This window comes from Micromonospora chalcea (assembly GCF_028768405.1).
In the GTDB taxonomy this organism is placed as follows: domain Bacteria; phylum Actinomycetota; class Actinomycetes; order Mycobacteriales; family Micromonosporaceae; genus Micromonospora; species Micromonospora chalcea.
The window spans coordinates 4112838-4169986 of the sequence record NZ_CP118233.1 but is presented as its reverse complement, the minus strand read 5'-3'; the positions used below and the strand labels follow the sequence as shown (position 1 = coordinate 4169986).

General features: G+C 73.2%; 50 protein-coding genes (2 of these 50 cut by a window edge). 32 read left to right on the top strand and 18 right to left on the bottom strand.

Annotation, left to right across the window (positions count from 1 at the left end):
• The 3 genes from PVK74_RS18325 to PVK74_RS18315 all read right to left on the bottom strand — a co-directional run.
• Positions 1-3107, bottom strand: partial view of a lamin tail domain-containing protein gene (locus PVK74_RS18325; RefSeq protein WP_274476871.1) — the 5' portion only. The gene continues 166 nt to the left of window position 1, outside the view; the window shows 3107 of its 3273 coding nt (coding positions 1-3107); the start codon lies at positions 3105-3107; its stop codon lies off the left edge, out of view.
• Between the two features lie 91 nt (positions 3108-3198).
• Positions 3199-4215: a GNAT family N-acetyltransferase gene (locus PVK74_RS18320; RefSeq protein WP_043328100.1), complete on the bottom strand. Its 1017-nt coding sequence runs from the start codon at positions 4213-4215 to the stop codon at positions 3199-3201.
• Between the two features lie 67 nt (positions 4216-4282).
• Positions 4283-5569, bottom strand: a complete 1287-nt coding sequence (locus PVK74_RS18315; RefSeq protein ID WP_233607904.1) for a lytic transglycosylase domain-containing protein — start codon at positions 5567-5569, stop codon at positions 4283-4285.
• Positions 5570-5606: 37 nt separating this feature from the next.
• Here PVK74_RS18315 and PVK74_RS18310 point away from each other — a divergent pair, with 37 nt between their 5' ends.
• A complete protein-coding gene (locus tag PVK74_RS18310; protein ID WP_043328103.1) occupies positions 5607-5822 on the top strand; it encodes an FmdB family zinc ribbon protein in 216 nt (71 codons plus the stop codon).
• 155 nt (positions 5823-5977) lie between these two features.
• The gene (locus tag PVK74_RS18305; RefSeq protein ID WP_069087771.1) at positions 5978-8791 is read left to right on the top strand and encodes an ATP-binding protein; all 2814 of its coding nucleotides are present in this window, start codon (positions 5978-5980) and stop codon (positions 8789-8791) included.
• Positions 8792-8855: 64 nt separating this feature from the next.
• Here the strand turns inward: PVK74_RS18305 and PVK74_RS18300 are convergent, their stop codons facing one another.
• Both PVK74_RS18300 and PVK74_RS18295 read right to left on the bottom strand, forming a co-directional pair.
• The gene (locus tag PVK74_RS18300) at positions 8856-9398 is read right to left on the bottom strand and encodes a phospholipase (RefSeq protein WP_274476868.1); all 543 of its coding nucleotides are present in this window, start codon (positions 9396-9398) and stop codon (positions 8856-8858) included.
• 160 nt (positions 9399-9558) lie between these two features.
• Complete coding sequence (locus PVK74_RS18295; protein WP_043328108.1) at positions 9559-11223, bottom strand: glycoside hydrolase family 10-like protein; 1665 nt, start codon at positions 11221-11223, stop codon at positions 9559-9561.
• Positions 11224-11497: 274 nt separating this feature from the next.
• Here PVK74_RS18295 and PVK74_RS18290 point away from each other — a divergent pair, with 274 nt between their 5' ends.
• Positions 11498-12991 carry an amino acid permease gene (locus tag PVK74_RS18290; RefSeq protein WP_043328110.1) on the top strand — a complete coding sequence of 498 codons (1494 nt, stop codon included), beginning with the start codon at positions 11498-11500 and terminating at the stop codon, positions 12989-12991.
• A 156-nt stretch (positions 12992-13147) separates the two neighbouring features.
• The gene (locus PVK74_RS18285; RefSeq protein WP_113973489.1) at positions 13148-14152 is read left to right on the top strand and encodes a LacI family DNA-binding transcriptional regulator; all 1005 of its coding nucleotides are present in this window, start codon (positions 13148-13150) and stop codon (positions 14150-14152) included.
• Positions 14153-14304: 152 nt separating this feature from the next.
• Here PVK74_RS18285 and PVK74_RS18280 read toward each other — a convergent pair whose 3' ends face one another.
• From PVK74_RS18280 to PVK74_RS18270, 3 genes are all read right to left on the bottom strand, one after another.
• Entirely contained in the window at positions 14305-15030 is a 726-nt protein-coding gene (locus PVK74_RS18280; protein WP_043328114.1) for a methyltransferase domain-containing protein, read from the bottom strand.
• Between the two features lie 554 nt (positions 15031-15584).
• Complete coding sequence (locus tag PVK74_RS18275; RefSeq protein WP_043328117.1) at positions 15585-15902, bottom strand: hypothetical protein; 318 nt, start codon at positions 15900-15902, stop codon at positions 15585-15587.
• A 38-nt stretch (positions 15903-15940) separates the two neighbouring features.
• Positions 15941-17578, bottom strand: a complete 1638-nt coding sequence (locus PVK74_RS18270) for an ABC-F family ATP-binding cassette domain-containing protein (protein WP_274476867.1) — start codon at positions 17576-17578, stop codon at positions 15941-15943.
• Between the two features lie 85 nt (positions 17579-17663).
• Here PVK74_RS18270 and PVK74_RS18265 point away from each other — a divergent pair, with 85 nt between their 5' ends.
• The 3 genes from PVK74_RS18265 to PVK74_RS18255 all read left to right on the top strand — a co-directional run bounded on the left by PVK74_RS18265 (position 17664) and on the right by PVK74_RS18255 (position 19200).
• Positions 17664-18434 (top strand): ROK family protein, encoded by a 771-nt coding sequence (locus PVK74_RS18265; RefSeq protein ID WP_274476866.1) that lies wholly within the window; start codon positions 17664-17666, stop codon positions 18432-18434.
• 89 nt (positions 18435-18523) lie between these two features.
• Positions 18524-18886, top strand: coding sequence for a tetratricopeptide repeat protein (locus PVK74_RS18260; RefSeq protein ID WP_018787684.1), 363 nt, complete (start codon positions 18524-18526; stop codon positions 18884-18886).
• Positions 18887-18945: 59 nt separating this feature from the next.
• Positions 18946-19200 carry a Smr/MutS family protein gene (locus PVK74_RS18255; RefSeq protein WP_064446661.1) on the top strand — a complete coding sequence of 85 codons (255 nt, stop codon included), beginning with the start codon at positions 18946-18948 and terminating at the stop codon, positions 19198-19200.
• Positions 19201-19299: 99 nt separating this feature from the next.
• Here PVK74_RS18255 and PVK74_RS18250 read toward each other — a convergent pair whose 3' ends face one another.
• Together PVK74_RS18250 and PVK74_RS18245 are read right to left on the bottom strand one after the other, a co-directional pair.
• Positions 19300-19770, bottom strand: coding sequence for a hypothetical protein (locus PVK74_RS18250; protein ID WP_274476864.1), 471 nt, complete (start codon positions 19768-19770; stop codon positions 19300-19302).
• A gap of 321 nt (positions 19771-20091) precedes the next feature.
• The gene (locus PVK74_RS18245; protein WP_274476863.1) at positions 20092-22470 is read right to left on the bottom strand and encodes a M28 family peptidase; all 2379 of its coding nucleotides are present in this window, start codon (positions 22468-22470) and stop codon (positions 20092-20094) included.
• A 311-nt stretch (positions 22471-22781) separates the two neighbouring features.
• Between PVK74_RS18245 and PVK74_RS18240 the strand changes: the two genes are divergently transcribed.
• The 7 genes from PVK74_RS18240 to PVK74_RS18210 all read left to right on the top strand — a co-directional run bounded on the left by PVK74_RS18240 (position 22782) and on the right by PVK74_RS18210 (position 31495).
• Complete coding sequence (locus tag PVK74_RS18240) at positions 22782-23975, top strand: PP2C family protein-serine/threonine phosphatase (RefSeq protein ID WP_064446658.1); 1194 nt, start codon at positions 22782-22784, stop codon at positions 23973-23975.
• 32 nt (positions 23976-24007) lie between these two features.
• Entirely contained in the window at positions 24008-25735 is a 1728-nt protein-coding gene (locus PVK74_RS18235; RefSeq protein ID WP_064446848.1) for a sensor histidine kinase, read from the top strand.
• On the top strand, positions 25732-26184 hold the full coding sequence (locus PVK74_RS18230; RefSeq protein ID WP_043328130.1) for a response regulator: 453 nt from the start codon (positions 25732-25734) through the stop codon (positions 26182-26184). The genes PVK74_RS18235 and PVK74_RS18230 overlap by 4 nt, the downstream gene beginning before the upstream one ends.
• Complete coding sequence (locus PVK74_RS18225) at positions 26177-26986, top strand: inositol monophosphatase family protein (RefSeq protein ID WP_274476862.1); 810 nt, start codon at positions 26177-26179, stop codon at positions 26984-26986. The genes PVK74_RS18230 and PVK74_RS18225 overlap by 8 nt, the downstream gene beginning before the upstream one ends.
• A 184-nt stretch (positions 26987-27170) precedes the next feature.
• The gene (locus tag PVK74_RS18220) at positions 27171-28208 is read left to right on the top strand and encodes a VldE C-terminal domain-containing protein (RefSeq protein ID WP_064446656.1); all 1038 of its coding nucleotides are present in this window, start codon (positions 27171-27173) and stop codon (positions 28206-28208) included.
• 60 nt (positions 28209-28268) lie between these two features.
• Positions 28269-29801 (top strand): fused MFS/spermidine synthase, encoded by a 1533-nt coding sequence (locus tag PVK74_RS18215; protein ID WP_274479288.1) that lies wholly within the window; start codon positions 28269-28271, stop codon positions 29799-29801.
• A 71-nt stretch (positions 29802-29872) separates the two neighbouring features.
• A complete protein-coding gene (locus tag PVK74_RS18210; protein ID WP_274476861.1) occupies positions 29873-31495 on the top strand; it encodes a serine/threonine-protein kinase in 1623 nt (540 codons plus the stop codon).
• A gap of 56 nt (positions 31496-31551) precedes the next feature.
• On the opposite strand, the gene PVK74_RS18205 is transcribed toward PVK74_RS18210, so the two are convergent.
• Together PVK74_RS18205 and PVK74_RS18200 are read right to left on the bottom strand one after the other, a co-directional pair.
• A complete protein-coding gene (locus tag PVK74_RS18205) occupies positions 31552-32220 on the bottom strand; it encodes a potassium channel family protein (RefSeq protein ID WP_064446653.1) in 669 nt (222 codons plus the stop codon).
• Entirely contained in the window at positions 32210-33544 is a 1335-nt protein-coding gene (locus PVK74_RS18200) for a TrkH family potassium uptake protein (protein WP_113973481.1), read from the bottom strand. The genes PVK74_RS18205 and PVK74_RS18200 overlap by 11 nt, the downstream gene beginning before the upstream one ends.
• A gap of 106 nt (positions 33545-33650) precedes the next feature.
• Here PVK74_RS18200 and PVK74_RS18195 point away from each other — a divergent pair, with 106 nt between their 5' ends.
• Positions 33651-34769 carry a glycerophosphodiester phosphodiesterase gene (locus PVK74_RS18195; RefSeq protein ID WP_274476858.1) on the top strand — a complete coding sequence of 373 codons (1119 nt, stop codon included), beginning with the start codon at positions 33651-33653 and terminating at the stop codon, positions 34767-34769.
• Between the two features lie 264 nt (positions 34770-35033).
• Here PVK74_RS18195 and PVK74_RS18190 read toward each other — a convergent pair whose 3' ends face one another.
• Positions 35034-35261: a GntR family transcriptional regulator gene (locus tag PVK74_RS18190; protein ID WP_069088015.1), complete on the bottom strand. Its 228-nt coding sequence runs from the start codon at positions 35259-35261 to the stop codon at positions 35034-35036.
• A gap of 283 nt (positions 35262-35544) precedes the next feature.
• On the opposite strand from PVK74_RS18190, the gene PVK74_RS18185 reads away from it, so the two are divergent.
• The 11 genes from PVK74_RS18185 (at position 35545) to PVK74_RS18135 (ending at position 45400) form a co-directional block, all read left to right on the top strand.
• Complete coding sequence (locus PVK74_RS18185) at positions 35545-35847, top strand: DivIVA domain-containing protein (protein ID WP_064446650.1); 303 nt, start codon at positions 35545-35547, stop codon at positions 35845-35847.
• The gene (locus tag PVK74_RS18180; RefSeq protein WP_069088016.1) at positions 35844-36089 is read left to right on the top strand and encodes a hypothetical protein; all 246 of its coding nucleotides are present in this window, start codon (positions 35844-35846) and stop codon (positions 36087-36089) included. The genes PVK74_RS18185 and PVK74_RS18180 overlap by 4 nt, the downstream gene beginning before the upstream one ends.
• A gap of 214 nt (positions 36090-36303) precedes the next feature.
• Positions 36304-37509 (top strand): substrate-binding domain-containing protein, encoded by a 1206-nt coding sequence (locus PVK74_RS18175; RefSeq protein WP_166457657.1) that lies wholly within the window; start codon positions 36304-36306, stop codon positions 37507-37509.
• A gap of 3 nt (positions 37510-37512) precedes the next feature.
• On the top strand, positions 37513-38256 hold the full coding sequence (locus PVK74_RS18170; RefSeq protein WP_043328151.1) for an ABC transporter ATP-binding protein: 744 nt from the start codon (positions 37513-37515) through the stop codon (positions 38254-38256).
• Positions 38256-38990 (top strand): ABC transporter ATP-binding protein, encoded by a 735-nt coding sequence (locus PVK74_RS18165; RefSeq protein WP_274476856.1) that lies wholly within the window; start codon positions 38256-38258, stop codon positions 38988-38990. Before PVK74_RS18170 ends, PVK74_RS18165 begins: the two co-directional genes overlap by 1 nt.
• The gene (locus PVK74_RS18160; protein ID WP_174535301.1) at positions 38987-39877 is read left to right on the top strand and encodes a branched-chain amino acid ABC transporter permease; all 891 of its coding nucleotides are present in this window, start codon (positions 38987-38989) and stop codon (positions 39875-39877) included. Before PVK74_RS18165 ends, PVK74_RS18160 begins: the two co-directional genes overlap by 4 nt.
• Positions 39874-40983, top strand: a complete 1110-nt coding sequence (locus tag PVK74_RS18155; protein ID WP_043328156.1) for a branched-chain amino acid ABC transporter permease — start codon at positions 39874-39876, stop codon at positions 40981-40983. Before PVK74_RS18160 ends, PVK74_RS18155 begins: the two co-directional genes overlap by 4 nt.
• A gap of 118 nt (positions 40984-41101) precedes the next feature.
• The gene (locus PVK74_RS18150) at positions 41102-41851 is read left to right on the top strand and encodes an SDR family NAD(P)-dependent oxidoreductase (protein ID WP_210872121.1); all 750 of its coding nucleotides are present in this window, start codon (positions 41102-41104) and stop codon (positions 41849-41851) included.
• A 47-nt stretch (positions 41852-41898) separates the two neighbouring features.
• A complete protein-coding gene (locus PVK74_RS18145; RefSeq protein WP_274476854.1) occupies positions 41899-44019 on the top strand; it encodes a RecQ family ATP-dependent DNA helicase in 2121 nt (706 codons plus the stop codon).
• Between the two features lie 123 nt (positions 44020-44142).
• A complete protein-coding gene (locus PVK74_RS18140) occupies positions 44143-44373 on the top strand; it encodes a heavy-metal-associated domain-containing protein (RefSeq protein WP_043328162.1) in 231 nt (76 codons plus the stop codon).
• The gene (locus PVK74_RS18135; protein ID WP_069088023.1) at positions 44366-45400 is read left to right on the top strand and encodes a hypothetical protein; all 1035 of its coding nucleotides are present in this window, start codon (positions 44366-44368) and stop codon (positions 45398-45400) included. Before PVK74_RS18140 ends, PVK74_RS18135 begins: the two co-directional genes overlap by 8 nt.
• Before the next feature lie 8 nt (positions 45401-45408).
• Here the strand turns inward: PVK74_RS18135 and PVK74_RS18130 are convergent, their stop codons facing one another.
• Positions 45409-45828, bottom strand: coding sequence for a helix-turn-helix domain-containing protein (locus tag PVK74_RS18130; RefSeq protein WP_043328166.1), 420 nt, complete (start codon positions 45826-45828; stop codon positions 45409-45411).
• Between the two features lie 192 nt (positions 45829-46020).
• On the opposite strand from PVK74_RS18130, the gene PVK74_RS18125 reads away from it, so the two are divergent.
• The gene (locus PVK74_RS18125; protein ID WP_113973475.1) at positions 46021-46449 is read left to right on the top strand and encodes a hypothetical protein; all 429 of its coding nucleotides are present in this window, start codon (positions 46021-46023) and stop codon (positions 46447-46449) included.
• Between the two features lie 8 nt (positions 46450-46457).
• Here PVK74_RS18125 and PVK74_RS18120 read toward each other — a convergent pair whose 3' ends face one another.
• Entirely contained in the window at positions 46458-47606 is a 1149-nt protein-coding gene (locus PVK74_RS18120; protein WP_210887631.1) for a class I SAM-dependent methyltransferase, read from the bottom strand.
• A gap of 179 nt (positions 47607-47785) precedes the next feature.
• A complete protein-coding gene (locus tag PVK74_RS18115) occupies positions 47786-49444 on the bottom strand; it encodes a DEAD/DEAH box helicase (protein WP_043328172.1) in 1659 nt (552 codons plus the stop codon).
• 285 nt (positions 49445-49729) lie between these two features.
• On the opposite strand from PVK74_RS18115, the gene PVK74_RS18110 reads away from it, so the two are divergent.
• Positions 49730-50416 (top strand): ferritin-like fold-containing protein, encoded by a 687-nt coding sequence (locus tag PVK74_RS18110; RefSeq protein WP_274476850.1) that lies wholly within the window; start codon positions 49730-49732, stop codon positions 50414-50416.
• A gap of 45 nt (positions 50417-50461) precedes the next feature.
• On the opposite strand, the gene PVK74_RS18105 is transcribed toward PVK74_RS18110, so the two are convergent.
• Positions 50462-50689, bottom strand: a complete 228-nt coding sequence (locus PVK74_RS18105) for a DUF3107 domain-containing protein (RefSeq protein ID WP_030502928.1) — start codon at positions 50687-50689, stop codon at positions 50462-50464.
• 65 nt (positions 50690-50754) lie between these two features.
• Entirely contained in the window at positions 50755-51393 is a 639-nt protein-coding gene (locus PVK74_RS18100) for a TetR/AcrR family transcriptional regulator (protein ID WP_030502929.1), read from the bottom strand.
• Positions 51394-51542: 149 nt separating this feature from the next.
• Between PVK74_RS18100 and PVK74_RS31155 the strand changes: the two genes are divergently transcribed.
• From PVK74_RS31155 to PVK74_RS18080, 4 genes are all read left to right on the top strand, one after another.
• Positions 51543-54653 (top strand): hypothetical protein, encoded by a 3111-nt coding sequence (locus PVK74_RS31155; protein ID WP_338020346.1) that lies wholly within the window; start codon positions 51543-51545, stop codon positions 54651-54653.
• Between the two features lie 39 nt (positions 54654-54692).
• On the top strand, positions 54693-55688 hold the full coding sequence (locus tag PVK74_RS18090) for an alpha/beta fold hydrolase (protein ID WP_274476848.1): 996 nt from the start codon (positions 54693-54695) through the stop codon (positions 55686-55688).
• Between the two features lie 5 nt (positions 55689-55693).
• Positions 55694-56551: a DUF3152 domain-containing protein gene (locus PVK74_RS18085; RefSeq protein WP_113973470.1), complete on the top strand. Its 858-nt coding sequence runs from the start codon at positions 55694-55696 to the stop codon at positions 56549-56551.
• 78 nt (positions 56552-56629) lie between these two features.
• Positions 56630-57149, top strand: the 5' portion of a protein-coding gene (locus PVK74_RS18080; RefSeq protein ID WP_104115501.1) for a DUF3152 domain-containing protein. The gene runs 326 nt beyond the window's last position; the window shows 520 of its 846 coding nt (coding positions 1-520); the start codon lies at positions 56630-56632; the stop codon falls past the right edge of the window.

Below are 57149 nucleotides of genomic sequence, written 5' to 3'. Positions count from 1 at the left end.
CCCACGTACGGGTCGTAGTCCGACCCGGCCTGGGCGGTCGTGCCGTAGGTGGTCGCGCAGATCAACGCCGGCTCGGAGAGCGGGCGGGACACGGTGACGGTGAACGTCATCGCGCGGGTGCCCTTGTCGCCCTCTGCCACCGAGGTGTCGGCCACCCGCAGCGAGGCACGCGACCGGAACCGGGCCACCTGCGGGTCGTGGTCGCTGGCGCCCCGGTCACCCAGCTCCGGCGCGTCGGTCGGATAGTCGGCGTTGATGTGCGCCGTCCGTACCTGCACCAGGTCGTCGTGCATCGGGTCGTTCACGAACAGGTTGTCCAGCGTCTGCGCCTGGCCGCTGAAGGTGTACGAGTACGCCGACGCGGGCGCGTCCGCCACCAGATCGTCCCAGAGGTTGTGCAGCCCGGCCTCGTACAGCGGGGCGAGCTGGTCCGACGGGGTCGGGTTCTGTGCGGTGGCGATCGGGTCGTCCGGGCGGGGGAACACGTTCAGGTCGCCGCCGTAGACCACGCGGGCGTTCGGGTCGCTCGCCTCGACCGCCGCGACGATCGCGGCGCCGTACGCGGCCTGCTCGCGGCGCTGCCCGACCCGGCTGTCCGGCCCGGACGAGAAGTGGTTGGCGACCGCCCAGAGCGTGAACCGCTCGGTCGAGCCGGGCGCGGCCTTGACAGTGAACCGGGCCAGCTGGGCCGCGCGGGTGTAGACGTTGCTGCCGTCCACGCCGGTCGACCGGTCCACGTCGGCGGGCAGCACCGCGTTGAACGCCTTCGGGTTCTGCACGTCCGTGTTGGACGCGAGCGCCGCCGAGCGGTACTGGACGGTCGGCGCGGAGCCCAGCAGCGGGTCCGCGGCGGTCGCCTCGGCCAGCGTGAGCCGGTCGGTGCGGTAGAGGAACGCCGAGGCGATGCCGCGGGCGTCCGCGCCGGTGCGGTCGTACGCGGCGGCGTAGGCGGGGCCGCCGTTGGCCGCGATGGCCAGCGCCAGCTCCTGCACGGTGTCCGGCGCGCCGTCGGCGTTGTTCGTGTCACCGCACGCCAGGGCGCCGTCGACCACCGAGCAGATGTCCTGGTCCTCGGCCTCCTGCACCAGGATCAGGTCCGGGCTGTGCAGCGAGTTGACGATCTGCCGGGCCTGCGCGGCCAGCTTGGCGGCGTACGCCTCCTGGCTCGCCGGCACGTAGTCGAACGGCGGGCTGACCCCCGTACATCCGGTGTTGCCGGCGAAGTCGCAGCCGTCGAACGGGTCGTCCCGGTAGTCGTACAGGTTCTCCACGTTGTAGGTGGCGATCGCGACCTCGCTGCCGCGGTCGGCCGGCTGCGGCGGGTGGTTCGCGGCCGGGTCCGCGCCACCGGTCAGGGTGAGCTGCTCGGGCTGCACGCTGTACTTGCTGAACGCGTACGACACGGAGCCGTAGGCGTCCTCGGTCAGCGTGTCGAACGTGCGCGCCTCGGGCAGCAGCGCGCGGGAGTCACCGGCGGCCGCCTTCACGCCGCCCGCTCCCAGCAGGATGCGCTGGTTGTTGCCGTTGTCGAAGAGCGTGCCGGGGATGTCGTCGAGCGGGTGCGCGTCCCGGAACACCCGGCGGGCGTACGGGTCGGACCGCTTCATGACCGGGTCCTCCCGGTCCAGCACGTAGATCTCGGAGTCGGCGGTGGAGGAGTAGATGTGCCGGGGCGCGGATACGCCGCTGCCGGCGCGTACCCGCATCCGCTCGCCCTCGTGCCGCTCCCAGTACAGGTCGGCGGCGGCCGCCTCGGCCGGCGGGACCGCGTCGTCGACCCGGACCGCGGTGTCCACGTCGAGGCCGGAGTCGAGCTTGCGGACCAGCGAGGCGCCGGAGAGCTGGGTCTGGTTGAAGTACTCGGAGACCCGGCCGCGCAGCACTACCTCGTCGCCGACGGTGGGGGCGTACCCGCCGATCAGCGTGGTGAACGAGCCCATGAAGACGAACAGCCCGTCGGAGGTGAGCGGGTCGCCGTCCTCGGTGCCGAGCCGGCTCTGCAGGTAGAAGCCCCACTGGTCGGCCCCGGCCGAGCTGCGGGTCAGCGACATGCCGGTGATGACGCCGCGCACGTCGTACAACTGGGAGCTGGTGCCGTTGCCGCTGGCCGGGGCGAGCGGCGACCGGTCGGCGCGGCCGTCCTCGTCGTCGCCGGTGCGGCCCTGCACCTCGCCGATCGACAGCACGCTGGTGGCCTGCACGGAGAGCGTGCAGGTGGCGGTGTCGCCGTCGTCGTCGGTGGCGGTCACCGTGACCGCGTAGCTGCCGGCCGGCAGGCCGGTGGCGGTCAGCGTGGCGGTGGCCGTGCCGCCGTCCCCGGCCGCCGGGGTGAACGCGGTACGGCTGATCGAGCCGCTCGCCGGAGCCGGCACGACGGCGGTGACCGCGAGGTCGGTGATCGTGTCGTCGGCGTCGGTCGCGGTCACCTCGCGGGTCGCGGTGGCGCCCGCCGACAGCGTCAGCGCGCCGCCGCAGGCCAGCGTCGGCGGCTGGTCGACCGGGCCGCCTCCGCCGACGGTGTGGCTGCCCAGCCCGTCGAACGTGTCGGTGGCGAAGCCGGCCCACTGCGCGGCCGGGTCGAACGGGTCCGCCGGGTCGGTGTCGCCGGCGGTCACCGAGGGCAGCCGGCGCAACGTGTTGTCGGCGGTGCTGGTGAGCCCGCTGCCCCACTCGGTGCCCGGGTCGACGCCGACCTGGCCGAGGGAGTCGACCACCGTGTCACCCTTGCGCAGCACGATCGCGTCGTCGCCGTTGAACAGCGACCCGCCGTACGTCTGGTCGGCCTGGGCGAGGATCGCGGGCGCGGCCGACGCGGCGGCGAAGACGAACACGTCCCCGGCGGCGACGGTGCCGGTCAGCGCGATGTTCGTCGACGTGCTGGCGCCGTTGAAGTAGAGCTGGAGCTGGTAGCCCGCGGCAGCCAGGTCGATCGGGGCGCCGGTGCCGTTGTACAGCTCGACGGCCTTGTTGTTGGACGACCCCTCGACGTACTCGGAAATGAGCAGGTCGGTGGGCGCGGCGCTGGCCGCGGGGGATGCGACAGCGATCGCCGTGAGGGTGACGGCGGCGGTGGTCGCGAGCGCGGCGAGGGTGCGGCGCGGGCGCATGGGGCCTCCACGGTGGGTGGACAGGAACTAACGAACGTTAAGGGTCTCGTGGGTCCACCGTCCAGCCCTTCGGTGGCCGTCCGGTGAACGGTCAGCGGTGACTGTCCAGCCGGTGCACCAGTTCGGCGACGTCCACCCCGTACTCGCACCAGTCGCGGTCGGGGCGGTAACCCAGCTCGGCGTTGACCTTCAGCATCGACTCGTTGTCCTGCGCGTTCCAGGTCTGCACCTCGACCAGCTGGGGCTCGGCCGAGCGCAGCTCCAGCAGCATCCGCGCCTTGATGGCCCGGTCGATGCCGTAACCACGGTGGTCGTGGACGACGATCGTGTCGTACTGGTCGGCCCGGGTCGGGTGCTGCGCCGGCACCACCACCTCGGTCAGCCCGGCCACGTCCCCGGTCCGCTCGTGCAACGCCAGCACGATGTACGGCTTCATGCCGCGCCGGTGCAACGTGGCGAGACTGTCCCGCAGCCGGTCCGGGTCGTAGGAGCTGGGCCGCAGTTCCACGTCGTCGGAGTCGCGCACCTCGGCCTTGGCCCGCGCGTACGCCTCGAGCAGCTCGTCCGGCGGCCCGCCGGGCCAGAACTCCACGTGATAGCCCGCGCCCACCTCGGCGGCCATCTCGGTCAGCGCCGGCCAGTCCACCGTACGCAGGTCGAGCACGCTGCGGGTCTCCACATAGTCGCGGGTGAAGCCCAGCGACTCGTAGAACGCCACGGCCGGGGTGTCGCCGACCACCTCCACGCCGATCGACTGGAAGCCCTCGTCCCAGACCCGGCGGGCGGCCACCCGGACCAGCTCACGGCCGAGCCCGGTGCGCCGGACCGCCGGATGCACCAGCACCTCCAGTACGCCGATGCCGCCCAGCAGCAGCACGTGCACATGCCCGACGATCGCTCCGGGCGTGCCGTCCGGAGCGTCGTCCTCCTGAGCCACCCAGGAGATCCGCCGCTCGCCGGGCATCACCTCGGACAGGTACTCCCGCATGGAGCTCTCCTGCCAGGGCGGGTCCTGCGGCAGGTCGGCCGCCAGGACCGCGTTCAGCGTGTCCAGCAGGGACGCGATCTCGGCGGACGAGGCGGTCCGAGGGTTCCACTCGCGCACCATCACCCGTCTAGCTTGCCGTCAACCGCTGCCGGGGGGAAGGGTTCAGTCCGCGAATGTACGCGAGCGGTCACCTCACGTTGCGGCTGAGCCTGCCGTACTCGTCGGCCTTGTCGAAGACCGCCTGGGCGTACCGGCGCACATCGTTGTACGAGAGGATGGCCCCCCACCAGTCACCCGGGATGGTCATGTTCCGGCCGCCCTTGCACAGATACTGGCCGGCGGCCAGCGCCGCGTCGTCGATGTCGTGGGGGTTCTTCACGCCGTCGTTGTCCGCGTCCGCGCCGATCTCCTGCCAGGTGGTCGGGATGAACTGCATCGGCCCGAGCGCCCGGTCGTAGACGCGGTCGCCGTCGAGCTGCCCCTGGTCGGTGTCGAGGATCCGGGACCGGCCGCCCTGCCCGTCGAGCGGCTGCCCCTTGATCTCCGGCAGGGCCCGGCCGTCGGGCCCGAGCGTGGCGCCGTTGGCCGAGCCGTGCCCGGACTCGACGTGCCCGATGGCGGCGAGCGTGGTCCAGCTCAGCTGGCAGGCACGGTTGGTCTGGGCGAGCACCAGCTCGGCGTAGGCGTACGCCTGGAGCGCCACCACCGGGATGGCGGTGACCGCGCTGACCCGCCTCGCCCAGTCGGCGAGGGCGTCGGCGGGACGACCGGTGGGCGGTGCGACAGTCACGCCGCCGGGCAGCGGCGTTCCGGTCGGCGCGGCGGTGCCGGACAGCCCGGACGGGTCCGGGAACAGGGGCGTCGCGGCGGGCGCGGCGGTCCGCGCCACGGTCGGCTCCGGCAGGGCCTCGTCGACCGACGCCGGCCTGCCGACGGCGGCCGGCACGATCACCGCGCCGGCCGTGGTGGCGGCGCCGACCAGGGCGAGCAGGAACAGCGCCGGCAGCGTGGTCCGCCCGGCGGGGCGGCGGGACCAGGCGCGGGTGGCGTTGGCCGCGCCGACGGCGAGCTGCCGCGGGCGGGTGCGGACGGCGTGCGCGAACGGCACGCGCCGACGTCGCCCGCCGGCCGGCTGCGCGTCGTCCGCCGCCTCGGCCTTCGCCTCCGGCTTCTCGCCGGACGGGGCGCCCGCGTCAGCCTTGGTGTCCGTGTCGGCTCCGGCGGCGGGCGTGCGCCCCTGCTTCGCGTCCGGCTCGGGCTGCGGATTCGCGCCCGGGTCCGGGTCCGTGCTCGGCTCGCCAGCCGTGGCGTCCGGGTCGCGGGCCGGGCCGGCGGGCGGCTTCGGGGGAATGGGGTCGCGCTCGCGGCGGGGACGCGGGACGGGCCGGGCGTCGCCGTCGGGCGGCACGGCGGGTCGCAGGGGCCGGGCCGTCGCTCGCCGTTCGCCGTCCACCACCCGTCGAGTATCACCCATCCGTGTGACGGCGTCAGGTCCGCCGTACGCTGATGTCATGCCCCGGTACGAGTTCCGTTGCCGCGCCTGCGGCGACACCTTCGAGGTCAACCGCCCGATGGCCGAGGCCGCCCAGCCGGCCACCTGCCCGCGGGGTCACGCCGACACGGTGAAGCTGCTCTCCGCTGTCGCCGTCACCGGGCGTGGTGGTTCCGGCCCGACTGGTGGGATTCCCAGCGGTGGAGGTTGCTGCGGCGGATCCTGCGGCTGCTGAGTTTCCGCCGCTCGTCCCGCGGGTCGAACCGGCTCTTGCCGCCCGTGTGATCTTTTGGCACCTTGGGTCGGAATCCGCCCAACCGTTCTCACGATGCGTGACGGCGCGATCATAGGGCAGCATGAATCCGACGTCAGCGGGCGGAGGTTCGACGTATGTCGCCAGAACACCACCTCCCGAGCGGGTGGGTGACCTTCGTGTTCACCGACATCGAAGGTTCGACCCGGCTGGCCCGGATGCTGGGCCCGGTCTACCGGCCGGTGCTGCACGAGCATCGCCGGCTGCTGCGGGACACGCTCGCCGGCACCGACGGGGCCGAGCTGCTGACCGAGGGCGACTCGTTCTTCCTCGCGTTTCCGGACGCCGCCGCCGCGGTGCACGCCTGCCTGACCGCGCAGCGCGCGCTCGCCGGTCACGACTGGCCCAACCCGGACGCCACGCCCCGGGTCCGGATGGGACTGCACACCGGCTACGCCGAGCCGCGCGACGGCGAGTACGCCAGCCCCGAGGTGCACCGGGCCGCCCGGGTGGCCGCCGCCGCGCACGGCGGGCAGGTGCTCTGCTCGGCCGCCACCGCCAAGCACGCCGAACCGCTGCCGGACGGTGTGTCCCTGCTGGACCTCGGCCTGCACCGGCTGCGTGGCTTCGACGACCGGGAGCGGCTGTTCCAGCTCGTCGCGCCCGGTCTGGAGCGGCGTTTCCCGCGCCCGCGCACCGCCGACGCGGCGGCTCACAACCTGCCCACCCAGGTCACCTCGTTCGTCGGCCGGCAGGCCGAGCGCGCCGAGCTGGGCCGGCTGGTCGAGGCGTACCGCCTGGTGACGGTGCTCGGCGCGGGCGGCGCCGGCAAGACCCGGCTGGCCGTGGAGCTGGCCTCCGGGATCGTGGAGGACTACCCGGACGGGGTCTGGTTCGTCGACATCGCCGCGGTGACCGACCCGGGGCTCGTGGCGTTCGAGATCGCCGCCGTGCTCGGCCTCCGCCCGGAGCCCGGCCGGCCGATGCTCGACACCCTCGTCGAGTACGCGGCGCCGCGCCGGATGCTCGTGCTGCTGGACACCTGTGACGCCCAGACCGCGGCGTCGGCCGAGGTGATCAGCCGGCTGCTGGCCGGTGGCCGGGGCGTACGGGTGCTGGCGACCAGCCGGGAGTCGTTCGGCGTACCAGGTGAGGTGGTGTGGCGGATCCCGCCGCTGTCGGTGGACGAGGGGCCCGACGGTGGCAGTGACGCGGTGGCGTTGCTGCTGGACCGCACGGCGGTGGCCCGGGGCGGGCGGGCGCCGGAGGCGGCCGAGCAGGCCGACCTGCACCGGGTGGTCCGCCGCCTGGACGGGCTGCCGCTGGCCATAGAGCTGGCCGCCGCCCGGCTGCGGGTGCTCTCCGCCGGGCAGCTGGCGGAGCGGCTGGACGACATGCTGGGCACGCTCGACGCGGGACGGGAGACGGCGGAGCCGCCGCCGGTGGAGGCGGGCTGGAGCGGCAACCAGCAGGACACCGTGGACCTGGTGGCCGCGGCGACCGGCGCCGCACCGCCCACGCCGGCGACCCGCGCGGTGCAGCGCTCGGCCAGTGAGCGGCACCTGACCATCCAGGCGACCGTCACCTGGTCGTACCGGACGCTCGGCGCGCGTTCGGCCCGGCTGCTGCGCTGGATGGCGGTGTTCGCCGGACCGGTGGACCTGCCCACCGTGCAGTGGCTGCTCGGCGAGGACCCGCTCGACCCGCTCTCGGTGCTCGTGGACAAGTCGATGGTGCTGGCCGAGCCGCACGCCTCGGGCAGCACGTACCGGATGCTCGACCCGATCCGGGCGTACGCGGCCCGGCGGCTGGTCGAGGCGGGCGAGGAGCAGAGCGCCCGGGACCGGCACGTGGACTGGTGCCGGCACGCGCTGGACCGGGCGTGCCTCGGGCCGGACGGCCGTCCGGTGACGCTCTCCCTGTACGCGCTGGATCCGCTGGCCGGTGAGTTGCGGGCCGCGCTGCGCTGGTGCGCGACCGGCGGTAGCGCCCGGGCGGGGCTGCGCCTGGCCGGCGACCTGGACCAGTGGTGGCGGGAACGCGGGCTGGCCCGGGAGGGGCGGCTCTGGCTGTTCCGGCTCTACGGCCGGCTCGCCGAGACCGGCGAGGTGATGCCGGAGGCCGAGCTGGCCGCCGCGTACCACATGCATTCGCTGCACGCGGGCGCGGACGGCGAGTTCGGCGAGGAGCTGCGGTACTCGCAGCGGGCCGAGGCGGCCGCCCGGCAGTCCGGTGACCGGGGGCTGCTGGCCCGGGTGCTGGCCGGGCGCGCCGCGCCGCTCGTCGACATGGGCCAGTTCGCCGAGGCGGAGCGGGTCTGCCGCGAGGTGATCGACTGGGCGTACGCGCAGGACGTGGTCGGGGACGCGCTGCTCGCCGTCTACAACCTGGCCGAGCTGCTCTGGCGCCGGGGCGCGCTGGACGAGGCCGCCGAGGTCCTCGCCGCGGCCCGCCCGGTCGAGGCGTCGCGGCCGGCGGAGCGGGGCGGCCGTTCGGTGGACATGCTGCTCGGGATGGTGGCGCTGGCCCGGGGTGACCTGGTGGCGGCGCACGAGCACCTGCTGGTGGCGTTGCGGTCGCGGATGAGCCACGGCTACCTGGGCCGGGCCTGCGACACGATCAACGCGATAGCGGTGCGCTGCGCGCTGGCCGGGGACGCGCTCTCCGCGGCCCGGCTGTTCGGCGCGGCGCAGGCCACCCGGTCGAACCTGCGGGCCACGCCGGGGATATACGGCCCGTACTGGGCGGCCCGGCAGGCGGAGCTGCGCCGGGTGCTCGGCGACGAGGCGTTCGACGCCGCCTACGGCGCCGGGGCGGGGCTGCGGCTGGACGAGGTGGCGGCGCTGGCGCTGCACGTCGAGCATCCGGACCTGGCCGCCGACTCGCCCCGGTTCGGCGTTCCCGCGCAGGGCTCCTGGCCGGCGTTCCAGCCGCGCAGCACGGCGGGCTGAGGCGGGCGACCGTTCCGTACTGCGCCGGGGAGCCCGCCGTGCGGCGGACTCCCCGCGTGGTGCGTCAGGCGCGGGCGGCGGCGTGGCGTTCGGCGTCGGCCTTCATCCGGGCGGCGCGGTCGAGGTCGGCCGGGGACACGGCGGCGACCGAACCGAAGACGCTCACCGCCTGGTAGTACGTCCAGGCGAGGCTGTAGCAGGCGGGCCGGACCACCGTGTTGTACGTGGCGCAGACCCGCTTCAGGTCGGCGTAGAAGGCGTTGTCCAGACGGGCCTTGTTGGCGGAGAAGACGCCCATCGCCTTGTGGTTGCGGTAGCCGAAGTCGTGCCGGTAGCAGGAGAGCTTGAAGTTGAAGCCGATCGGGTTGTCCGGGCTGGACGAGCAGTAGTCGGTGGACCAGTCGAAGCCGTACTCGGTCCAGGGGGACCGGTTCTGCCGGGCGCTGTTCCAGGCGTTGTAGCTGGACGCGCTGGTCTGCGTCCAGCTGGTCAGGACGGACAGCTTCTGCTGGGTGCTCACCGCGGCGGCGGCCGGTGTGGCCAGACCGAGCAGGGTGAGCAGGGCGAGTGCGCCGGCGGCGAGGGTGGTGGTGAGGCGACGGGACACGGGAACCTCCGCGTGGTGGTGGCCGGGATCTCCGGGTGTCGACAAGTGTCGATCAAAGGGGTGAGCTGGGGCGATGCCCCGGGGAACGGCTCGCTGACATCCGCCTGAACAGACGAATGCCCCCGGACCGGCGAGGCGGCCCGGGGGCATTCGGGGTGAATCAGCGGACGAAGCGCGGCGGGCTCGCCGGGCTCTCGTTCGCCAGCCGGTCCAGCGCGGTCACGTAGTAGGTGTACCGGGCGCCGTCGGCCGCCGTGGTGTCCACCCAGGACTGCACGGCGCCGTCGGTGGCCCGCACGGTGCCGACCAGGTGCGAGGCGTCGGCGAAGTCGCAGCGCCCGGCCAGGCCGTGCCCGTCGAACCGGTAGATCGCGTACGACGCGGCGGTGCCGAGCGGGCCCTTGCCGTCGGCCGGCTGACGCCAGCTCAGGCGTACCCCGCCCGCCTCCCGCTGGGCCTTGGTGACCACCGGGAACAGCAGCGGCTTGCGCGGCAGGTGCGTCATGGTGGGCACCAGCGCGGGGCGGGAGTAGTGCTCGGCGGCGTAGATGTCGGTGGCGCCGAGCCGGTTCGCCCGTACCTGCACCGCGGAGAAGTGCACGTTGCCGAGCACCTCCGGGTACGACCGGTTGAGCGTCAGGTGGTTCGACAGCTCCTGCGGGTTCATCCAGAACGACCCGTACGCCGGGTCACCGCTCTTGTAGTCGGCCTGGCCGATGTAGAGCTGGACCCGCGTGCCGCGCACCTGCTCGGCCCACCACGGCACGAGCCGGGCGTAGTCCGCGGCCGGGTACTGGCCGATGTACCAGTAGAGCTGCGGCACGATGTAGTCGATCCACTCCTCCTTCACCCACTTGCGGGAGTCGGCGGAGATGATGTCGTACGACTGCGAGCCGGTGGTGTCCGAGCCGTTCGGGTCGGCCGACGCGTTGCGCCAGATGCCGAACGGGCTGACGCCGAACTTCACCCACGGCTTGACTGCCTTGATCTTGGCGTTCATCTCCTGGATCAGCAGGTTGATGTTGTCCCGCCGCCAGTCGGCCTTGTCCGTGAAGCCCCTGTTGTACGCCGCGAACGTGGCGTCGTCGGGCACCTGGTGGGTGCCGCTCGGGTACGGGTAGAAGTAGTCGTCGAAGTGCACGCCGTCGATGTCGTACCGCTTGACCGCGTCCATCATCGCGGTCTGGACGAACTCGCGGACCTCGGGGACGCCGGGGTTGTAGTAGAGCCGGCTGCCGGCGACGCCGGCGGGCGGGTAGGCGAAGACCCAGTCGGGGTGCTGGCGGGCCGGGCTGTCCGGGGCCAGTTGCGACAGGTCGGCGCCGGCGCCGCCGGGCGCGGGCATGGAGACGCGGTACGGGTTGAACCAGGCGTGGAACTCCAGGTTGCGCTTGTGTGACTCGTCGACCAGGAAGGCCAGCGGGTCCCAGCCGGGGTTCTTGCCGCGTACTCCGGTCAGGTACTCCGACCACGGCTCGTACGGCGAGGGCCAGAACGCGTCGGCGGTCGGGCGGACCTGGACCACGACGGCGTTGTGGTTGAGCTTCTGGGCCAGGTCGAGCCAGGCCAGGTATTCGGCCTTCTGCTTGGCCACCTGGTCCGGCGCGGTCCAGGAGTCCTTTGTGGGCCAGTCGATGTTCGTCACCGACGCGATCCACATGGCCCGGAACTGGCGCTTGGGGGTGGCCGGGTCGGTGACGCAGTCGGTGGAGGGGGAAGTGGCGGTGCTGGTGTCGTCGGGTGCGGCCTGCGCCGGCGTGCCGGCGACCAGCGCGCTGAGCAACGCCGCGGCCAGCGCGGCGGCTCCGAGCCGAGTTGCCTTCATGCGGTGCGGTCCCTTCGTCGGGTCCGGGGGGACGATCGGCGGGCGGGGTTGCGGCAAGATTCGCCGCACTGCCCACGCCTCCGGTAGGAAACTTTCATCTATCCGTGTCCGGCGCAAGACCTTGACCGGTGATCGATGTCCCGCGCCGTCCGACCTCGGCCGGATCGTGACGATTCCGATACCTGCCGTGCGGGATTGGAGCGGAAAACGGCTGGGTAGCTAGCCCGGTCACAGACCGCCACCGTGGCGGCCACACGGCGGGGGAGGTGATCAGATGTCGGTCCTGCGAACCAAGCCGATCGGGGACGTGCTCGCCCAGGGCGACGCCGACGGCGAGGACGGCAAGCCGGGACTGCGGCGCCGGCTCGGCGCGGTCGACCTGATGGGCTTCGGCATCGGCATCGTGATCGGCACCGGCATCTTCACGCTCACCGGTGTCGAGGCGCGCAACAGCGCCGGGCCGGGCGTGGTGATCTCGTTCGGCATCGCCGGCCTGGTCGCGCTGCTCGCCGCGCTCTGCTACGCCGAACTGGCCAGCAGCGTGCCGACCGCCGGCAGCGCCTACACCTACGCGTACGCGACGATGGGCGAGATCGTCGCCTGGATCATCGGCTGGGACCTGCTGCTGGAGTTCGCGCTCGGCGCGGCGGTGGTGGCCCGCGGCTGGTCCGGCTACCTCGCCGACCTGTTCGGCCTGCCCAGCGCCTGGTTCGCCGAGGAGGGCAGCGTCGTCAACCTCGGCGCGATCGGCATCGTGCTGGTGCTCGGCGTGGTCGCCATCGTCGGCATCCGGGAGTCCGCCCGGGTCACCAACCTGCTCGTGCTGGTCAAGGTGGCGATCTGCGCCTTCGTCATCATCGCCGGGCTGTTCTTCGTCAAGGCGGCCAACCTCAGCCCGTTCATCCCGGCCGCCGAGCCGGCCGGCGCCGGGGACGACGGCATCAAGCAGCCGGTCACCCAGGTCATCTTCGGGCTGGAGCCCTCCGTCTTCGGTTTCGTCGGGGTGCTCACCGCCGCCGCAGTGGTGTTCTTCGCGTACACCGGGTTCGAGGCCGTGGCGAACCTGGGTGAGGAGACCCGCAAGCCCAAGCGGGACCTGCCGCTGGGTCTGCTCGGCACGCTGCTCATCTCCACGGTGCTCTACATCGGCGTCTCGCTGGTCGTGGTCGGCATGGTCAAGTACACCGAGATCGACGAGGGCGCGCCGATCGCGTCCGCGTTCCGGGCGGTCGGCGCCGGCTGGGCCGCGGTGCTCGTCTCCATCGCCGCCGTCGCCGGGCTCACCAGCGTGATCCTGGTCGACCTGGTGGCCATGGGCCGGATCGGCTTCGCCATCGCCCGGGACGGGCTCATCCCGCCCGCCATCGCCAAGGTGCACCCGCGCTGGGGTACCCCGTACCGGATCGCCGGCATCATGACCGTCGCGGTGGCGCTGCTCGCCGGTTTCCTTCCGCTGTCGGCGCTGGCCGACCTGGTCAGCATCGGCGCGCTCTGCGCGTTCACGCTGGTCGCGATCGCGGTGCCGATCCTGCGCAAGCGTCGGCCCGACCTGGAGCGGCCGTTCAAGGTGCCGTTCTCGCCGGTGTTGCCGATCCTCACCGCCGTGGCGTGCCTCTACCTGAGCCTGAACCTGTCGGTGGAGACCTGGCTGCGGTTCCTCGCCTGGATGCTGATCGGCGCGGTCATCTACTTCGGGTACGGCCACCGCAAGAACCGGCTCGCCCGCCGCGAGCACTCGGACACCCCCGAGCCCGCCCCCACCCCCTGAGGCGGGCACCGCGGAGCCCTCTCGACGCGCGGGTCGGGAGGGCTCCGCCCTGATCGACCGTGAATTTCTGCAACGTTGTAACTCTCCGTGTGAAGAGGTCGTCACGTCGTCGTGAGGCGGTACAGTGCGGCCAGCGTTCACCGGGAGGACAGTTCAGTGCGGCACAGGCTCAAGGACGTCGCGGAGCGGGCCGGAGTGTCGGTGAAGACCGTTTCCAACGTCGTCAACGGCTACCAGCACGTACGCGCCGACACCCGGGCCCGGGTCGAGGAGGCCATCGCCGCGCTCAACTACCGGCCCAACCTGTCGGCCCGCAACCTGCGCAAAGGGCGTACCGGGGTGATCGCCCTGGCCGTGCCCGAGCTCGACATCCCCTACTTCGCCGAGCTGGCCCGGCACGTCGTCACCGCCGCCGCCGACCACGACTGGACGGTGCTCATACACCAGACCGGCGGCGGCTCCGAGCAGGAGCGCAAGGCCGCCAGCGGCATCGGCGACCACATGATCGACGGCCTGATCCTGAGCCCGCTCGCGCTCACCTCCGACGACCTCGCCGCCCTGCACGGCCTGCCCGTGGTGCTGCTCGGCGAACGGGTCGACAACGGCCCCGCCGACCACATCATGATCGACAACGTGGCCGCCGCCCGGGAGATCACCGCCCACCTGATCGGGCTCGGCCGCCGCCGGATCGCCGCGATCGGCTCCCAGCGCACCCCCGAGGGCGCCAGCGCCCGGCTCCGCCTGGCCGGCTACACCGCCGCGCTGGCCGAGGCCGGCATCGCGTACGACGACCGCCTGGTGGCGCCCGCGCCGGCCTGGCACCGCGCGGACGGCGCCGCCGCCATGCGGCACCTGCTCGCCACCGGGGTACGCCCCGACGCCGTCTTCTGCTTCAACGACACGCTCGCGCTCGGCGCGCTGCGCGCCCTGCACGAGGCGGGCCTGCGCGTGCCCGAGGACGTCGCGGTGGCCGGCTTCGACGACATCGAGGACGGCCGCTTCTCGATCCCGACGCTGACCACAGTCGCCCCCGACAAGGAACGCATCGCCCGCCTGGCGGTCGAGTTGCTGGCCGGACGTCTCGGCCCCGACCGCGACTCCCCACCCCGCGAGCTGGTGACCCCTCACCACCTAGCCCTGCGAGAGTCCGCCCCCCTCTAGCCCCGCGTCTCAGCCGCGTCCCGGCCGCGTCCCGGCCGCGTCCCAGCCGCGTCGATCATGAAGTTGGCGGCGATGTCGATCTCCTTGAGTGCCGCCAACTTCATGATCGACGGGGTGGGTCCGGGTCCGGGGTGGGTCCGGCTCGGCCGGGGTCAGTCGAAGAAGCGGGCCAGGTGGGATGCGGGTGGGGGCGGCGCGTCCGGGGGCAGGGGAGTGAGGTCGGCGAAGACCGACGCGCCGTCGCAGCCGACGTGCAGCGGATACCAGCGCGGCGTACCCGGCGGGCGCTGACCGCAGATGCCCTTGAACGTCTGCACGTCCAGCAGGCGTACGTGGGTCGGGTCGGCCACCGCGTTGACGTGCCGCCACCAGGGGCTCATCACGTGGAGCACACCGCCGGGCCGCAGCACCCGGTGGCACTCGTCGAACAGTGGCAGGAAGTCGATCAGGTGCTCGACGATGTGCACCGCGAAGAACACGTCCACCGAGGCGTCGCGCAGCGGCAGCGAGCCGGCGAGATTGGCGACCGCGTTCACCCCCGGCGCCGGATAGATGTCCAGCCCCAGGTTGCCCGGCCACTGCTTGGTCGCGCCGCAGCCCAGGTCGACCACCACCGGCGCCCGCCCGCCCACGGCGACCCGGCACCAGACCCCGAGTACGCCCGACAGCCGGCCGATCAACTCCCGTACCAGCCGCAACTGCGCCGGGTCGGCGACCGCGCCGGTCAGGTGCGCCACCCCCCGGTCGAAGCGCACCTCGACGGTCGTCCCGCGTAGCCGCTCGTCGTGCCGGACCAGGTCGGCCCACGCCTCGGCGAGAAACTCGTCGGTCTGCCGGAGTCGCTCACCCGAGAGCGCGGTCTGCCCCATCGCCACCATGCGCCACCTCCGGCGGCCCGTTACCCCCATTTCACCCCAATATGCCCCGACCCGTCCGCCGTCCTCCTCCACCCCGTCCCGCCGTCCGCCCCGCCCCACCCCGTTGATCAAGGAGTTTGTGTCACCAGAAGACGCCCGCGAGGACACAAACTCCTTGATCACCGGGGCGCGTCCGAGATCTTGGAAGATTTCGGCGGTCATGGGGGCACTTTCCTTCCAAGATCTCCCGCGACTCGGGGATCAAGGAGTTCGTGCTGGCGTCGGCGTGGATGGACCCGAACTCCTCGATCGCGAGAGGCCACCCCCACCCCGTTGATCAAGGAGTTTGTGTCCTTTTTCGAGGGCGACGTCCACACGAACTCCTTGATCACCGCCGGTTTCGGGTCGGGGGTGCACGCTCCGACGGGCGGCTTGGGGTGGGCGCTGTCGATCATGGAGTTGTGGCCCGGGCCAAGCTCGCAAAAGGGGCAAACGGAGGGCCGCAACTGCAAGATCGACGCGCTGAGGGGCGGGAGGGGCGGGGAGGGAGGGGTGGCGGGCGGGAGGGAGGAGGGTCAGGGGGAGAGGGTTCGGCGGATGGTGCGGGAGCTGCGCATCCGCTGGCGCGGCTGGGCGGCCGCTGCCTTCGGGCGCTTGAGGTGGTAGCGGTGCAGCTCGTTGTTGCCGGGCAGCGACGGGTCCTCGCTCATCGCGACCAGTTCCCAGCCCTGGTCACCGGCCCGGTTCAGGTGGGCCAGCGCGGTGTCGCCGTACGGCGTGACGTCGATCATGGAGCCGTCCGGGCCGTACCAGATGAAGACGACCTCGAACCCGAGGTCGGTCGACGCGGGTTGACGACGACGGACCAGCAGCGCGTACTCCCACTTGAGCATGCGCTCATTGTGGACCCGCCCGGCCGACTCGGCACGGATCAGTGTTCGGCGATCCGTCCGTCCGCCACGCGCAGCCGCCGGTTCACGCTCACCACGTCGAGCATCCGCCGGTCGTGGGTCACCAGCAGCAGCGTGCCCGGGTAGCTCGCCAGCGCCGATTCGAGCTGCTCGATCGCGGCCAGGTCGAGGTGGTTGGTCGGCTCGTCGAGCACCAGCAGGTTCACGCCGCGCCCCTGCAGCAGCGCCAGCGCGGCCCGGGTCCGCTCGCCGGGGGACAGCGTCGCCGCCGGCCGCAGCACGTGGTCGGCGCGCAGCCCGAACTTCGCCAGCAGCGTCCGCACGTCCGCCGGGGCGAGATCGGGTACGGCGGCGCCGAACGCGTCGAGCAGCGGCTGGTCGCCGAGGAACAGTCCCCGGGCCTGGTCGACCTCGCCGACCACCACGCCGGGGCCGAGCGCGGCGTGCCCCTCGTCCAGTGGCAGCCGGCCGAGCAGCGCGGCGAGCAGGGTGCTCTTGCCGGAGCCGTTCGCCCCGGTGATCGCCACCCGGTCGGCCCAGTCGATCTGCAGGTCCACCGGGCCGAGCGTGAAGCCGCCACGGCGTACCACTGCTCCTCGCAGCGAGGCCACGACGGCGCCGGCGCGGGGCGCGGCGGCGATCTCCATCCGCAGCTCCCACTCCTTGCGCGGCTCCTCGACCACCTCCAGCCGCTCGATCAGCCGGGCCGTCTGCTTGGCCTTCGCGGCCTGCTTCTCGGTCGACTCGGTGCGGAACTTGCGGCCGATCTTGTCGTTGTCGGTGGCCTTGCGGCGGGCGTTCTTGACGCCCTTCTCCATCCACGCCCGCTGGGTGCGGGCGCGCGCCTCCAGGTCGGCCTTCGTGTCGGCGTACTCCTCGTACTCCTCGCGGGCGTGCCGGCGCGCCACCTCCCGCTCCTCCAGATAGGCCGCGTAGCCACCGCCGAAGTGGTTGACCTGCCGCTGATGCAGGTCCAGCTCGACGATCCGGGTGACGGTGCGGGTGAGGAACTCGCGGTCGTGGCTGACCACCACGGTCCCGGCGCGCAGCCCGGTGACGAAGCGTTCCAGCCGGTCCAGCCCGGCCAGGTCGAGGTCGTTCGTGGGCTCGTCGAGCAGGAAGACGTCGTACCTGCTGAGCAGCAGCGACGCGAGCCCGGCGCGGGCGGCCTGCCCGCCGGACAGGCCGGTCATCGGATGGTCGAGGCCGACGTCGAGACCCAGCTCCGCGGCGACCTGCGCGGCCCGCTCGTCCAGGTCCGCGCCGCCGAGGTCGAGCCAGCGTTCCAGAGCATTCGCGTACGCGTCGTCGGCGCCCGCCGCCCCGGCGGTGAGCGCCTCGGTGGCGGCGTCGAGCGCGGCCTGCGCGGCGCTGACCCCGGTGCGCCGGGCCAGGAACTCGCGGACCGTCTCGCCCGGCCGGCGCTCCGGCTCCTGCGGCAGGTAGCCGACCGTCGCCGTGGGCGGGCTGAGCGAGACCGTGCCCTGCTCGCGTGGGACCAGCCCGGCGAGGGTACGCAGCAGCGTGGACTTGCCCGCGCCGTTGACCCCGACCAGACCCACCACGTCGCCGGGCGCGACGACCAGGTCGAGGTCTTCGAAGAGGAGGCGGTCACCGTGGCCGGCGGTGAGGTCCTTGGCGATCAACGTGGCGCTCATCAGGGCACCGAGCCTACCGGCGTGCGCATCCGGATTACCGCGACCCACGCTTGCGGCGGCACCGATCTGAGGGAGACTCACAGCCGTGGTGACCACACTGGCGATCGACTGCGGTGGCGGCGGGATCAAGGCCTCCGTGCTGGATGCCGCCGGGACCATGCGCGCGCGGCCGTTGCGCGTGCCCACGCCGTACCCGCTGCCGCCTGCCTTGTTCGTCAAGACGCTGCTGGATCTCGGCGCCCGCCTGCCCACGGCGGACCGGCTCACCGTCGGCATGCCCGGCATGATCCGGCACGGCGTCGTGGTGGCGACGCCGCACTACGTGACCCGCTCCGGGCCGCGCAGCCGCGTCGACCCCGAGTTGCTGGCCGAGTGGTCCGGCTACGACGCGCGCACCGCGCTGGCCGAGGCGTTCGGCGTACCGGCGCTGGTGCTCAACGACGCCGAGGTGCACGGCGCGGGCGTGGTCGCCGGGGCCGGCTGCGAGCTGGTGCTGACACTCGGCACCGGGCTGGGCAGCGCGCTGTTCGACGGCGGGGTGCTGGCGCCGCACCTGGAGCTGTCGCACGCGCCGGTGCGGTGGAACACCACCTACGACACGTACGTGGGGGAGCCGGAACGGCGGCGCCTCGGCGACGCGTTCTGGTCCCGGCGGATCCGGCAGGTGGTGGACGGCCTGCGGCCGGTGTTCCGCTGGGACCGGCTGTACCTCGGCGGCGGCAACTCCCGGCTGATCCGGCCCGAGCAGGTGGCCCGGATGGGCGACGACGTGGTGATCGTCCCGAACACTGCCGGAATCGTCGGCGGTGTCCGGGCCTGGGACCTGGTCGGCGGCCGGTACGACCCCACAACCTGATCTTTCGCCCCGCAGGAACACTCGCGCTCCCGCCGGTGTTGTGCCAGCGTCGGACCAAGGGCCTGGCGCGACACGAGGAGGTGGGTCGAGTGGATCTTCTGGCGGAGTACCGGCGGGCGACCATGTTCTTCGAAGCGGGTGACCCGACCGGAGCGGCCCGGCTGCTCGAACCGATCATCGAGGCCGAGCCGGACAACTCGTCGGTCCGGCAGCTGCTGGCCCGCGCCTACTTCCAGTCGGCCCAGCTCAACCGGGCCGAGGAGCAGTTGCGCGAGCTGGTCGACCGGGACCCGAGCGACCACTACGCGCACCACGTGCTCGGCCGCACGCTGGAGCGGATGAACCGGCCCGTGGACGCGCTGCGGCACCTGCGCATCGCGGCCGCGATGTACTCGACGAACACCGACTACGCCACCGCGCTGCGCCGGGTGGAGGGCAAGGTCGGTCGTTGACTGATCACGCGGAAGGGCAGCCCGGGCGGGCTGCCCTTCCGCGTACCTAGGATGGGACCGTGAAGCTCAAGCTCGACCTCCACGACATCTACAACAAGGGCCACGACATCGATCGTGCACTGCGCGGGATCATCGACGAGGCGGTGGCGAAGAAGGCCACGCTCGTGGAGATCATCCCGGGTAAGGGGTCGGGCGCGCTGAAGAAGAAGGTGCTGCGGTTCCTCGACCAGAAGGACGTGAAGCAGCTCTACCACCGGGTCGAGAAGGACTCGAAGAACTTCGGCCGTTTGTTCGTGCATTTCCGCTGGAAGTAGAACCGGCATGCCCCCTGACCTGCGTCCTGGGTCGTTCAGAGGGGGCCGAAAGCAAGATCATGCCGTTTCCGGGTGCTCCGGCACGTACCGCCGTCCGGGTCAGAACTTGGGGTTTATGTAGCTACCCCAGGTCCAATTCTGGTCTTCATCGCTCATGCCGCGGATATCAATATCGAGCGGTTCGAGGTGGGCCGCCGGAAGGGGGTCCGAGTCTACGATAACTTGCAGGGAGCCGGTGAGAGTGTAGTATCCGGAACGCGGATCAATGCACTCTTTCCAGTTGTAGTTCGCGGCAGTGAGATAGATGCTTCTTTCCTGATAGCCTTCCTGGTTGAGCATGACGTGACCCCACGAGTAGGTACCCGAGGCGAGCTGGATCTGCCTGGAGATGCACGCAGTGGCCATGCCTTCCGCCGGGATCCGCGCAAGCTTCGTCGACTTGGTCAGGTAAGCGGTTGCGGCGGCATTCGCAGGAGACGCGACTCCAACCAGACCTGCGGCTATGAGAATCGACGCAACAGCGGACCGCAATTTAATCAGACGCAAGGAATCCCCCGATAGTTGGGCCACACACCTTCCGTGAGCGGCCGGTGCCCGTTGCTCGTAGCAAGCTATCGAGGAAGATGAGCGGGCGCAAGGGCATGATGTCTGTCACGAAGCGCTACCGCTCGTAAGCATTTCCTGGTTGTTGCGCTCAGGCACTCCTGGATGGCTAATGGCGCAGTCGGGGGAGAGTGCCGTTCAACATCAGGCCGTTTACCGGCCGCCCCATCGCTGTCAGCACGATCGGGCGCGGCTTGCTCTAGCTTGATCCACTCCAGTACGCCGAAGTGGCGGTATCCCGGCGCGGGGATACCGCCACTTCGGCGAGGTGGTGCAAGTAAGTGGCGGTCAGAGCGGGTACGTGCGCGCCACCGCCAGCATCTCCGAGCTGTGCGAGCCGACCACGCCCACACCCTCCGGCCGCTCCCGGAACCCGGGCACCCCGGAGAGCCCGTCACTGGCGTCCATCGCGCGCACCGAAACGGCCCCGGCGCCGGGCACGAGCGTCAGCGTCACCTCGACACCCTCCGGCGGCGGGGCGTGGAACACGATCCCGAACCCCCACTTCCCGCCGCCCGGCTCGACCGGCACGTCCCGCCCGGCCACCGAGGCGGACCGCACGGTGGCGGTGCTGGTGTCGACGTGCAGCGTGAGTAGGCGTACCTGCCGCTGCGGCGTCACGCGCAGGCGCAGCACGCGCTGGTCACCGGTGCGGGTGTCGGAGAGCAGGTCCAGCTTCGGGGCGGGCACGGGCGCCGCGGCGGCCGGTCCGGCGCGCATCTCACTGTTGCCCAGCCCGGGGAAGTCGTCGGCCACCGCGATGCTCCGGTCGACGTAGCCGTCGGTCCAGGGCTGCGGCTTCTCCTCGCGGGTGAGCCAAGCCGCCTTCCCGGTGCCCGCGTCCAGCGCGTACATCAGGTGGGTCGGCACGGGATGCGCGGCGTCGAAGCGGTCCACTGCGAGGCCGACCCCGGCGAGCACCACCGCCGCCAGCGCGGCGGCCGCGGCGGGCAGCGCGCCGAGCCGGCGTGCGCGCAGCGCGAGCAGGCCGCGCTGGCCGCCGGCCCGGGGGTGCAGCAGGTCCACCACCGGGAGTACGGCGAGGCCGAGCAGCACCGCGACGAGCGCGGCTACCGCGCCCATGCCCATGCCGAGCGCCGGGAACAGCAGCACCACCGGCGGCAGCAGGATCACCACCGCCACCGCGGCGGCGAGTGTCACCGCGACCACCGGCCACGGTCCGTCGCGCCGGGTGGCGAGCGCGGCGAAACCGGCGAGCGCGCCGGCCAGGGCGGGCAGTGTCGTCAGGTACGCCCCACCGGGCACCGCCACCGCCAGCAGCACGCCGAACACGGCGAGCCAGGCCAGCCCGCCGAACGCCAGCGCGGCCGGGCCGACCCGTCGGCGCAGCAGCGCGTACCAGCAGAACAGCACCGCGGCGGAGAGCGCCACCACGGCGAGCCGATACCAGACCGGGCGGTACGGGTCGAGCAGTTCGGCGTACCCGGGGCGGATCGTGGTGATCGCGGCCCAGAGCAGCCACGCGCCGAGCGGCGCCACGACGACCGGCAGCAGGGTGAGGCCGAAGCCGGTGGCGAGCGTGCCGGCGGTGGCGCGGCCACGGCGGCGCAGGAGCCAGCCGAGCGCGCCGACGGCGAGTAGCGCGGCGACGGCGAGCGGCAGTGTCAGCCAGCCGGGGTAGCTCACCAGGCCGCCGAGCACCGGGAAGTAGGTGTCGTCGTGGTCGGCGCTCAGGTCGCCCAGGTCGGTGCGGCCGAATTCGCGGGCCAGGCCGAGCGCGTTGTCGCCGTGCATCTGGAGGCTGCCCCGGTCCACCCGGGCCGGCACGTCCAGCGGGGTGTGGTAGATCGCGCCGCCGTCGATGTACGCCGAGTTCAGGCCCACGAATTTGCGGTCGAGGAACGCGGTGAAGTCGGTGTCGTTCGGCAGCGCGCGGTAGATCTCCACCGCGAACGAGGTGCCCACCGGGTGCGGCGCGGCCTTGCCGAACACCTCGACCAGCTTCGCGTTGTTCCGGGACGTCTCGAACATGATCACCGGGCCGGTGGAGCCGCGCGCCTCCAGGTTGAGCACCACCCCGCCGTCACGGGCGAGCGGGTGGTCGGCGGCGAACCCGGCGGCCCCGCACAGGCACGCCTCCTCCGCGTCGGTGAGCACGAAGACGATGTCGTTGCGGGGGCGCGGGCCGGTGGTGAGCGCCCGGGCCACCTCCAGGATCGTGGCGGTGCCGGCGGCGTCGTCGTTGCCGCCCGGCCCGGTCTGCACCGAGTCGTAGTGGGAGACCAGGAACACTTTTCCGGTCGGGTCGGTGCCGGGGAGCCGGGCCACCACGTTGCGGACCCGGGCCAGCGTGGCCCCGCCGGCCGCGCCGGACAACTGCCCGGCCTCGGGCGCGACCGCGTCCTGCACCTCGGTCTGCAGGCCCAGCCCGCGCAGCGTCGCCACCAGGTGCTCGCGTACCCGGTCGTTCGCGGCGCTGCCCGCCACGTGCGGCTCGGCCGCGATCACCTCGACGTTCCGGTACGCCCGGGCGGCGCTGAACTCGCGCTCGGGCGCGTCCGCCGGGGCCGGCGCCGGGGTGGAGAGGCCGACCAGGACGCCCGCCCCGACGGCGAGCAGCGCGATCAGCGCGGCGACGGCGCTGGTCAGCCGGCGGCGGGGCCTGGTGAGCGCCCGGTCGGCGGGACGGGTGGGGGGTGCGCCCACGGGGACTCCTCGGGGTGGATCAACGGGGTGGGCATCATCCTGCACCCCCGGGGGCTGCGGCGGCAGTCCTCGGACGGTGCGCTGCGGGCGTGACAGCGCTCCCGGCGTAACATCGTCTGTCGACCGTGCCGCTGTGGAGGTGGACCGGTCACCCGCTCCGCCGCGCCGGTGTCGGCCGCGTTGTGTATGACTGTGGTCTGAGTCAGGATCAGCAGGGCATTCGGAAGGAGCCCGACATCACCAGCGAACTCCCGCGACTCGCGGCGGTTACCCGACCGCAGCGGGGTTCCGGCGCGTCGGGCGCCGTCCACGTGCCGTCGGCCGGGGCGGGGCTGCACGGCGGCGTACCGCCGGGCGAGCGGCTACGGGTGCTGCTGGTCGAGGACGACGAGGGCGACGCCTTCCTGGTCGGCGAGCTGCTCGCCGAGACCAACTCGATGATCGACCTGCTGGTGGCGACCAGTCTCAGCGAGGCCCGGCAGCGGGTGATGGGCGTGGACTGCGTGCTGCTCGACCTGGGCCTGCCGGACGCGCAGGGCCTGGACGGGCTGCGCCGGGTGCTGGAGATGGCCAGCGGCGCGGCGGTCTGCGTGCTGACCGGCCGGTCCGACGAGCACCTGGGCATCGTCGCGGTCGCCGAGGGCGCGCAGGACTACCTGGTCAAGGGCCAGGTCGACGGGGTCCTGCTGACCCGGGCGCTGCGGTACGCGGTGGAGCGCAAGCGGGCCGACGAGAACGCCCGCCGGCTGCGTGAGGTGGAGCTGCGCCAGGCCGAGTCCGCCCGCCTGGAGCGCGGCCTGCTGCCGCAGCCGTTGATGACCACCGACGAGGTGTCGGTGCACACGTTCTACCGGCCCGGCCGGCACGCCGCGCTGATCGGCGGCGACTTCTACGACGTGGTGCAGACCCGGCCTGACCGGATCGACCTGATCGTCGGCGACGTCTGCGGGCACGGCGTGGACGAGGCGGCGCTCGGCGTCGAGCTGCGCGTGGCCTGGCGGGCGCTGGTGCTGGCCGGGGTGCCGGACGACGAGGTGCTGCCCGCGCTGGAGCAGGTGCTGATGAGTGAGCGCCGCCTCCAGGAGATCTTCGCGACGGTGGCCACCACCCGGCTCGACCTGGCGTCGGCGCGGGCCACCGTACGCCTCGCCGGTCACCCGCCGCCGCTGCTGCTCAGCGGCGGCACTGTCGCGCCGGTGCCGGCCAGGGGCGGGCTGCTGCTGGGCGTACGGCCGCGCCGCCCGATCGCCTTCGACCTGGAGTTCGACACCGACGACTGGTCTCTGCTGATGTACACCGACGGCCTCATCGAGGGCCGGGTGGACGGCGGTGACGAACGGCTCGACGTGCCCGGTCTGACCGATCTGCTCGCCGACCCGGCCAACCGGGCGGTGCCGCTGTCCGAGCTGCCCGCCTGGCTGGTGGGGCGCGCCGAGCAGATAAACGGTGGCCCGCTGGCCGACGACGTGGCGATGTTGCTGGTCACGCGGGGCAGCGGCCGGTGAGCGCGAGCGCGAAGGGCGACGGGGAGGAACCGGTGAAGGCGTACCAGCAGGGGTGGACCCTGCGGCGGCGGGTGGCCGCGCTGCTCGGCGTGGTGGTCGTGCTGCTGCTCGGGTTGGCCGGCGCGGAGGCGGCGGTCGCCGCGCAGAACCGCCAGAACATCGACGCGGTGCTGCTCAAGACCGGTCCGCTGCGGGTGCAGGCGCAGGAGCTGATGAGCGCGCTGCTCGACCAGGAGACCTCGGTGCGCGGGTACGCGGTGAACGGCGACCGCACCGACCTGGAGCCGTACCAGGAGGGCGTGAAGCGCGAGCAGAGCCTGGCCGCCTCGATCCGCGATCTCTCCGCCGACTACCCGGACGTGCGCCGGTCGCTGGACGTGGTGGAGCAGAAGACCGCGCAGTGGCGGAGCCAGGTGGCCGAGCCGGTGATCAGCACGGTCGAGCGGGACGGCGCGGCGGCGGGCCAGGCGCTGATCACCGACGCGACGCGGCAGCAGTTCGACGGCATCCGTTCGTCGGTGAACACGCTCCAGGACGAGATCCTCACCGTCCGGCAGGAGACCGCCGACCGGGTCAACGCGACGAGCAACACGCTTGTCGTGCTGCTGATCATCGCCGCGCTGGTGGTCACGACGGCCGGCGTGGTCATGCTGCTCTCGCTGGACCGGATCCTGATCCGCCCGCTGGCCGCCCTGGTCGGCCAGGTGCGTGAGGTGGCCGACGGCGACTACCGGCACCGCATCGAGGGGTCCGGGCCGCCGGAGTTCCGCCGCCTCGCCGAGGACATCGACCAGATGCGGATGAAGATCGCCCGCGAGCTGGACGAGGTACGCGAGGCGCGGGAGCGCATCGAGTGGGTCAACAGCCAGTTGCAGAAGCAGGCCGAGGAGCTGACCCGCTCCAACCGTGACCTGGAGCAGTTCGCGTACGTCGCGTCGCACGACCTGCAGGAGCCGCTGCGCAAGGTGGCCAGCTTCTGCCAGCTCCTGCAGCGGCGGTACGCCGGGCAGCTCGACGAGCGCGCCGACCAGTACATCGCGTTCGCGGTGGACGGCGCGCAGCGCATGCAGCGGCTGATCAACGACCTGCTGGCGTTCTCCCGGATCGGCCGGCTGACCACCGGTTTCACCGAGGTCGACCTGAACAAGGTGATGGGCGACGTGGCGGGGCAGACCGAGGCGGCCGTGCAGTACGCCGACGCGGAGCTGACCTGGGGCGAGATGCCGACCATCCGCGGCGAGGAGCCGTTGTTGACCAACCTGCTGGTCAACCTGGTCAGCAACTCGGTGAAGTTCCGCCGCCCGGATGTGCCGCCGAAGGTGCACGTGTCGGCGCGGCTGGTCGACGGCGAGTGGGAGATCAGCTGCCGGGACAACGGCATCGGGATCGAGCCGGAGTTCGCCGACAAGATCTTCGTGATCTTCCAGCGGCTGCACTCGAAGGACGCGTACCCGGGCACCGGCATCGGGCTGGCGATCGTCAAGAAGATCGTGGAGTATCACGGCGGCCGGGTCTGGGTGGACACCGACGCCGACGAGGGCACCACGATCCGGTTCACGCTGCCCGCGCTGGAGGCCGACATCGAGGCCGCCAAGGCGGCGGAGGCGGCGGAGGTGGCCGAGGCCGGGGAGCAGGCCGAGGCCGCCGAGGGTGACCCGGCGGCCGTCGGGCGTCAGCCGGACGGCGAAGCACGCGAAGAGCCGCCCGCGGAGGCGGACGGACACGGTACAAACGGTGGCATGAAGGAGACGGTGGGATGACCGCGCCCGCGGACGGCAAGAGCCCGATCGAGGTCCTGCTCGTCGAGGACGATCCGGGCGACGTGCTGATGACCCAGGAGGCGTTCGAGGAGCACAAGCTCCGCAACCGCCTCACCGTCGTCTCCGACGGCGCCGAGGCGCTCGCGTACCTGCGCCGTGAGGGCCAGTACGCGGACGCGGTGACGCCCGACCTGATCCTGCTCGACCTGAACCTGCCCCGGCGCGACGGCCGGGAGGTGCTGGAAGAGATCAAGAAGGACGGGGAACTGCGCCGCATCCCGGTCGTGGTGCTCACCACCTCGCAGGCCGACGAGGACATCCTGCGCAGCTACCAGCTGCACGCCAACGCCTACGTGACCAAGCCGGTGGACTTCGAACGCTTCATCTCGGTGGTCCGCCAGATCGACGAGTTCTTCGTCAGCGTGGTCAAGCTGCCTCCGCGTGGCTGACCCGCTGCTGGACGACGTCGGCGCGCTGCTGCGGGAGGCGGCGGCCAAGGTCGTCGTGCCGTTGTTCCGCCGGCTCGACGAGGCAGACATCTCCGAGAAGGCGCCCGGCGAGGTCGTGACTGTCGCCGACCGGGAGGCCGAAGCGCTGATCTCCGAGGGTCTGCGTCAGTTGCTGCCCGGTTCGGTGGTGGTCGGCGAGGAGGCCGTCGCCGAGGACCCGGACCTGCTGCGGCACCTGCGCGGCAGCGGTGACGTATGGCTCGTCGACCCGGTCGACGGCACCTCCAACTTCGCCGCCGGGCGGCGGCCGTTCGCGCTGATGGCGGCGCTGCTCACGGACGGCGTACCGGTGGCTTCCTGGGTGTACGACCCGCTGGACGGCACGATGGCGGCGGGCCGGCTCGGCGCGGGCACCCGGCTGGACGGAGCGACGCTGCGGACGCCGCCGGCGGAGCCGCGGGTGGGCGCGCTGCGGGGCACCGCGGCGACGAAGTTCCTGCCGCCGGACTTCCGCCGCCAGGTGGAGGAGGGCGGGCGCCGCATCGGTGAGTTGCTGCCCGGCCAGCACTGCGCCGGCCGGGAGTACCTGGACATCCTCACCGGCGCGCAGCAGTTCGTGTTGTTCTGGCGCACCCTGCCGTGGGATCACACGCCGGGCACCCTGCTGGTGCGCGAGGCCGGCGGTGTGGCCCGCCGCTTCGACGGCGCCGACTACCACCCGGCCGACGACGGCAAGGGACTGCTCGTGGCGGCCAGCCCGGACGTCTGGGACGAGGTGAGCGCCGCCCTGCTGGGTGGTTGAGCGGCGCTGCGCGACGGCCACGGCACGCTGCGTCGACGCCAGCCGCCGTACGCCGTCTCCGGCCTGGCGTGTCGCGCGTGTTCCGGTATCGTGACCGGCGGTCTCCGCCAGCAGGCCGCCGACCGGCGCCGGCGGAGACGCCGCTCGGTGTACGGGGGCCGGCGGTCGACGGAAGGACCATCACGTGCCCAGGACCAGCTCTACCGGCCGGCGCGCCCGGCGGTCGCTGCTCGCCGCGTTCGCCGCGCTGGCCGTGCTTCTCGGCTCCGGCGTGGCCGCCGGGCCGGCCGCCGCCGTACCCAGCCCGAACGCCCCGAACGAGGGCGGCAGCAAGCAGCTGCGGGCGGCGCTGGAGGCGGCGGCGAAGGGCCACATCGAGGCCCAGAACAAGCTGGAGAACTCCAAGCGCCGGCAGAAGGCGCTCGACACCCAGCTCAAGGACATCGAGGTACGCCTCGTCGGGCTCAGCGCGCAGGCCGGTGAGGTGGCCGCGCAGTCGTACCGGATGGGCCGGCTGACCGCGACGTCGATGCTGCTGGCCAGCGCCGACCCGAACGACTTCCTCAAGCGCGCCGCCGAGCTGGACGTGATGGCCCAGCGGGACAGCAAACGGCTGCGGGAGCTGGCCGACGCGAAGGCGCAGGCGGCCGAGGCGAAGCTCGCCATCGACGCCGAGGTGCGCGAGCAGGCCAAGCAGGTCGCGGTGCAGGCCCGCAAGAAGAAGGACGCCGAGGTGGCGCTGGCGAAGGTCAGCTCCGGCGCCGGGTCCGGGTTCAACGGCACCTCCTCGTCGGCGAAGCCCGCGCCGCGCAACTCGGACGGTTCGTGGCCGTCGGAGTCGTGCTCGGTGGACGACCCGACGCCCGCGTCCGGCTGCATCACGCCGCGCACGCTGCACATGCTCCAGCAGGCCAAGGCGGCCGGTTACAAGCGCTACGCCTCGTGTCACCGCAGCGGTGGCGGCGGCGAGCACCCCAAGGGCCGGGCCTGCGACTTCTCCGCCGCCAGCGGCGGGTTCGAGGACAAGACGGCCACCGGCGGCGACAAGGCGTACGGCGACAGCCTCGCCGCCTGGGCGAAGAACAACGCGAACCGGCTCGGCATCATGTACGTCATCTGGTATCGGCAGATCTGGATGCCGAACACCGGCTGGCGCGCGTACAGCGGTGGCGGCAGCCCGGCTGCGGACCACACAAACCATGTTCACATCTCGATGTATTGACGCGGCCCGCCGGCGGCGCTGCGTACCATCGCCACGGTGAGCAGCACATCGTCCGACGTCATGGCGGAACCGGCGGCCGACGCCCCGGTTCCGCCGCGGGCCCTCCCGAACGGGCTCGCCGCGTTCCTCGTCTTCTTCTCCAGCGGCGCGGTGCTGGTGCTGGAGACCGTCTCGTTGCGCCTGGTCGGCCCGTACGTCGGGGTGACGCTCCAGGTGACCAGCTCGGTCATCGGCATGGCGCTGGCCGCGATCGCGTACGGGGCGTGGTTCGGCGGGTGGCTCGCCGACCGGCGTGACCCGCGTACCCTGCTCGCCCCGGCGCTGGTGCTGGCCGGCATCGCCACCGCCGTCACGCTGCCGATCGTCAGGTACGCCGGTGAGGTGCTGCGCGGCGGCGCGGCGAGCGCGGTGCTCCTGCTGACCGCGCTGACCGTGGTGCTGCCGGCGGCGCTGCTGGCCGGGATCACCCCGCTCGTGGTGAAGCTTCAGCTCGCCGACCTGCGCCGCACCGGCCAGGTGGTGGGCAAGTTGTCCAGCATCGGCACGCTCGGCGGCATCACCGCCACGCTGGGCACCGGCTTCGTGCTGGTGGCCGCGCTGTCCAGCTCCGTCATCGTGCTGGGACTCGCTGCCGCGCTCGGGGTGACCGGGCTGGGGCTCGGCGTGTGGCTGCGACGGCAGGCCGGGGCCGGCGGGCCGTCCACGCCGGGCCGGGTCAAGGCCGCGCTGGCGTTGCTCGGTCTCGCCGCGGCGGGGCTCACCGCTGCCGCGCCGAACCCGTGCGACGTGGAGACCGCGTACCACTGCGCCCGGGTCGAGGTGGACCCGTCGTGGCCGCAGGGACGCACGCTCTACCTCAACTCGGCCGAGCACTCCTACGTCGACCTGAACGAGCCGAACCACCTGAAGTACGCGTACACGCAGTGGATCGGCCTGGTCGCGGACGTGGCGCGGCCGGCGAAGCAGCCGATGGACGCGCTGCACCTGGGCGGCGGCGGCTTCACCGTGCCGAACTACCTGGCCGCGACCCGGCCCGGCACCGACAACCTGGTGTTCGAGCTGGACGGCGGGCTGGTCGAGCTGGACCGGCGGGAGCTGGGCCTGCGCACCGGCCCGAAGATGCGCGCCGAGGTGGGCGACGCGCGGGTGCTGCTGCGCGGCGAGCCGACCGACAGCCGCGACTTCGTCGTCGGCGACGCGTTCGGGCACCTGGTGGTGCCGTGGCACCTGGCGACCCGGGAGATGGCCGCCGACATCCGGCGGGTGCTGCGCCCGGACGGGATCTACGTGCAGAACGTCATCGACTACCCGCCGGGCCGGTTCATCCGGGCCGAGCTGGCCACGGTGAAGGCCGAGTTCGCGCACGTCGCGCTGATCGCGCCGCCCGGCGCGATCGACGGGGAGCAGGGCGCCAACTTCGTGATCGTCGCCTCGGACGCGCCGCTGCCGCTCGCCGCGATCCCGCCCGGTCTGAAGCTGCTGCCGGAGCGGGCCGAGCTGATGGACGAGGCGGCGGTGACCGAATGGGTGGGCGACGCGATGGTGCTCACCGACGACTACGCGCCGGTGGACCAACTCCTCGCGACCGCCTGAACGGGTGACTTTCCTGACCGATTCCGACCGCTGAGGTGTACCGGGGCCCACTTCGGGCAACAGGACCGACCATGGGTGGACCGGTCAGGAACGGCGTGCAACTGCTCGGCGAGCGCTATCGGCTCGTCGAGCAGTTGGGTGCGGGCGGCATGTCGGTCGTCTGGCGCGGCTACGACGAGGTGCTGGGCCGCCAGGTGGCGGTCAAGGTGCTGGCCTCACGGCTGGCCAGCGACAAGGCGTTCCGGCACCGGATCCGGGTGGAGGCGCAGGCCGCCGCGCGGCTGTGCCACCCCAACATCACCAACGTGTACGACTACGGCGAGTCGGTCCAGGTCGGCCTGACCGTGCCGTACGTGGTCATGGAGCTTGTCGACGGCGGTCCGCTCAGCGGGCGGCTCGGCCGCGACGGGCAGCTTCCGTGGCGGGAGGCGATGACCATCGGCGCGGAGGTCGCCTCGGCGCTCGCCGCCGCGCACGCCCGTGGCGTGGTGCACCGGGACGTGACCCCGGGCAACGTCATGCTGACCCCGACCGGCGTGAAGGTCGTCGACTTCGGCATCTCGGCGCTGGTGGGGGAGAGCGACAAGGGGCCGGACGGCGCGCTGCTCGGCACGCCGGCCTACCTGGCGCCGGAGCGGCTGGACAACGGCCACGTCTCGCCCGCCACCGACGTGTACGCGGTCGGGCTGCTGCTGTACCGGATGCTCACCGGCCGTCTGCCGTGGCAGGCCAGCACCACCACCGAGATGCTGCGCGCGCACATGTACCGCGACCCGGACCCGATGCCGCCGGTGCCGGGCCTGCCCGAGCCGGTCGCCGCGCTGGTGCAGCGGTGCCTGGCCAAGCGCCCCGAGGACCGCCCGGCGACCGCCGAGGTGGCCCGTACGCTCGCCGAGGCGGCCGGTATCGCGGCGATCGTGCCGGTGTCACCGGCGTTCGGCCGGATGGACCCGGCGCTCGCCGAGAACGCGGGCACCACGATCCTGCCGTGGTCGGCGGAGACCGACGCGTTGCCGTTCTCGGCGGTGCGTACCCGCACGCGGCGGGCGGTGGCGCGGCGGCGCAAGGTGGAGGCCGGTGTCGCCGCCGTCGGCCTGATCGCGGTGACCGCCACGATGTGGGGACTGACGTCGCGGAGCCCGGCCAGCGGCGGTGTCGAGCCGACCGAGGCGCGGATGAGCCTGCCCGAGCCGACGCCCTGCGCCGTCGACTACTCGCTGCGCCGCGACACCGGCAAGGACTTCGCCGCCGAGTTGACGCTCACCAACACCGGTGACCGGGAACTGCGCGGCTGGACCATGAACTTCACGTTCCCCGGCAAGCAGACGGTCACCACGGCCCAGCCGCCGGCCCGGCAGGAGGGGCGTACCGTGTCGATTCCCGCGCCCACCGCGACCCCGGCGCTGGCGCCCGGCGCGTCGGCGAAGCTCACGCTGGCCGGCCGCTACACCGGGAGCAACACGCTGCCGGTGGAGTTCACCGTCGGCGGCAAGAGTTGCGGCGTGCAGGTGTCCGGGATCGCCGGCTCGGCGCCCACCACCGCGCCGCCGGTGAAGACGCCGGTCAAGTCGCCCACCAAGTCCACCGCGAAGACCACCACCAAGAGCGGGCCGGCGAAGCCCAAACCGGCGAAGCCCAAGGCCGCACCGAAGCCCGGCAAGGGCAAGGAGGGCCCCAAGGGAAAAGCACAGTAGACCAGTCGAAGGGGGGTGGGCCGGGCAAGGGCAAGGGCCCGAAGAAGGACTGACGGTCAGGCCAGCGCGGAGAAGCGTTGCACCTGGGTGATGCCGCCCTCCACGATGAGCACGCTGTCCGCCTCCAGCACCGTGTCCGGTCCGACGTACCGGAACCGTTCCCCGGCCTGCTTCTCACCCACCACCATCACGCCGTACCGGTCCTGCGGCGCGATGTCGCGCAGCGACCGCCCGACCAGCGGCGCCGGGACCTTGACCTTGGCGATGGCGAAGTCGTCGTCGAACTCGATGAAGTCGAGCATCCGGCTGACGATCAGATGCGCCACCCGCTCACCGGTCTCCGCCTCGGGGAAGACCACGTGGTGCGCGCCGACCGAGTGCAGGATCTTGGCGTGCTTCTCCGAGGTGGCCCGCGCCCAGATCTGCTCGATCCCCAGCTCGGCCAGGGCCAGTACGGTGAGCACGCTCGCCTCCAGCGACGCCCCGATCGCGACCACCACCCGGCGGAAGTCCGCCAGCCCGAGCTGGCGCAGCACCACCTCCTCGGTGGTGTCCGCCTGCACCACCCGGTCGAGGTCGGCCGACCAGTGCTGGACCCGCGCCGGGTCGTGGTCGATCGCCAGCACCTCGTAACCGAGGCGGGACAGCGAGTCCGCGAGGCGCGAGCCGAACCGGCCCAGGCCGATCACCGCGATGCCGGTCTCCTCCGGGCGTCTAGCCGACAATGGGTTGCTCCTCCGGGTAGCGGTACAGCCGTCGACGGGTGTTCAACGCGATGGCCGAGCCGAGCGTGAGCGGCCCGACCCGGCCGATGTACATGAGCGCGATCAGCACGTACTGACCGGGTGGGGAGAGCTGCCCGGACACCCCGACGGTCAGGCCGGTGGTGCTGAACGCGGAGGTGACCTCGAACAACGCGGCCGAGAACGACACGTGCGAGGTCAAACCGATCAGGCCGACCGTCCCGCCCGCCACGAGCGCCACGCTCAGCAGCGCCACGGTCAGCGCCTGCCGCTGGCTGGCCGCCGCCACCCGGCGGCGACCGACAGTGGTGTCCGGCTCGCCCCGCAACTCGGCCCAGATGGCGAAGCCGAGCAGGAAGAACGTGGAGACCTTGATGCCGCCCGCGGTGCTGGCGCTGCCGCCGCCGATGAACATCAGGCCGATCAGCATGGGGTAGCTCTCGTCGGTGAGCCGCCCGACGTTTATGACGTCGAAGCCGCCGGTACGGCTCAACGCGATCTGGGTGAACGACGCCAGCAGCTTGCCCGGCACGTCGTAGGTGCCGATCGTGAACGGGTTGCCCCACTCGGCCATCAGCAGGTAGGCGACGCCGAAGACGGTCAGCACCACGCTGCCCCAGACGGTCAGCTTCGTGGCGACCGCCCAGCGCGCCGGCTGCCGCCACTCGCGTACCGCCTCGAACAGCGCCGGGAAACCGAGCCCGCCGATGATCGCCCCGATGCTGAGCGGCAGCGCCACCCAGCCGTCGCGGGAGAACGCGATCAGACCGTCCGAGTAGAGCGCGAAGCCGCCGTTGTTGAACGCCTGCACCGAGTGGAACACCGCCGACCAGAGCGCCCGGCCCGGCCGGTAGTCGTAGGCCAGGAACAGGCGCGCGGCGACCACCGCAGTCATCAGGGCCTCGGTGACGAAGACGGTCGCCGCGATGCGCAACAGCAGCCGGCGTACGTCGCCGAGGCCGAACTCGGCGGTCTCCGCCTGCACGAGCAGCCGGTTGCGCAGACCGAGCTGGCGGGAGACCGCCAGGATCACCAGCGACGCCCCGGTCAGGATGCCCAGGCCGCCGAGCTGCGTCAGCACGGTGATCATCACGAGCCCGAAGCCGTTCCAGTAGTTCGGCGTGTCGGTCACCGCCATCCCGGTCACCGACACCGCCGACGTGGACGTGAACAGCGCGGTGACGAACGGGGTGTACCGCTCCTCGCTGGTGGCCCAGGGCAGCATGAGCAGACCGGTGCCGACCAGGATCACCGCCAGGAACCCCAACGGCACCAGCCGTACGGGCTTCCGGAGCAGGCGGCGCATCCCGTCATCTTCCGTCCGGAGATTCACCGGCAGGTCAGGAACCGACCAACTGGCGGTCAACCGCGCCCGGTCTGCTGTGCGTACCCATCGACGACAGGAGACGGCGTTGCGACGTACCCTTTCCGCCCTCGGCGTGGCCGGCGCGCTGCTCGCGGCGGCTGTGGTGGTGCCGGCCGTGGCCGCCCAGGCCGGCCCGGACCACCGCGCCGCCGAGCAGGCCCGCGCGACCCAGCGGCCGATCGTGATCGGCCACCGCGGCGCGAGCGGCTACCGCCCGGAGCACACCCTGGAGGCCTACCGGCTCGCCATCCGGCAGGGCGCCGACTTCATCGAGCCGGACCTGGTCGCGACCAGGGACGGCGTCCTGGTCGCGCGGCACGAGAACGAGATCTCCGGTACGACAGACGTGGCCGTCCGCCCCGAGTTCGCCGCCCGCAAGGCCACGAAGACCATCGACGGGGTGACAGTCACCGGCTGGTTCACCGAGGACTTCACGCTGGCCGAGCTGAAGACGCTGCGGGCCAAGGAGCGGCTGCCGCAGGTGCGGGTCGCGAACACCGCGTTCGACGGCAAGTTCGAGATCCCGACGTTCCAGGAGGTCATCGACCTGGCACGGACCGAGTCGAAGGCCCGGGGCCGGACCATCGGCGTCTACCCGGAGACCAAGCACCCCACCTACTTCGCCTCGATCGGCCGCCCGCTGGAGGAGCCGCTGGTGGCGGTGCTGCGCCGCAACCGGCTCACCCACCGCGCCGACCCGGTGTTCGTGCAGAGCTTCGAGACCGCCAACCTGCGCAAACTCGACAAGATGATCGACGTACGGCTGGTGCAGCTCATGGACGCCAGCGGCGCGCCCTACGACTTCGTCGCGGGCGGCGACAAGCGGACCTACGCGGACCTGGCCACGCCCGCCGGACTGGCCTGGATCTCCCGGTACGCCGACGGCGTCGGCCTGAACAAGAACCTGATCGTTCCCCGCGACTCCGCCGGACGGCTGCTCGCGCCGACCTCGGTGATCCGTGACGCGCACCGGCAGAAGCTGGTGGTGCACGCGTGGACGTTCCGGGCCGAGAACCAGTTCCTGCCGGTGGACTTCCGCATCGGCACCGACCCGAACGCGCGTGGTGACATCACGTCCGAGTACGAGCTGTTCTTCGACCTGGGCCTGGACGGCGTGTTCAGCGACCACCCCGACACGGCGGTCGCCGCCCGAGCCGGCCGCTGACCGTTGCTCCTGTTCACGGGGTGCTCGCCGTTCCGGCGGGCACCCCGTTAGCGTGCCGGGGTCCGTCGCGCTCGCCCGCTCCCGAGATCTTGGTACGAAACGGCCCCCCGAGGGGCCATCCCGTACCAAGATCTCGGGCCGCTCCATCGATCTTGGACTTGTGGTGCCTCGCGTAAGCCGCGAACCGGGCATCTGAGGCGCCACAACTCCAAGATCGGCGGGGCGGGGCGGGATGATGCCACCACCTCGGCGTAGTGGAGTTGATCAGGCCGGGGGTTCGGCTACGTAGGTGCCTCGGCCGGGCTGGCCGGTGATCAGCTCGCGATCGTGCAGCAACGACATCGCACGGTAGGCCGTGTTCATGTGGACGCCGTAGGACTCGGCCAACTCGCGGGTCGAGGGCAGCCGGTCGCCCGGCTTCAGCTCGCCACTCTTGATCTTCGCGGCGATGTCGTTGGCGATACGGCGGAACGGTGCTTCTGCTGTGGGCATGGTGGGGACTCCGGTTGGTTCGGCGAATCCGATCCTGCCCTACCTGCACAAGTAACTGCAACAAGTTGCCCAGCGCGTCGAGAGTGGAGGCTCGCGCATAACCAGATACTGGTGTAGGTTGAGTCGCGTCCGGCTCCGGTTGGTTCGGCAAACCTCGGGAGTCGGACCCGGATTGGGCTCCGGGGCCGTACCGCCGAACGGGCTGCGGTCTCGGGGTCGGCGGCCCGCCCGCGTCCCCTGTCTGCGGGCGGGCCGCCTCCACGGCTCGGTGAGGAGGATCGGCGTGCGAAACGTGCTCAACCTGTTCAAGTCGGCGCGGCGTAACCGGACCCGGAGGCCGCCGAACCAGGGCTGGTACCGCTCGGAGTCGTGCCGGCCGCTGAGCGTCGGGCAGATCCGCGAGCGGAAGTTCCGCACCGTGCGGCACGGACTCGACCCGGCGGAGGTGCACGCCTTCCTCTACCGGGTGGCCGGTGACCTGGCGCTGGCCCGGCGCGACGCGTCCCGGTACGCCGAGGAGAACACCCGCATCAAGGCGGCGCTCAAGAGCTGGCAGTCCCGGTTCACGCCGGGCGCGCAGCGGTGAGCCGGGAGCGGTTCGTCGTACACCTGCCGGTTCTCGCGGCCGACCTCGACGGCGCGCGCGGGTTCGCGCGGGCCATCTGCCGGGCGCTCGGGTTCCTGGCCGACGTGGAGCGCGCCGGGACGACCGTGTCGCGGGAGGACGATCAGTCGGTACGCCACTGGGTCTGGTGCGACCGGCCGCGTGACGGTGGCCGGCGATGCGCACGGGCGGCCGACCATGACGGGGAATGCGGCGGGCGGTGACCGGCGCGATGGCGTGGGCCGACATTCCCGGCGAGGTGCGCGTGGTGGGTGCGGCCATCCCGGGTCGGCGCGGTTACGTGCCGATGTCCGGCGTTGTAACGAGCGGCCATCCTGTCCCGGGCACTTGTGTGCGCCGACCACATAGCCCGTGGGTGACGTCACTTCTAGCGTGAGCCGACAACTGACATTCCCCCTGTCCTCACCTGGAGTCGCAATGACGATCCGGCACACGCGACGGGTGTTCCTTACCGCCGCCACCTCGGTGGCGGTCGTTCTGGCCGCCACGGCCTGTGGCAGCCCGCAGGACACCGCATCCGGCGGCGGCGACGCCGCCGCCCCGGTCAAGGTCGGTCTGGTCTACTCCCAGTCCGGGCCGCTCGCCAGCTACGGCAAGCAGTACATCGAGGGCTTCAAGGCCGGCCTCGACTTCGCCACCAAGGGCACCGGCAAGGTCGGTGACCGCACGATCGAGGTGACCGAGGCCGACGACGCGGGCGACCCGGCCAAGGCCGTGTCCGCCGCGAAGGACCTCATCGGCAAGGGTACGAAGATCATCGCCGGGTCCACCTCCTCCGGGGTGGCGCTCCAGGTCGCGCCGATCGCCGCGCAGAACAAGGTGCTGTTCATCTCCGGCCCGGCCGCGACGGACGCGGTGACCGGCGCGAACAAGTACACGTTCCGCTCCGGCCGGCAGTCGTGGCAGGACGTGGTGACCGCCCGTTCGTTCATCGGCGACGCGGGCGGCAAGAAGGTAGTGGTGTTCGCGCAGGACGGCGCGTTCGGCGACGCGAACGAGGCCGCCGTCAAGGCCGTCATCGGCGGCGCGGGCGCGAACGTGAGCAGCGTCCGGGCACCGGCCAGCGCCACCGAGTTCACGCCGTTCGCCAGCCAGATCAAGGCCGCCAAGCCGGACCTGCTCTTCGTCGCCTGGGCGGGCACCACCGCCGGCGCCATGTGGCAGACGCTCGACCAGCAGGGCGTCCTCGCCTCCACCACCGTCGTCACCGGCCTGGACATCCGCGCCTCGTGGCCGACGTTCGGCGCGGCCGGCAGCAAGATCTCGTTCCTGTCGCACTACTTCGACGGCGCCAGCGACACCGAGGCCGCGAAGGCCGCGAAGGCGAAGGTGCCGGGCGGCACGCTCGACCTGTTCCACCCGGACGGGTTCGCCGCCGCGCAGATGGTCGTCCGGGCCGTGCAGGAAGGCGGCGACGACGTGGAGAAGATGGTCACCGCGCTGGAGGGCTGGGAGTTCGAGGGCGTCAAGGGCACCATGAAGATCCGCGCCGAGGACCACGCCCTGCTCCAGCCGATGTACCAGGCGAAGCTCTCCGGCAGCGGCACCACCTTCACGGCGACCGCGCAGAAGTCGCTCACCGGTGACGAGAGCGCGCCGCCGGTCGCGCAGATGAAGGGCTGACCGATGCTCGCCACCCGCGGTCTGACCTGGCGGATCGGTGAGGTCGCCATCGTCGACTCCGTCTACCTCGATCTGGCGCCGGGGGAGTTCCTCGGCGTTATCGGGCCCAACGGCGCCGGCAAGACCTCCCTGTTCAACCTGATCACCGGCCTGCGCCGGCCCACCGAGGGCACGGTCCTGCTGGACGGCGCGGACATCACCGCGCTTGCGCCGCACCGGCGTGCCCGGCTCGGACTGGGGCGTACCTTCCAGGCGTCCTCGGTCTTCGGCTCGCTGAGCGTGCGGGAGAACGTCCGGCTCGCCGTACAGGCACACCGGGGTGGCTCGATGAAGCTGTGGCGGCGGGCGGCGGCCGACCGGGAGGTGGCCGCCGCCGCCGACGCGGCGCTCGACCGGGTCGGCCTGCACCACAGGGGTACGGCGCTCGCCGGCACCCTGGCCCACGGCGAGAAGCGCAAGCTGGAGATCGCGCTGCTGCTCGCCGGTGAACCCCGGGTGATGCTGTTGGACGAGCCGATGGCCGGGGTGAGCGCCGAGGACGTGCCCGAGCTGGTCAGCGTGATCAAGTCGCTGACCGGGGACAGCGGCCGGGCGGTGCTCATGGTGGAACACCACATGGACGTGATCCTGGAACTGGCCGACCGGATCGCCGTGATGCACCACGGCGCGCTGCTGGCGTGCGACACCCCGGAGACGGTGATGGCGAACGCCACAGTGCAGGAGGCGTACCTGGGGGAGGCGCTCTGATGGCGGAACCTGTCCTGTCCGTGGCGGACCTGTCCGTGCGGATCGCCGGGCTGCACATCCTCCAGGGCGTGTCGTTCGAGGTCGCGCCGACCGGCGTGACGGTGCTGCTCGGGCGCAACGGCGTCGGCAAGACCACCACGCTGCGCGCGATCGTCGGGCTGACGCCGCGCGGCGGCGAGGTGCGCGGCAGCGTACGCATGGGGGCGCGCAGCCTGCTCGCCCGCCCCACCCACCGGCTGGTCCGTGACGGTCTCGGCTACGTGCCGGAGGACCGCTGCGTCTTCGCCGGGCTCACCGTCGCGGAGAACCTGCGGCTGGCCGAACGGCGCGGCGTCACGCCCGCGTACGACAAGGTCTTCTCGCTCTTCCCGGAGCTGGAGCGGCGCGGACGGCAACGGGCCGGCTCGCTGTCCGGCGGGCAGCAGCAGATGCTCGCGATCGGCCGGGTGCTGCTCAACGACAACCGGCTGCTGCTCGTCGACGAGCCGACGAAAGGGCTGGCGCCGAAGGTGGTGACCGAAGTGGCCGAGGTGCTGGAACGGGTCGCGGAATCCGTGCCGGTGCTGCTGGTCGAGCAGAACCTGGCGGTGGTACGGCGGCTGGCGACCGACGCGGTGGTGCTCTCCGCCGGCAAGGTCGCCTGGACCGGTGACGCCCAGGAGTTGCTGCTGGAGACCGCGTTGACGAAGTCGTTGCTCGGTGTGGGTTCTGGCTCCGGGGAGGTGCACGCGTGAACACCGTGGTCCTGCTGACGCTGACCGGGCTGGGCCTGGCGGCGCTGTACTTCCTCGTCGCCTCCGGCCTGTCCCTCGTGTTCGGCCTCGCCGACGTGCTCAACTTCGCGCACGGGCTGTTCCTCGGCGTCGGCGCGTACGCGACGTGGTGGGCCTCGGGCAACCTGCCCGGCGCCGGGCCGGACGGGTTCGGCTTCGTGTTCGCCGTCGTCTTCGGCGTGCTGGCCGGTTCGCTCGTCGCGGTGCTGGTGGAGCTGGTGCTGATCCGGCCGCTCTACTCCCGCACCATCGAGCAGGTGCTCGTCACCGTCGGCCTGTCGCTGGCCGGGGTGGCGCTGCTCCAGGCCACCTGGGGCGCGGACCCGCGGCCGTTCCCGCGCCCGGACTGGAGCCGGGGCGTCACATCGGTGCTCGGCGCCCAGGTGCCGAACGCCGGGCTGCTGCTGATCGTCGCCGCCGTCGTGGTGCTCGGCGCGCTGCTGGCGTTCCTGCGCTGGACCCGGTACGGCCTGATCATCCGGGCCGGCGTGGAGAACCGGGAGATGGTGACGGCGCTCGGCATCGACGTGCGCAAGGCGTTCACGCTGGTCTTCGCGATCGGCGGGGCCGCCGCCGCGCTGGCCGGCGCGCTCGGCGGCGTCTACTTCGGCACCGTCTCGCCGGGGCAGGGCGGCTCACTGCTGATCTTCGCGTTCATCGTGGTGGTGATCGGCGGGATGGGCTCGGTGGTCGGGTCCGCGTACGCGGCGGTCGCGGTGGGGCTGCTGCAACAGTTCGTCAACTACTACGGCACGTCCGGGCTGGGCGACCTGTGCGTGGTCGGTCTGCTCGCCGTGGTGCTGCTGCTGCGTCCGCAGGGCCTGGCCGGAAAGGTGGCTCACGCATGACCAACTCGGTGGTCGACGCGCCTCCGGCGCAGGTGCCCGACGAACTGACTCCCGGGCGTTCCCGCTGGCACGGCCTGCGTCCGTACCTGCCGTTGGTGGCCCTGGTGGTGGCGGCGATCCTGCCGTACTCGACGCTGAACCTGCCCGGGATCTTCGAGGGGCCGCTGAACTCGCCGGGCACGCTGCAACTGCTCGCCATCTGCCTGGTGTTCGGCGGGCTCGCGGCCGGATACGACCTGCTGTTCGGGCGGACCGGAATGCTCTCCTTCGGCCACGCCCTCTACTTCGCCGCCGGCGTGTACGGCACCGACATCCTGGTCACCAAGGCCGGGCTGCCGCTGTGGCAGGCCGCCGTGCTCACGGTGATCGGCGGAACCACGCTCGCCGCGCTGCTCGGCGCGGTGGCGCTGCGCACCGTCGGTATCGCGTTCGCCATGGTGACGCTGGCGTTCGCGCAGGTCGGGGCGATCCTGGTGGCCCGCGACTTCGGTGGCCTCACCGGCGGCGAGGAGGGCCTGCCGCTGGACGTGTCGGGGCTGCCGGCTGCCTTGGTGGGCGTCACCAACACGGTGAACCTGTACTGGCTGGCGCTGGCGTACCTGGCCATAGTGGTCCTGGTCGTGCACCGGGTCAGCGCCTCGCCGACCGGGCGGGTGCTGGCCGGGCTGCGCGACGACGAGCGGCGGATCGGGGTGCTCGGGCTCGACCCGTACCGGTTCAAGCTGGTCGCGTTCACGCTCGCGGGCGGGCTCGCGTCGGCCGGTGGGGTGGTCTACGTGCTGATCGTCGGCGGCGCCAGCCCGCACATCACCTCGTCGGAGCTGACGCTGTCGCTGCTGGTCATGGTGGTGCTCGGTGGCCCCGGTACGCGATGGGGGCCGGTGCTGGGCGGCGTCCTCTACATGTACCTGGACCACCGGCTCACCGCGTTCGGCAGCAGCGACGCGGTGAACAGCCTGCCCGCGTTCCTCAGTCACCCGCTGAGCCAGCCGCTGTTCGTCCTGGGCACGGTGTTCATCCTGGCCGTCTACTTCTTCCCCGGCGGCCTGGCCAGCCTGCGCTCCCGCGTGACCCCCCTCCTGAAGGCCCTCCACCGCCCCCGCTGACCTCCGGCCCCCTCCCTCCACCCCGTTGATCAAGGAGTTTGTGTCCTGATTTCGCGGTTAGGATGACGCAAACTCCTTGATCAACGGGGAGAGTGGGGAGCGGGGAAGGGGAGCGGTCATGGGGGAGCGGCGGCTGGCTGTGGTCAGTGGGGGTGGGACCGGGATCGGGGCTGCCGTGGCGCGGGGGCTCGTCGGGGACGGATTCGACGTTCTCGTGGTGGGGCGGCGGGGGGACGTGCTCGACGCCGCCGCGCGGCGGATCTCTGACGAGAGCGGGCGGGACGGGGCGGTCACGGCCGTCGTCGCCGACCTGACCGATCCGGGGCAGGTCGGCGCGGTCGTGGACGCCGTGGGTGAGCGCGCCGTGGACGCCGTCGTCAACAACGCCGGTGGATTCCTGGGCGGGTCCACCGATTCGCTCGGCGGGGTGGCGGACTGGTGGCGGGCCAACCTGGACGCCAACGTGCTCACCGCCGTACTGCTCACCGAGGCGCTGCTGCCCGCCCTGCGCCGCCCCGGCGGCCGGGTTGTCCTGCTCAGCTCGATCGCCGCGCAGCGCGGCGGCGGCGGGCCGTACTCGGCAGCGAAGGCCGCGCTGCACGGCTGGGCGTACGACCTGGCCGCCCAACTCGGCCCGGACCAGATCACCGTGAACGTGGTCAGCCCCGGCTACGTGGCCGAGACCGAGTTCTTCGGCGACCGGATGACGCCCGAGGGGCACGCCAAGCGCGTCGCCGCCACGCTCGTCGGCCGGGCCGGTGTGCCGGACGACATCGCGGCGGCGGTCAGCTACCTGGTCGGCCCGTCCGCCGGGTACGTCACCGGGCAGGTGCTCGGCGTCAACGGCGGTTCCGTACTCGGCCGCTGACACGCGGAAGGGACGGCGGCCCCCGCCGCTCCTGGTAGAAATGCCGGATGAGCCAGGATCGGACGGCCGTACGGGAACGCGCCGAAGCGGTGCTGCGGCGGCTGGCGGGTGACCACGCCCGGCTGCGCGAGGACCAGTGGCGGGCCATCGAGGCGCTGGTGGTCGACCGGCGGCGGGTGCTCTGCGTGCAGCGCACCGGCTGGGGCAAGTCGGCCGTCTACTTCGTGGCGACCGCGCTGCTGCGCGAGGGCAACCGGCACGGGCCGACGGTGATCGTCTCGCCGCTGCTGGCGCTGATGCGCAACCAGGTCGAGTCGGCCGCCCGCGCCGGCATCCGGGCCCGCACCATCAACTCGGCGAACCTGGACGAGTGGGACGAGATCACCGCCGAGATCCACGCCGGGGCGGTCGACGTGCTGCTGATCAGCCCGGAGCGGCTGAACAACCCGGACTTCCGCGACGGCGTACTGCCGAAGCTCGCCGCCACCACCGGGCTGCTGGTGGTGGACGAGGCGCACTGCGTCTCCGACTGGGGGCACGACTTCCGCCCCGACTACCGGCGGCTGCGGACGTTCCTGGCGAACCTGCCCGAGCGCACGCCGGTGCTGGCCACCACCGCCACCGCCAACGCCCGGGTGACGCAGGACGTGGCCGAGCAACTCGGTGACGCGCTGGTGCTGCGGGGCACGCTCGACCGGGAGTCGCTGCGCCTGGGCGTATTCGATCTGCCGACCCCGGCGCACCGCCTGGCCTGGCTGGCCGACCACCTGGACCGGCTCCCCGGCTCGGGGATCGTCTACACGCTCACCGTGGCCGCGGCCACCGAGACGGCCGACTTCCTGCGCGGCCGGGGCTGGTCGGTCGCCTCCTACACCGGGCAGGCCGAGGACGCCGACCGGCGGGCCGCCGAACAGGACCTGCTCGACAACAAGATCAAGGCGCTGGTCGCCACCAGCGCGCTCGGCATGGGCTTCGACAAGCCCGACCTCGGCTTCGTGGTGCACCTGGGCGCGCCGCCCTCGCCGATCGCCTACTACCAGCAGGTCGGCCGCGCCGGCCGGGCCGTCGAGCACGCCGAGGTGCTGCTCCTGCCCGGCGTGGAGGACGCGGCCATCTGGCGGTACTTCGCCTCGCTCGCCTTCCCGCCCGAGGAGCAGGTCCGCGCCGTGCTGGCCGCGCTGGACACCGAGCGGCCGATCTCCACCCAGGCCCTCGAACCGGTGGTCGACCTGCGCCGGGCCCGGCTGGAGCTGATGCTCAAGGTGCTCGACGTGGACGGCGCGGTCCGCCGGGTGCGCGGCGGCTGGCTCGCCACCGGCGAGCCGTGGGTCTACGACGAGGCCCGGTTGCGGCGCGTCGCCGACGCGCGCGCCGCCGAGCAGCGGGCCATGCGGGAGTACGCCTCGACGTCCGGCTGCCGCATGCGCTACCTGCGGGAAGGGCTGGACGACACCGGGGCGGCCGACTGCGGGCGGTGCGACAACTGCGCCGGCCCGCTGTTCGAGGCAGCCGTCTCCGACGAGGCGCTGACCGCCGCGCAGACGTTCCTCGGGCGCCCCGGCGTGCCGATCCCGCCCAAGAAGCTCTGGCCGACCGGGTTGGAGGCGGTCGGCGTACCCCTGAAGGGCCGCATCGCCCCGGCGGAGCAGGCGCTGCCCGGCCGGGCCGTGGGACGCCTCTCCGACCTGGGGTGGGGCGGGCGGCTGCGCGGGCTGGTCGGGCCGGAGGCGCCCGACGGCCCGGTGCCCGACGACGTGGTGGCGGCCGTGGTCGAGGTGCTGAAGGCGTGGGCGCACGGCGACGACCCGTGGCCCCGGCGGCCGGTGGGCGTGGTGGCGGTCGGCTCGCGGACGCGACCGCTGCTGGTGGGCTCGCTGGCCGAGCGGATCGCCGCCGTGGGCCGGCTGCCGCTGCTCGGCCACGTCGTCCCGGCCGGTCCGTCCGGCGGCGGCGGGCCGCGCGGCAACAGCGCCCAGCGGGTACGCGCGCTGCACGACGCCTTCCGCCTGCCGGACGAGCTGGCCGACGCGCTGCCGGGGCTGGACGGGCCGGTGCTGCTGGTGGACGACCTGGTCGACTCGGGCTGGACCATGGCCATGGTGGCGCGGCTGCTGCGCCGGGCCGGCGCGCCGGACGTGCTGCCGCTGGCGCTCGCGGTGGCCGCCTGACCCGTCGCGTCCGCGTGACAGGTCCCGGCCGTCGAAAAGTTCCCGGCGCGGCCGGAATGCGAGCGTCGCCACCGTCGGCGGACCGTCGGCGGAGCCGCAGGTGACCGGCGGTACCGTGGGGTCATGACCGAGCAGCTACCCGTCGTCCAGACGTATGCCGTGACCGGGATGACCTGCGAACACTGCGTCCGGGCGGTGACCGAGGAGCTGTCCGCGCTGCCCGGCGTCGAGGAGGTCCGGATCGATCTGGCCGGTGGCACCGCCACCGTCACCAGTGACGCCCCGCTGGCGGTCGAGTCGGTCCGTGCCGCCGTGGACGAGGCGGGTTACGAGCTGGTCGGCGGCGGTGCCTGAGTCGTCGTCCGGCACGTCCGGCACCGGCGTCGTCCCCGACGACGCCGTGGCCGGCGCGACACCGCCCCGCGCCGGGGTGGCCGCGGGCGGCCCGGTCGCGGTGGATCGGGAGACGCTGCGGTTGGCCCTGGTGGTGGGCGGGCTCGTGCTCGCCGTGCTGCTCGGCTTCGGGCTCGGCCGGATGAACGCGCCCGCCGACCCGGCGCGGCCCGCAGCCACGGCGAGCGGGGCCACCACGGGCGACGGCGGCATGCACGCCCACGCGCCCGGCACCGGCGCGCACTCCCACGACGGCGCCACCGTCACCCAGGGCGGCGGCGACGGCGCGGCCGGGCTGTCGATCACCTCGGCCGGTTACACGCTGGTCCCGTCGAACGCCGAGCTGACCGCCGGCCGCGCCGGTGAGCTGCGCTTCCAGATCCGCGACGACAAGCGCCGCGCGGTCACCCGGTTCGCCGTGGTGCACGACAAGCCGATGCATGTGATCGTGGTGCGCCGTGACCTGAGCGGTTACCTGCACCTGCACCCCACGATGGCCGCCGACGGCACCTGGTCGGTGCCGCTCGGGCCGATCGAGGCGGGCTCCTGGCGGATGTACGCGGACTTCACCGCCGTCGCCGACGACGGTGGACAGGTCGCCGTGGTACTCGGCGCCGACCTGGCCGCGCCCGGCGCGTACCGGCCCCGGCCGTTGCCCGCCGCCGCGACGTCGGCCACCGTCGACGGGTTCACCGCCGCGTACACGGGCACCCCGGAGGTGGGACGCTCGGTGCCGCTGCGGTTCCGGATCACCGGCGCGGACGGCGCGGCAGCGCCGCTTCAGCCGTACCTCGGCGCGTTCGGGCACCTGGTCGCGCTGCGCGAGGGCGACCTCGGTTACCTGCACGTACACCCGGAGCCGGTGCGCGACGGCGACGAGGTGACGTTCTGGCTGACCGCGCCGGGGCCGGGCAACTACCGGATGTTCCTGGACTTCCAGGTCGGCGGCGTGGTGCGGACCGCCGAGTTCACGCTGACGGTGGCCTGAGCCCTCGGTCAGCCGGCGCGGCGGACCGGGCGGCGGGCCAGGTAGCGGAGCAGATCGCGGATGTGGTGCTTCTCCTCGGCGGGCACGCTCGGGTCGGCCAGCCGGTCCAGGATCACCCGCACGTCGGCCTCCACCGGACCCTCCTCGGCACCTCGGCGGCGCGGCACCGGACCGGCGTCGGGCAGGCCCAGCGCGCGGAACGCGGCCGCCACGGGCAGGTCGAGAGCGGCGCAGAAGCCGCGCACCTTGGCGAGTTCGGGGTAGTCCTGCCAGTCGCCGGCCAGCCAGCGGAACACCGTCGAGCGGCCGACTCCGGTGTGGGTGGCCAGATCGGTGACCGTCCAGCCGCGTTCCTCGCGCGCGTCGTCGATGGCCCGGCGTACGAAGCGCGCGAAGGCCATCTGCGGCGAAACGTCTGCCGAACCCATCCCTGTCGGATCTGCCCCTCCCGCCGGTGGCCCGGCTCTGCCGATCGAGCCTAGTACGCCGGGGCGCAGAAGTAACTGACTGATCGGTCCGGAGATCTCGTCGGCGGGACTCGGTGAATGCGGAAGCTTGCTTCGGGTAATGCGCTTCGGGTAATAGGCTGAGTGAACCCTGAGAATCGATGGAGGAGAAGCATGGCCGAGCCGGACCGTCCCGTACCGCATCGCCCCGGCGCGGTGAGCCTCTTCTTCGTGGCCAAGGCCGCGTTGTTCGCTCTCGGCTTCTGGATCTGGCTGCTGGTGCTGGCGGTACGCGGTGGCGAGGCGACCGGCGTACACCTGATCGCCGCGACCGGCGCGATCTGCACCACGCTGGCCTCGGTGGTGTTGGGAGCGCGGATGGCGTTGCAGCGCAACGCCGCCCTCCGGCATGCCGAGCTGAAGCGGATGCTCGTGGACATCTCGTGGAACGCCTTCGCCGCCGCCGGCAACGCCGAGCAGTTCGGCGGGAAGGTGGTGCCGTTCCCGACCGCGGCCGAGGACGGCGAGCGGCCCGCCAACCGTGGTGAGCGCGTGTCTGTGCTGGACCGGGGCGATCGCAACCGGGGCGACCGGGGGCGGTAGCGCGCCCCTCAGGCCCGCTCCGCCAGCAGCGTCTCCAGCCGGGGCGTCACGCCCCACTGGCCGACCAGGTCGCGATACTCGGCGCGCTGCCCGTCGGTCGGCGCTCCGGCCGTCCGGCGTGCCCGGATGAGCAGGTTGCGCGGCGTGTGCTGGGAGTCGATGAACTCCACCACCTCGGCGCGGTACCCGTGCAGGCGCAGCAGACCGGCCCGCAGCGCGTCGGTCAGCACGTCGGCGAACCGCTCCCGGAGGATGCCCTGCCGGGTCAGCAGCTCGTACGGCCCCGGCGCCGGGCGCGCCCGGAGCTGGGCGGCCAGGTCGTGGTGGCAGCAGGGCGCGGCGAGCACCCAGCGGGCGTCCCAGCGCACCGCCCGGGCCAGCGCCTCGTCGGTGGCGGTGTCGCAGGCGTGCAGCGCGAGCACCAGGTCCGGCGCCGGTTCGACGGGCGCCTCGGCGATGGTGCCGGCCACGAAGCTGACCCGGTCGGCCCAGCCCAGCCGCTCGGCCAGCTCGGTGTTGCGGCGGCGCTGGTCCTCGCGTACGTCCACGCCGACGAGTGTCACGTCCAGGCCGCGCCGCAGCAGGTAGCGGTAGGCGGCGAAGGTCAGGTACGCGTTGCCGCAGCCCAGGTCCACCACCCGCAGCGCGCCGGTGAGGTCGTCGGGCAGCGTCGCGGCCAGCGCGCGCAGGAACGCGTCGACCTGCCGGCGTTTGGCCGCCGAGCCGCCGATCTCCTTGAAGAGGGGATCACCCGGGTCGAGCAGCCACTCCTTGGCCCGGTCGTGCCGCTCCGGCTCGCCGGCGGTACGGCTGGCCGCCGCGCGGTGCACCTGCGCCTCACCGGACTTCGTCACCCGGAGCTGGATCGTGGCGTCGGCGGTCTCGACGTGCCAGTTGCCGAACGGCTCGGCGAGCAGTTCGTCCACCGCGGCGTCGGCCTCGGCTCCCGGCGCCACGTTGCGGGTGTGCGGCCGTGACCCGTCGGAAGTGGCGATCTGCAACCGGGGGCCGCTCTTGAGCGCGACCGGGCGCAGTTCCGCGCGTACCACCGAGGGACGCTGCCCACGACGCCGCCCGGCGGCCACCGCCCGGGTCAGCCCCGGCGCGAGCAGCAGCGTCCGTACCTCGGCGAGCGCCGATTCCAGCGCTTCCGGCATCCCTACCTACCTCTCCAGTTCTCCACCCACCCCGCCGACCTGGTCGATCATGAGGTTGGCCGTACGTGAGCACGGCGTGTCGCGCCGTCAACTTCATGATCACCGCGTGGGTCCGGCGGTCGTGGGACGGGGACGGCCTCCGGGACCGGGGTCCGGGAGGCCGTTTCCGTTGGTGTTCGTCAGTCGGCGTTGCTGGCTTCGGCGGGCGCGCCGGTGCTGCCGCTGCGGCGGCGACGACGGCGACGCGGCTTGCTCGCCGTCTCACCCTCCGCGGCCTGCGGTGCGGCGGGGGCCTCGGTCGAGCCCTCGGTGCTGATCACCGCGGTCGGCTCGCCGGCCACCGTCTCGCCGGCCCGGCGACGCCGCCGCCGACGCGGCGTACGGGTCGCCTCGCCGTCCCCGGCCTCGGCCTGCCCGGCGGGCGCGTCCCCGCCGTCGCTGGTACGGCCCCGACCGCGGTCACCACGGTCACGGTCGCCGCGCTCGCGGCCCCGGCTGTCACCCCGACGCGCGCCCCGGCGTGCCCGGCCGCCGCCACCCAGGTCCTCCTCGACCTCGGCGGACAGCCCGGCGCGGGTGCGCTCGGCGGTCGGCAGCGTGCCGCTGACGTCGGTGGGGATGGCCAGGTCGGTGTAGAGGTGCGCGGAGGTGTGGTACGTCTCCGGCGGCTCGGGCATGTCCAGCCCGAGCGTCTTGTCGATGATCCGCCAGCGGGGCATGTCGTCCCAGTCGACGAACGTCACCGCGACACCCGTGGCCCCGGCCCGGCCGGTACGGCCGATGCGGTGGGTGTAGGTGTCCTGGTCCTCGGGGCAGTCGTAGTTGATCACGTGCGTGACGCCGGTGACGTCGATGCCCCGGGCCGCCACGTCGGTCGCGACCAGCGTGTCGATCTTGCCGGCGCGGAACGCCCGCAGCGCCCGCTCCCGCGCGCCCTGGCCGAGATCGCCGTGCACGGCGGCCACGGCGAAACCACGGAAGTCGAGATCCTCGGCGACCCGGTCGGCGGCCCGCTTCGTACGGGTGAAGATCATGGTCAGGCCACGGCCCTCCGCCTGGAGGATGCGCGCCACGATCTCGACCTTGTTCAGCGAGTGCGTGCGGTACGCGAGCTGCGTGGTCTGCGGCGAAGGGCCGGTCTCGGCGGTGTGCCCGGCGTGGATCGTCACCGGCCGGCGCAGGAACCGCCGCGACAGCGCGACGATCGGGTCCGGCATGGTGGCCGAGAACAGCATGGTCTGCCGGTCCTCCGGCAGCATCGCCAGGATCTTCTCGACGTCGTCCAGGAAGCCCAGGTCGAGCATGCGGTCGGCCTCGTCGAGGACGAGCGCGCGGACCCGGTCGAGCCGCAGGTGCTTCTGCTTCTGCAGGTCCAGCAGGCGGCCAGGGGTGCCGACCAGGATCTCGACGCCCCTGCGCAGCGCCTCGATCTGCGGCTCGTACGCCACGCCGCCGTAGATCGGCAGCACCCGGACGCCCCGGGTGCGACCGGCGGCGTCGAGGTCCTTGGCGACCTGGATGCCCAGCTCACGGGTGGGTACGACGACGAGCGCCTGCGGGACGCCGTCGCTGCCCTCGGACGGGGCGAACACGCGCTCCAGCAGCGGGATGCCGAAGCCGAGCGTCTTGCCGGTGCCGGTCGGGGCCTGCCCGATCAGGTCGACGCCGCGCAGCGCGATCGGCAGCGCGTACTCCTGGATGGCGAAGGCGCGGGTGATGCCGGCGGCGGCCAGCGCCTCGACGGTTTCCTGCCGCGCGCCGAGCGCGGCGAACGTGGGTGCCTCCGGCGGGACCGGAGCGGTGGGGGCCAGTGGCTGGCCGGAAATCTGGTCGCTCATGTGGATGTGGGGGTGCCCTCTCGTGGTGCGCCCCTCATGTCCTCAGGGCGCGTTCGGTGTGTGGCGCGGGCCACGCGGTCGGGGGCGAATCGCCGAGCCGGACCGGGCCGCACGCGCGTCGGGGACCGGTCTTGATCAGCGAAGCTGACCGAATCGGTGCCCACGGCAACTGTCTCATCCTACCTGAACGGCCCCTGAGTCGTCCCGATTCCCAGGTGGTGGCCGTGCGCGCGGGGCGGCTCGATGTGACTTGAGTCACAGCGTTGGCGCCGGTAGCCTGCGCTCGTGGCCGCCCCCGACCCCGCCGCGACCGGCTCTGCCGCCGCCGGTCCCACCGCCCCCGATCCCGCCGCGATCGACCTGTTCGGGCTCGTCGCGTACGGCGAACTGCTCGCCTTCGACCGCCTCGCCGCCGACGCCCGCCTCGCGCCCGACCTGGGCCGCCGCGCCGCGCTCAGCGAGATGGCCGCCGCGGAGATCGCCCACTATCGCTGGCTGACCGACCGCCTCGCCGCGTGGGGCGTCACCCCGGAGGAGGCGATGGTCCCCTACGTCGAGGCGCTGCGGGCGTACCACGACTCGACCGAGCCGCGGGACTGGGCGGAGGCGGTGACGAAGGCGTACGTGGGCGACGCGATCACCGACGACTTCCTGCGCGGGATCGCCGGCGGCCTGGACGGGCCGGAGCGGACGCTGCTGCTCGACGTGCTGCACGACTCCCGGTACGCCGAGTTCGCCGCGGCCGAGATCCGGGCCGCGATCGAGGCCGATCCCCGGGCCGCGGGCCGGCTCTCCATGTGGGCCCGGCGGCTGCTCGGGGAGGCGCTGTCCCAGGCCGGCCGGGTCGCCGCCGCCGACCGGGGCGCGCTCAGCGCGTTGATCGGCCGGACCGGCGGGGACGTGCCGGGGCTGCTGCGCCGGCTGACCGAGGCGCACACCGCGCGGATGACGGCGGTCGGGCTGAACAACTGAGCCGCCGTGGCGGGAGGCCCGCCACGGCGGCCGGCGCCGCGGGAATCAGCGAACGGTGAACCCGACCGCGCGAGGCGACGCCTCGGCGATCTCGACGTAGGCGACCTTGCCGACCGGCACGATCACGCGCCGGCCCTTCTCGTCGGTCAGGGAGAGCGTGCCCTCGCTCCTGGCGAAGGCGTCGGTCACGATCTGCTCGATCTCGGCCGGCGACTGCGCGCTTTCCAGGACCAGCTCCCGCGGCGCGTACTGCACGCCGATCTTGACCTCCACTGTGCCTCCTCAACTGGGGCGAAAAAGCCACCGTGGGAAGGCTATCCGATCCGGCGGCCCGATGTTCAGGCTGACTCACCTTGCAGCGGGAAGCTGGCGATGCCCCGCCAGGACAGGGCCGCGACCAGCGCCTCGGCCTCCGCCTTGGGCACCTGACGGCCGCCGGCGAGCCAGAACTGGGCGGCCGTCTCGGCGGCGCCGACCAGGCCCGATGCGAGCAGCTCGGCATGCGACCGGCTGACGCCGGTGTCCGAGATGATCGTGTCGGTGATGGCCGCGATGCAGCCCTGCTCGACCCGCTCCACCCGCTGCCGCACCGCCGGGTCGTTGCGCAGGTCGGACTCGAAGACCAGCCGGAACGCCTCGCTCTCGTGGTCGACGAAGTCGAAGTACGCGCGGACCGCGGCGCTGACCCGTTCCTTGTTGTCGCTGGTGCTGCTCATGGCGCCCTGCACGTTTGCCACTATCGCGTCACAGTGCGTGTCCAGCAGCGCCAGGTAGAGCTCCATCTTCCCGGGGAAGTGTTGGTAGAGCACCGGCTTGGAGACCCCGGCCCGCTCGGCGATGTCGTCCATCGCGGCGGCGTGGTAGCCCTGCGCGACGAACACCTCCTGAGCAGCGGCGAGCAGCTGCTTACGGCGTGCCGAGCGGGGCAGGCGGGTGGGCCGACCGGCGGTCTGTGCACCGTTCCCCACTGCGGTCATGGGAACCTCCGAGTATCTGCGTACGAGCCGGCACGTATCACCCGAACCGGTGCGGGTTCGTGAACCCGTCGCGGAATTGGCCCGCCGCTGTAACTTATCGCCACTGTCACCACACGGTAGCCTCAGCGGGGGCGACCAAGGAGCGCGCGGTGAGTGAAACAGGGCAACCCGGAGCCGCCACCCCGGGAGAGCACGGCGACGGGACGGGCCGGCAGGACGAACCAGCCCGTACCGGCGGCGGTTGGGCGCCCCCGCCGAACGGCTGGTCCCGTGGTGCTCCGGCGCCCGGCGGTTGGCCCTACGGCGATCTCGGCGGCTGGGCCGCCTCCTCGCCCCGGCACGGTGACCTGCCGGCTCCGCTACCCGGCCGACCGGAGCCGGGACCGGTGAACGGCCGCCACGTCAACGGCGTGCACCACGCCGGGGAGGAGTCGCGCGTGACCCGCCAGGCGCCGGTCAGTGCCCCGCCGGCGGACGAACCGCCCCGGCAGAGCGACGGCGAGCGGCTGGCCGTACCGGCCCCGCGACCGGCGCCCCCGGCCGAGCAGCAGGTGAACCCGGCCGACGCCGCCGGCTCCCGGCACGCCGCCGACGACCCGGCCGCCGCGCCCCGCTGGGCCGAGAGCGGCCCCGCCTCCGCGCCCCCGGCCCTGCAGGTGCCGCCGGTCGGCGCCGCCGCATCCGGCTTCGAGGTGCCACCGGGCTTCCACGCGCCGAACACCGAGTCCACCCCGTCGCTCTCCCGTGGCTGGGCCGACCGTGCGCCCGGCGAGCCGTCCGCCGACCCGGCCGGCCGTTCCGCGCAGCCCGTGGGCGACGTCCGCCCGCCGGACGGACCGGCGGGCGCCGCCAGGCCCCGGGCCGCCGCCGACTCCCGGGAGCCCGCCGCGGACGACCCGGGCGCCGGTGAACCCGACTGGTCCGGACCGTCCTGGAACCGCCCGAGCTGGGGCGACGGCTGGGCCCCGCCGTGGGCCCGCACCGACGAGCCGGCGGCGCGCCGCGCCGCGGAGCCCGCCGACCGGCGCGAGCGGGAGGACGACACCGCCGGCCGCCGCGCCGCCCGCGACGACCGCTCGGCCCATGACGACCGTGCCAGCCACGACGACCGTGCCAGCCACGACGACCGCGCGGCCCACGACGACCGTGCCGGCCATGACGACCGCGCGGGCTGGGACGACCGGGCGGGCTGGGACGACCGGCCGGCCCGCGACGAGCGCGCGGCCGAGTGGGCGCCCGAGCCGGTGCGGCCGTACATGCCGGCCCGCGTCGAGCCGCCGTCCGGCTACGAGCCGCCCCGGCCCGAGCCGGTACGGCCGTACGAGCCGCTGCGCGCCGAGCCGGCCGCCGGACCGGAACCGACCCGGCCGTACGAGCCGGAACCGCCGCGCCAGTACGAGTCCGAGCCGGGCGCCGGTCCGGAGCCGGCGCGTGAGGCGACCCGGCCGTTCCGGCTGGCCCGGGGCGACGGCGAGCCACCGCACGGGTACGAGCGACCCTCGTGGGCCGGGCCGCCGGTGCCGGTCCCGCCGGTGAACCCGGCCACCGGTCCCGAGCCGGCGAGCGCCCCACCCGCCCCGGCCGGCGGGTACACGCCGACGTTCCCCGGCTACCCCGCCGCGCCCGCCGGGCCGCCGCCTGCCGCCGCGCCCGTCGCCAACCCCGCGACCCGGGCCACCGGTGAGACCGCCGACGATCCCCGGCAGCCGCCGGCCGCCCCTGCCCGGCCGATCTCCGGAGTCCCGGCGCAGCCCGCCTCCGGCCTCCCGGCACAGCCGATCTCGGGCGTGCCGGCCCGGCCGACGTCCGGCGTCCCGGCCGGGCCGATCTCCGGTGTGCCGGCGCGGCCGATCTCCGGCGTCCCCGCCACGAGCGGCGCGGCCCACACCGACCGCACCTCCGCGCCCCAGCCGGCGAGCGCGCCCCCCTACGCCGCCCGCCGGTCCGCGCCGGAACCCGTGCCGGCCGCCGACGCGGCCACCGAGCCCCGACCGGAGGAACCGGCCCCAGTGGTGCTGCCGCAGCGCGTCCCCGCCGAGCCGGACGTGCCAGTCGTGCCGGAGCCGCCCGCAGTGGAACCGTCCGCCGAGACCCCCGAACTCGCCCGCATCGCCACCCACCTGCGCCGGGACGACGAACCCGCGCCGCTGCGTGAGCGCCCGGAGGGCTTCGACGTCAACGCGATCCTGGACGCGGTCCGCGAGGTGGCCGGCGTACGCGACGCGGCGCTGCGCCGTACCCCGGCCGGCGCACACAGCCTCCGGCTCGACCTGGCCGACGGCGCGGACCCGGCAGAGGTCAGCCGCCTGGTGGCCCGGCTGCTCCAGGAACGGATGGGCCTGGCGGCGGCGCCGCAGAACCTGCCCGGCGCGCCGGTCGTGCCGCCGCCGGCCCCACTGCGCCGCCGATCGGCCCGGCTGGACCGGGCCGGTGAGGCACGGGCGGGCGAGGGCCGTTCACCCGGGCCGATCCACGCCCGCGCCCTGCCGGACGAGACGCGGACGGCGGTGCCCGCGCCCCGCAACGGTGACGAGCCCGGACCGGCCGGGGACGAGACGCCGACGCGTACCGGTGTGGTGCGCCCGGCCGCGAACCGCTCCGGTGAGGGACGGTTCGGCGGCACGGACCGCGCGGCGCGTCCGGCCGACGCCCCGGCCGAGGGCGACGAGCCGCCGCGCCGCCGCCGGCAGGCCACCCACCGGGGCCGGGCCGCTGTCGACGAGACGTCGCTGGCCGCCGCGCCGACCGGCATGTCCACCGGCAGCCCGGTGACGCTCGGCACCTCGTACTCCGGCGGGCAGATGACCACGACGGAGACCGCGCCGTCGCGACCGCTCGACACCGGCGGCGCGCCCGGGCCCCGGGTGGTCATCGAGCACGTCCTGGTGAGCACGTTCGGCCTGGACGCCACCACTGAGGTCCGCCTGATCGCGGGCGACCGGACCGCCGAGGGCCACGCGACCGGGCCGGCCGTCGACGGGTACGTGCTGCGGCTGTGCGCGGTGGCGGCGGCCGCGGCGGTGGACGAGTTGCTCGGCCGGGGCGTCCCGGCCGGTGAGCACGGCCGGTGCTTCGTGGAGCACGCCGCGGTGGTGCCGTTCGGCAACTGCGAGGTGGCGACCGTTGTCGTGCTGCTGGTCTGCGACGGCTGGGTGGAGCAACTGGCCGGGTCGGCCCTGGTCGCCGGGGATCCCCGGCAGGCGGTCGTGCGGGCCACGCTGGCGGCGGTGAACCGGCGGCTGGAGGCGCTGCTCGCCTGAACGGTGTGCGGTACGGCGCGCGCGGGGAAGACTGGAGACATGAAACGCGCCGCACTCTGGCCGGAGCACAGCCTCCCCGCGCACGAGGTCCCGCCGCCCTGGCCCGGCCGGCACGTCCGGCTCGACGGCACGCTCGTGCACGTCCGGGAGACCCCGGCGTCCGGGCCCGGCGCGGAACCGGCGCTGTACGTGCACGGCCTCGGCGGGTCCGCGCAGAACTGGACCGACCTGGCCGGCCTGCTCGCCGGCCGGCTCGACGGCCAGGCGATCGACCTGCCCGGCTTCGGGCGCAGCGAGCCCGGACCGCGCTACACCATCCCGGCCTTCGCCGACCGGGTGATCCGCTGGATCGAGCACACCGACCGGGGGCCGGTGCACCTGTTCGGCAACTCGCTCGGCGGCGCGATCTCGGTCCGGGTGGCGGCGCTGCGGCCGGACCTGGTCCGCACGCTCACCCTGATCTCGCCGGCCCTGCCGTTCCTGGACTTCCGGCGTTCGTTGCAGGGGCGGATGCTTCCGCTGCTGGCGATCCCCCGTGGTGAGCGGCTGGCCGCCTGGCGGCTGGCCCAGTTCACGCCCGAGGTGGCGGCGCAGCAGGTGATGGAGGCGTGCGTCGCGGACCTGACCCGGATCAGCGATCAGCGCCGGCAGGAGGCGATCGACGAGATCCGGGTCCGGTACGAGGCCGCGCACCACGCCGCCGCGTACGTGCGTACCTTCCGGGGACTGGTCGGCAGTTTCCTTCGCTCGTACCTGCCGGGGGAGGGCGCGCTGTGGCGGCAGGCGGCGGCGGTGCGGGCGCCCACGCTGGTGGTGGGCGGAAGGCAGGACCGCCTGGTCGACGTCCGGGTGGCGCCGCAGGCGGCCCGCGTGATCCCGGACAGCCGGCTGCTGATGCTCGACGGCGTCGGGCACGTGGCGCAGTTGGAGGTCCCGCGGACGGTGGCGCGGGCGGTGCTGGGGCTGCTCGGCGAGCCGTCGTCGCCGGACGCCGGTGCGGGGGAGAGCGGAACGGGGCGCGACATGGCAGGCTGAGCCGGATGCCCAGCTCACGCCCTCCCCGCACCGCCCGGTCCCGGGCCTCCGCTCGTCCCTGGCGCTCCGCCCTCGTGGTGTGCGCCTTCCTCGCCGTCGCCGCGGTCGGCGTCGGCGCGGCGCTGCAACTTCCGTCGGCGGGGGCGGGGACGCGGGTCACCGACGGGTTCGTGGCCCAGCCGCCGGCGCCGACGCGGACGCCGCCGAGCGTGTCCCCGTCGCCGGTGGTGACGCCCAGTTCCTCGCCGCCGCCGGTGCTGACGCTGTCCGACCCGGGGCCGGCGAAGGGGCGGGGCAGCTTCGGCTACGACGACCGGCCCGGCGGCCTGCTGGGCCGCTCCGGGCCACTGCAGCGGTTCCGGGTGGCGGTCGAGAACGGCTCGGGCGAGCAGGTCCGCGATTTCGGCGAGGCGGTGCAGCGGGCGCTGGCCGGCCCGGGGAGCTGGGTGGACGGGGGCCGGCTGCGGTTGCAGCGGGTCGGGCCGGGCAGCGGGTACGACTTCACGATCTACCTGGCCACCCGGGAGACGGCGCGGCGGTTGTGTGGCGCGGGCGGGATCGACATCCGCGTGGGCGGGGTGCCGTACACGTCCTGCCGGGTTCCGGGCAAGGTGGTGATCAACCTGGACCGGTGGCGGACCTCCGCGCCGCACCTGGTCGCCGCCGGGATGACGCTCGACGACTACCGGCTCTACGTGATCAATCATGAGGTGGGCCACCAGCTCGGGCACCGGCACGAGGGGTGTCCGCGGGCGGGGCGGGCCGCGCCGGTGATGCAGCAGCAGACGCTCTTCCTCAACGGCTGCCGCCCGAACCCGTGGCCCTACGTGGGCGGGAAGCGGTACGCCGGGCCGAGCCTGTGACCGCCGGTTCGTGAAGAACATTCGCGGCATAGGCGGCAAAAGCAGCTAAATGCCCGAATTGCATGGCACGCTGGTGTCATGACCTCGTCGTCCCCTTACGACATGCACGCCGAGCCGCGCCGCCGACCGCCGCCCCGTCACCCGGCCGAGCGTCCCACGGTGCGCCGCATGCGCCGTCGTCGCCGCCGCTCGGTGCTGCTGCTGGCGATGCTGCTGGCCGCCGGCAGCGGAGCGGTCGGCGTCACCCGGCTGAACGCCCCCGGGCCCGGCGGGACGTCGCTCGCGGCCGAGCCGTCGCTCGCCCGCGGGGCCGCCGAGGCCGACGTCCCGGCCGCGCCGCCGACCGGCTACCCCACCGCCGGCCCCGGCACGTTCGCCGTGGCCCAGGGCCGATCCCCGGTACGCGGACACGCCGGGCCGCTGCGCCGCTACCGGGTCGAGGTCGAGCACGGTACGGGGCAGGACGCCGACGGTTTCGCCGCCACCGTGGACGCGGTGCTCGGCGACCCGCGCAGCTGGATCGCGTCGGGGGAACTGCGGGTGCAGCGGGTGCCCGAGGCGGCCGCCGCCGACTTCACCGTCTACCTCGCCACCCCCG

Bases quoted from the DNA above. Each gene is read 5' to 3' on its own strand.
- PVK74_RS18215 (WP_274479288.1), top strand. From the start codon at position 28,269: ATGGCGGAACCGGCGGCCGACGCCCCGGTTCCGCCGCGGGCCCTCCCG.
- PVK74_RS18280 (WP_043328114.1), bottom strand. From the start codon at position 15,030: ATGGTGGCGATGGGGCAGACCGCGCTCTCGGGTGAGCGACTCCGGCAG.
- PVK74_RS18210 (WP_274476861.1), top strand. From the start codon at position 29,873: ATGGGTGGACCGGTCAGGAACGGCGTGCAACTGCTCGGCGAGCGCTAT.
- PVK74_RS18295 (WP_043328108.1), bottom strand. From the start codon at position 11,223: ATGAAGGCAACTCGGCTCGGAGCCGCCGCGCTGGCCGCGGCGTTGCTC.
- PVK74_RS18100 (WP_030502929.1), bottom strand. From the start codon at position 51,393: ATGACCGCAGTGGGGAACGGTGCACAGACCGCCGGTCGGCCCACCCGC.
- PVK74_RS18150 (WP_210872121.1), top strand. From the start codon at position 41,102: ATGGGGGAGCGGCGGCTGGCTGTGGTCAGTGGGGGTGGGACCGGGATC.
- PVK74_RS18275 (WP_043328117.1), bottom strand. From the start codon at position 15,902: ATGCTCAAGTGGGAGTACGCGCTGCTGGTCCGTCGTCGTCAACCCGCG.
- PVK74_RS18165 (WP_274476856.1), top strand. From the start codon at position 38,256: ATGGCGGAACCTGTCCTGTCCGTGGCGGACCTGTCCGTGCGGATCGCC.
- PVK74_RS18085 (WP_113973470.1), top strand. From the start codon at position 55,694: ATGCCCAGCTCACGCCCTCCCCGCACCGCCCGGTCCCGGGCCTCCGCT.
- PVK74_RS18170 (WP_043328151.1), top strand. From the start codon at position 37,513: ATGCTCGCCACCCGCGGTCTGACCTGGCGGATCGGTGAGGTCGCCATC.
- PVK74_RS18130 (WP_043328166.1), bottom strand. From the start codon at position 45,828: ATGGGTTCGGCAGACGTTTCGCCGCAGATGGCCTTCGCGCGCTTCGTA.
- PVK74_RS18200 (WP_113973481.1), bottom strand. From the start codon at position 33,544: ATGCGCCGCCTGCTCCGGAAGCCCGTACGGCTGGTGCCGTTGGGGTTC.
- PVK74_RS18125 (WP_113973475.1), top strand. From the start codon at position 46,021: ATGGCCGAGCCGGACCGTCCCGTACCGCATCGCCCCGGCGCGGTGAGC.
- PVK74_RS18120 (WP_210887631.1), bottom strand. From the start codon at position 47,606: ATGCCGGAAGCGCTGGAATCGGCGCTCGCCGAGGTACGGACGCTGCTG.
- PVK74_RS18230 (WP_043328130.1), top strand. From the start codon at position 25,732: ATGACCGCGCCCGCGGACGGCAAGAGCCCGATCGAGGTCCTGCTCGTC.
- PVK74_RS18145 (WP_274476854.1), top strand. From the start codon at position 41,899: ATGAGCCAGGATCGGACGGCCGTACGGGAACGCGCCGAAGCGGTGCTG.
- PVK74_RS18140 (WP_043328162.1), top strand. From the start codon at position 44,143: ATGACCGAGCAGCTACCCGTCGTCCAGACGTATGCCGTGACCGGGATG.
- PVK74_RS18115 (WP_043328172.1), bottom strand. From the start codon at position 49,444: ATGAGCGACCAGATTTCCGGCCAGCCACTGGCCCCCACCGCTCCGGTC.
- PVK74_RS18190 (WP_069088015.1), bottom strand. From the start codon at position 35,261: ATGCCCACAGCAGAAGCACCGTTCCGCCGTATCGCCAACGACATCGCC.
- PVK74_RS18305 (WP_069087771.1), top strand. From the start codon at position 5,978: ATGTCGCCAGAACACCACCTCCCGAGCGGGTGGGTGACCTTCGTGTTC.
- PVK74_RS18290 (WP_043328110.1), top strand. From the start codon at position 11,498: ATGTCGGTCCTGCGAACCAAGCCGATCGGGGACGTGCTCGCCCAGGGC.
- PVK74_RS18310 (WP_043328103.1), top strand. From the start codon at position 5,607: ATGCCCCGGTACGAGTTCCGTTGCCGCGCCTGCGGCGACACCTTCGAG.
- PVK74_RS18270 (WP_274476867.1), bottom strand. From the start codon at position 17,578: ATGAGCGCCACGTTGATCGCCAAGGACCTCACCGCCGGCCACGGTGAC.
- PVK74_RS18320 (WP_043328100.1), bottom strand. From the start codon at position 4,215: ATGGTGCGCGAGTGGAACCCTCGGACCGCCTCGTCCGCCGAGATCGCG.
- PVK74_RS18175 (WP_166457657.1), top strand. From the start codon at position 36,304: ATGACGATCCGGCACACGCGACGGGTGTTCCTTACCGCCGCCACCTCG.
- PVK74_RS18155 (WP_043328156.1), top strand. From the start codon at position 39,874: ATGACCAACTCGGTGGTCGACGCGCCTCCGGCGCAGGTGCCCGACGAA.
- PVK74_RS18090 (WP_274476848.1), top strand. From the start codon at position 54,693: ATGAAACGCGCCGCACTCTGGCCGGAGCACAGCCTCCCCGCGCACGAG.
- PVK74_RS18315 (WP_233607904.1), bottom strand. From the start codon at position 5,569: ATGGGTGATACTCGACGGGTGGTGGACGGCGAACGGCGAGCGACGGCC.